Annotated in this window: 51 protein-coding genes, 1 tRNA gene, 1 pseudogene and 1 riboswitch (1 of these 54 cut by a window edge); of the genes and pseudogenes, 28 read left to right on the top strand and 25 right to left on the bottom strand. The window is 72.2% G+C overall.

The genetic code is table 11. From position 1 onward, the window contains the following. The 3 genes from AC3AGO_RS26535 to AC3AGO_RS26525 form a co-directional block, all read right to left on the bottom strand. Nucleotides 1–612: the 5' portion of an amidohydrolase family protein gene (locus AC3AGO_RS26535; RefSeq protein ID WP_487822750.1), read on the bottom strand. The gene continues 678 nt to the left of window position 1, outside the view; only the first 612 of its 1,290 coding nucleotides appear in the window; the start codon lies at nt 610–612; its stop codon lies off the left edge, out of view. A gap of 101 nt (nt 613–713) precedes the next feature. Continuing rightward, the gene (locus AC3AGO_RS26530) at nt 714–1,598 is read right to left on the bottom strand and encodes an SDR family NAD(P)-dependent oxidoreductase (RefSeq protein ID WP_487822749.1); all 885 of its coding nucleotides are present in this window, start codon (nt 1,596–1,598) and stop codon (nt 714–716) included. After that, nucleotides 1,598–2,401, bottom strand: a complete 804-nt coding sequence (locus tag AC3AGO_RS26525) for an acetoacetate decarboxylase family protein (protein ID WP_487822748.1) — start codon at nt 2,399–2,401, stop codon at nt 1,598–1,600. Before AC3AGO_RS26525 ends, AC3AGO_RS26530 begins: the two co-directional genes overlap by 1 nt. 203 nt (nt 2,402–2,604) lie before the next feature. On the opposite strand from AC3AGO_RS26525, the gene AC3AGO_RS26520 reads away from it, so the two are divergent. Genes AC3AGO_RS26520 through AC3AGO_RS26510 form a run of 3 tightly spaced genes read left to right on the top strand, consistent with a single transcriptional unit; the run spans nt 2,605 to nt 5,518 of the window. Further along, nucleotides 2,605–3,681, top strand: a complete 1,077-nt coding sequence (locus tag AC3AGO_RS26520; protein ID WP_487822747.1) for a DEDDh family exonuclease — start codon at nt 2,605–2,607, stop codon at nt 3,679–3,681. 44 nt (nt 3,682–3,725) lie between these two features. Beyond that, a complete protein-coding gene (locus AC3AGO_RS26515; protein WP_487822746.1) occupies nt 3,726–4,751 on the top strand; it encodes an SURF1 family cytochrome oxidase biogenesis protein in 1,026 nt (341 codons plus the stop codon). Nucleotides 4,752–4,756: 5 nt separating this feature from the next. Further along, entirely contained in the window at nt 4,757–5,518 is a 762-nt protein-coding gene (locus AC3AGO_RS26510) for an SDR family oxidoreductase (RefSeq protein ID WP_487822745.1), read from the top strand. 99 nt (nt 5,519–5,617) lie between these two features. Here the strand turns inward: AC3AGO_RS26510 and amaP are convergent, their stop codons facing one another. The 8 genes from amaP to AC3AGO_RS26470 form a co-directional block, all read right to left on the bottom strand. Beyond that, nucleotides 5,618–6,217 (bottom strand): alkaline shock response membrane anchor protein AmaP, encoded by a 600-nt coding sequence (gene amaP, locus AC3AGO_RS26505; RefSeq protein ID WP_487822744.1) that lies wholly within the window; start codon nt 6,215–6,217, stop codon nt 5,618–5,620. Nucleotides 6,218–6,227: 10 nt separating this feature from the next. Continuing rightward, on the bottom strand, nt 6,228–6,875 hold the full coding sequence (locus AC3AGO_RS26500) for a DUF6286 domain-containing protein (RefSeq protein WP_487824828.1): 648 nt from the start codon (nt 6,873–6,875) through the stop codon (nt 6,228–6,230). A 23-nt stretch (nt 6,876–6,898) separates the two neighbouring features. Then, nucleotides 6,899–7,291: an Asp23/Gls24 family envelope stress response protein gene (locus tag AC3AGO_RS26495; RefSeq protein WP_487824827.1), complete on the bottom strand. Its 393-nt coding sequence runs from the start codon at nt 7,289–7,291 to the stop codon at nt 6,899–6,901. Between the two features lie 37 nt (nt 7,292–7,328). Beyond that, nucleotides 7,329–7,520 carry a hypothetical protein gene (locus AC3AGO_RS26490; protein ID WP_487822743.1) on the bottom strand — a complete coding sequence of 64 codons (192 nt, stop codon included), beginning with the start codon at nt 7,518–7,520 and terminating at the stop codon, nt 7,329–7,331. 28 nt (nt 7,521–7,548) lie between these two features. Further along, nucleotides 7,549–8,076: an Asp23/Gls24 family envelope stress response protein gene (locus AC3AGO_RS26485; RefSeq protein ID WP_487822742.1), complete on the bottom strand. Its 528-nt coding sequence runs from the start codon at nt 8,074–8,076 to the stop codon at nt 7,549–7,551. A 130-nt stretch (nt 8,077–8,206) separates the two neighbouring features. Next, nucleotides 8,207–8,995, bottom strand: coding sequence for an enoyl-CoA hydratase/isomerase family protein (locus AC3AGO_RS26480; RefSeq protein WP_487822741.1), 789 nt, complete (start codon nt 8,993–8,995; stop codon nt 8,207–8,209). A gap of 83 nt (nt 8,996–9,078) precedes the next feature. Further along, the gene (locus AC3AGO_RS26475) at nt 9,079–9,300 is read right to left on the bottom strand and encodes a helix-turn-helix domain-containing protein (protein ID WP_016907245.1); all 222 of its coding nucleotides are present in this window, start codon (nt 9,298–9,300) and stop codon (nt 9,079–9,081) included. A 396-nt stretch (nt 9,301–9,696) separates the two neighbouring features. Continuing rightward, nucleotides 9,697–11,295 carry an ABC-F family ATP-binding cassette domain-containing protein gene (locus tag AC3AGO_RS26470; RefSeq protein ID WP_487822740.1) on the bottom strand — a complete coding sequence of 533 codons (1,599 nt, stop codon included), beginning with the start codon at nt 11,293–11,295 and terminating at the stop codon, nt 9,697–9,699. A 209-nt stretch (nt 11,296–11,504) separates the two neighbouring features. On the opposite strand from AC3AGO_RS26470, the gene AC3AGO_RS26465 reads away from it, so the two are divergent. Then, the gene (locus AC3AGO_RS26465) at nt 11,505–11,909 is read left to right on the top strand and encodes a VOC family protein (RefSeq protein ID WP_487822739.1); all 405 of its coding nucleotides are present in this window, start codon (nt 11,505–11,507) and stop codon (nt 11,907–11,909) included. Nucleotides 11,910–11,983: 74 nt separating this feature from the next. Here AC3AGO_RS26465 and AC3AGO_RS26460 read toward each other — a convergent pair whose 3' ends face one another. The 3 genes from AC3AGO_RS26460 to AC3AGO_RS26450 all read right to left on the bottom strand — a co-directional run bounded on the left by AC3AGO_RS26460 (nt 11,984) and on the right by AC3AGO_RS26450 (nt 15,598). Continuing rightward, entirely contained in the window at nt 11,984–13,369 is a 1,386-nt protein-coding gene (locus AC3AGO_RS26460; protein ID WP_487822738.1) for a hypothetical protein, read from the bottom strand. 310 nt (nt 13,370–13,679) lie between these two features. Beyond that, nucleotides 13,680–14,861 (bottom strand): alpha/beta hydrolase family protein, encoded by a 1,182-nt coding sequence (locus tag AC3AGO_RS26455; protein WP_487822737.1) that lies wholly within the window; start codon nt 14,859–14,861, stop codon nt 13,680–13,682. 65 nt (nt 14,862–14,926) lie between these two features. After that, nucleotides 14,927–15,598, bottom strand: a complete 672-nt coding sequence (locus AC3AGO_RS26450) for a class II aldolase/adducin family protein (protein WP_487822736.1) — start codon at nt 15,596–15,598, stop codon at nt 14,927–14,929. A gap of 256 nt (nt 15,599–15,854) precedes the next feature. On the opposite strand from AC3AGO_RS26450, the gene AC3AGO_RS26445 reads away from it, so the two are divergent. The 10 genes and pseudogenes from AC3AGO_RS26445 (at nt 15,855) to AC3AGO_RS26400 (ending at nt 27,913) form a co-directional block, all read left to right on the top strand. Then, nucleotides 15,855–17,102: an anion permease gene (locus AC3AGO_RS26445; RefSeq protein WP_487822735.1), complete on the top strand. Its 1,248-nt coding sequence runs from the start codon at nt 15,855–15,857 to the stop codon at nt 17,100–17,102. Between the two features lie 44 nt (nt 17,103–17,146). Further along, nucleotides 17,147–17,371, top strand: a complete 225-nt coding sequence (locus AC3AGO_RS26440) for a hypothetical protein (RefSeq protein ID WP_487822734.1) — start codon at nt 17,147–17,149, stop codon at nt 17,369–17,371. 172 nt (nt 17,372–17,543) lie between these two features. Then, nucleotides 17,544–17,694, top strand: a riboswitch (cobalamin riboswitch). A gap of 120 nt (nt 17,695–17,814) precedes the next feature. Further along, the gene (locus AC3AGO_RS26435) at nt 17,815–18,768 is read left to right on the top strand and encodes a cobalamin biosynthesis protein (protein WP_487822733.1); all 954 of its coding nucleotides are present in this window, start codon (nt 17,815–17,817) and stop codon (nt 18,766–18,768) included. After that, nucleotides 18,765–20,348: a cobyric acid synthase gene (locus tag AC3AGO_RS26430; protein ID WP_487822732.1), complete on the top strand. Its 1,584-nt coding sequence runs from the start codon at nt 18,765–18,767 to the stop codon at nt 20,346–20,348. Before AC3AGO_RS26435 ends, AC3AGO_RS26430 begins: the two co-directional genes overlap by 4 nt. Before the next feature lie 67 nt (nt 20,349–20,415). Further along, entirely contained in the window at nt 20,416–22,536 is a 2,121-nt protein-coding gene (locus AC3AGO_RS26425; RefSeq protein ID WP_487822731.1) for a putative cobaltochelatase, read from the top strand. Next, nucleotides 22,536–23,135, top strand: coding sequence for a cob(I)yrinic acid a,c-diamide adenosyltransferase (gene cobO, locus AC3AGO_RS26420; protein ID WP_487822730.1), 600 nt, complete (start codon nt 22,536–22,538; stop codon nt 23,133–23,135). The genes AC3AGO_RS26425 and cobO overlap by 1 nt, the downstream gene beginning before the upstream one ends. Nucleotides 23,136–23,163: 28 nt before the next feature. Continuing rightward, the gene (locus AC3AGO_RS26415; RefSeq protein WP_487822729.1) at nt 23,164–24,576 is read left to right on the top strand and encodes a cobyrinic acid a,c-diamide synthase CobB; all 1,413 of its coding nucleotides are present in this window, start codon (nt 23,164–23,166) and stop codon (nt 24,574–24,576) included. A gap of 20 nt (nt 24,577–24,596) precedes the next feature. Further along, nucleotides 24,597–25,337 (top strand): annotated as a pseudogene (locus AC3AGO_RS26410) (cobalamin biosynthesis protein); the annotation flags it as partial. Between the two features lie 128 nt (nt 25,338–25,465). Next, nucleotides 25,466–26,536, top strand: coding sequence for an Rv2231c family histidinol phosphate aminotransferase CobC (gene cobC / locus AC3AGO_RS26405; RefSeq protein ID WP_487822728.1), 1,071 nt, complete (start codon nt 25,466–25,468; stop codon nt 26,534–26,536). A gap of 60 nt (nt 26,537–26,596) precedes the next feature. Beyond that, nucleotides 26,597–27,913: an alpha/beta fold hydrolase gene (locus tag AC3AGO_RS26400; RefSeq protein WP_487822727.1), complete on the top strand. Its 1,317-nt coding sequence runs from the start codon at nt 26,597–26,599 to the stop codon at nt 27,911–27,913. 54 nt (nt 27,914–27,967) lie between these two features. Here the strand turns inward: AC3AGO_RS26400 and AC3AGO_RS26395 are convergent, their stop codons facing one another. Next, a complete protein-coding gene (locus AC3AGO_RS26395; RefSeq protein WP_487822726.1) occupies nt 27,968–29,053 on the bottom strand; it encodes an amidohydrolase family protein in 1,086 nt (361 codons plus the stop codon). A 630-nt stretch (nt 29,054–29,683) separates the two neighbouring features. On the opposite strand from AC3AGO_RS26395, the gene ectA reads away from it, so the two are divergent. The 4 genes from ectA (at nt 29,684) to thpD (ending at nt 33,231) form a co-directional block, all read left to right on the top strand. Further along, nucleotides 29,684–30,196 carry a diaminobutyrate acetyltransferase gene (ectA, locus tag AC3AGO_RS26390; protein WP_487822725.1) on the top strand — a complete coding sequence of 171 codons (513 nt, stop codon included), beginning with the start codon at nt 29,684–29,686 and terminating at the stop codon, nt 30,194–30,196. Between the two features lie 174 nt (nt 30,197–30,370). After that, a complete protein-coding gene (gene ectB, locus AC3AGO_RS26385; protein ID WP_487822724.1) occupies nt 30,371–31,642 on the top strand; it encodes a diaminobutyrate--2-oxoglutarate transaminase in 1,272 nt (423 codons plus the stop codon). Nucleotides 31,643–31,798: 156 nt separating this feature from the next. Continuing rightward, nucleotides 31,799–32,203 carry an ectoine synthase gene (locus AC3AGO_RS26380; protein WP_487822723.1) on the top strand — a complete coding sequence of 135 codons (405 nt, stop codon included), beginning with the start codon at nt 31,799–31,801 and terminating at the stop codon, nt 32,201–32,203. 128 nt (nt 32,204–32,331) lie between these two features. Next, complete coding sequence (thpD, locus tag AC3AGO_RS26375) at nt 32,332–33,231, top strand: ectoine hydroxylase (protein WP_487822722.1); 900 nt, start codon at nt 32,332–32,334, stop codon at nt 33,229–33,231. 154 nt (nt 33,232–33,385) lie between these two features. Here the strand turns inward: thpD and AC3AGO_RS26370 are convergent, their stop codons facing one another. The 3 genes from AC3AGO_RS26370 to AC3AGO_RS26360 all read right to left on the bottom strand — a co-directional run bounded on the left by AC3AGO_RS26370 (nt 33,386) and on the right by AC3AGO_RS26360 (nt 38,066). Further along, nucleotides 33,386–34,438 (bottom strand): aminotransferase class V-fold PLP-dependent enzyme, encoded by a 1,053-nt coding sequence (locus tag AC3AGO_RS26370; RefSeq protein WP_487822721.1) that lies wholly within the window; start codon nt 34,436–34,438, stop codon nt 33,386–33,388. A gap of 71 nt (nt 34,439–34,509) precedes the next feature. Next, a complete protein-coding gene (locus AC3AGO_RS26365; RefSeq protein ID WP_487822720.1) occupies nt 34,510–36,354 on the bottom strand; it encodes a CocE/NonD family hydrolase in 1,845 nt (614 codons plus the stop codon). 185 nt (nt 36,355–36,539) lie between these two features. After that, the gene (locus AC3AGO_RS26360; RefSeq protein ID WP_487822719.1) at nt 36,540–38,066 is read right to left on the bottom strand and encodes an aldehyde dehydrogenase (NADP(+)); all 1,527 of its coding nucleotides are present in this window, start codon (nt 38,064–38,066) and stop codon (nt 36,540–36,542) included. Nucleotides 38,067–38,192: 126 nt separating this feature from the next. Here AC3AGO_RS26360 and AC3AGO_RS26355 point away from each other — a divergent pair, with 126 nt between their 5' ends. Continuing rightward, complete coding sequence (locus AC3AGO_RS26355; protein WP_487822718.1) at nt 38,193–38,996, top strand: IclR family transcriptional regulator; 804 nt, start codon at nt 38,193–38,195, stop codon at nt 38,994–38,996. A 136-nt stretch (nt 38,997–39,132) separates the two neighbouring features. Here the strand turns inward: AC3AGO_RS26355 and AC3AGO_RS26350 are convergent. After that, nucleotides 39,133–39,206, bottom strand: a tRNA-Met gene (locus AC3AGO_RS26350). A gap of 132 nt (nt 39,207–39,338) precedes the next feature. Continuing rightward, the gene (locus tag AC3AGO_RS26345) at nt 39,339–39,812 is read right to left on the bottom strand and encodes a VOC family protein (protein ID WP_487822717.1); all 474 of its coding nucleotides are present in this window, start codon (nt 39,810–39,812) and stop codon (nt 39,339–39,341) included. A gap of 204 nt (nt 39,813–40,016) precedes the next feature. On the opposite strand from AC3AGO_RS26345, the gene AC3AGO_RS26340 reads away from it, so the two are divergent. Both AC3AGO_RS26340 and AC3AGO_RS26335 read left to right on the top strand, forming a co-directional pair. After that, nucleotides 40,017–40,919, top strand: a complete 903-nt coding sequence (locus AC3AGO_RS26340) for an alpha/beta fold hydrolase (RefSeq protein ID WP_487822716.1) — start codon at nt 40,017–40,019, stop codon at nt 40,917–40,919. Nucleotides 40,920–41,014: 95 nt separating this feature from the next. Beyond that, nucleotides 41,015–42,463 (top strand): peptidoglycan D,D-transpeptidase FtsI family protein, encoded by a 1,449-nt coding sequence (locus tag AC3AGO_RS26335; protein WP_487822715.1) that lies wholly within the window; start codon nt 41,015–41,017, stop codon nt 42,461–42,463. A gap of 117 nt (nt 42,464–42,580) precedes the next feature. On the opposite strand, the gene AC3AGO_RS26330 is transcribed toward AC3AGO_RS26335, so the two are convergent. Both AC3AGO_RS26330 and AC3AGO_RS26325 read right to left on the bottom strand, forming a co-directional pair. Further along, entirely contained in the window at nt 42,581–43,750 is a 1,170-nt protein-coding gene (locus tag AC3AGO_RS26330; RefSeq protein WP_487822714.1) for a serine hydrolase domain-containing protein, read from the bottom strand. 99 nt (nt 43,751–43,849) lie between these two features. After that, nucleotides 43,850–45,127 carry a hypothetical protein gene (locus AC3AGO_RS26325; protein WP_487824826.1) on the bottom strand — a complete coding sequence of 426 codons (1,278 nt, stop codon included), beginning with the start codon at nt 45,125–45,127 and terminating at the stop codon, nt 43,850–43,852. Between the two features lie 239 nt (nt 45,128–45,366). Here AC3AGO_RS26325 and AC3AGO_RS26320 point away from each other — a divergent pair, with 239 nt between their 5' ends. The 4 genes from AC3AGO_RS26320 (at nt 45,367) to AC3AGO_RS26305 (ending at nt 49,008) form a co-directional block, all read left to right on the top strand. After that, the gene (locus AC3AGO_RS26320) at nt 45,367–46,197 is read left to right on the top strand and encodes an NAD-dependent epimerase/dehydratase family protein (RefSeq protein ID WP_487822713.1); all 831 of its coding nucleotides are present in this window, start codon (nt 45,367–45,369) and stop codon (nt 46,195–46,197) included. A 164-nt stretch (nt 46,198–46,361) separates the two neighbouring features. Then, entirely contained in the window at nt 46,362–47,399 is a 1,038-nt protein-coding gene (locus AC3AGO_RS26315; RefSeq protein ID WP_487822712.1) for a sulfotransferase, read from the top strand. A gap of 90 nt (nt 47,400–47,489) precedes the next feature. Then, nucleotides 47,490–47,840, top strand: a complete 351-nt coding sequence (locus AC3AGO_RS26310; RefSeq protein WP_487822711.1) for a GlsB/YeaQ/YmgE family stress response membrane protein — start codon at nt 47,490–47,492, stop codon at nt 47,838–47,840. A gap of 112 nt (nt 47,841–47,952) precedes the next feature. Next, nucleotides 47,953–49,008, top strand: a complete 1,056-nt coding sequence (locus tag AC3AGO_RS26305; RefSeq protein ID WP_487822710.1) for an ATP-binding protein — start codon at nt 47,953–47,955, stop codon at nt 49,006–49,008. A gap of 43 nt (nt 49,009–49,051) precedes the next feature. Here the strand turns inward: AC3AGO_RS26305 and AC3AGO_RS26300 are convergent, their stop codons facing one another. Beyond that, the gene (locus AC3AGO_RS26300; RefSeq protein ID WP_487822709.1) at nt 49,052–49,648 is read right to left on the bottom strand and encodes a TetR/AcrR family transcriptional regulator; all 597 of its coding nucleotides are present in this window, start codon (nt 49,646–49,648) and stop codon (nt 49,052–49,054) included. Nucleotides 49,649–49,884: 236 nt separating this feature from the next. On the opposite strand from AC3AGO_RS26300, the gene AC3AGO_RS26295 reads away from it, so the two are divergent. The 3 genes from AC3AGO_RS26295 to AC3AGO_RS26285 all read left to right on the top strand — a co-directional run bounded on the left by AC3AGO_RS26295 (nt 49,885) and on the right by AC3AGO_RS26285 (nt 53,198). Continuing rightward, nucleotides 49,885–51,162 carry a TerD family protein gene (locus AC3AGO_RS26295; protein ID WP_487824825.1) on the top strand — a complete coding sequence of 426 codons (1,278 nt, stop codon included), beginning with the start codon at nt 49,885–49,887 and terminating at the stop codon, nt 51,160–51,162. Nucleotides 51,163–51,245: 83 nt separating this feature from the next. Continuing rightward, a complete protein-coding gene (locus tag AC3AGO_RS26290; protein WP_487822708.1) occupies nt 51,246–51,518 on the top strand; it encodes a hypothetical protein in 273 nt (90 codons plus the stop codon). 69 nt (nt 51,519–51,587) lie between these two features. After that, nucleotides 51,588–53,198, top strand: a complete 1,611-nt coding sequence (locus AC3AGO_RS26285) for a glycoside hydrolase family 32 protein (protein ID WP_487822707.1) — start codon at nt 51,588–51,590, stop codon at nt 53,196–53,198. A gap of 152 nt (nt 53,199–53,350) precedes the next feature. Here the strand turns inward: AC3AGO_RS26285 and AC3AGO_RS26280 are convergent, their stop codons facing one another. Continuing rightward, the gene (locus tag AC3AGO_RS26280) at nt 53,351–53,974 is read right to left on the bottom strand and encodes a dihydrofolate reductase family protein (RefSeq protein WP_487822706.1); all 624 of its coding nucleotides are present in this window, start codon (nt 53,972–53,974) and stop codon (nt 53,351–53,353) included. Between the two features lie 241 nt (nt 53,975–54,215). Next, nucleotides 54,216–55,526, bottom strand: a complete 1,311-nt coding sequence (locus AC3AGO_RS26275) for a YeeE/YedE family protein (protein WP_487822705.1) — start codon at nt 55,524–55,526, stop codon at nt 54,216–54,218. Nucleotides 55,527–55,911 lie beyond the last annotated feature (385 nt).

Genomic DNA, 55,911 nt, shown 5'->3' with positions numbered 1-55,911 from the left:
CGCCTCGGCCGCCGCCGCCCACACGGGGTCGTAACGCCGGTCGTGGTACGGCTCCTTGTCGCCCCACATGGCCGGGATCATCAGCGCCCCGAGCCCGGATTCCTTCGCCCGGCGGATCTCGGCGACGACCTCCCCCGGCTCGGCCGTGATCGGCAACAGGGCGACACCGCAGTGCCGTTCGGGGTGCTCGGAGCAGAACTCCGCCAGCCACCGGTTGTGCGCCTTCGCGCCCGCCATGCCCAGCCGCGGGTCCTGGTCGCCGGAGAGGCCGAGGCCCACGCCGAACGGTGCGGCCGTACCGCTGTCCACGGCGTCCGCGTCGGGGAAGACCACCTCGGCCGCCACCCCGTCGCCGTCCAGCTCCTTGACGCGCTGCGCCGCGTCCCAGCCGCCGCGCAGTCCTTCCTCGTTCTCCTCGAACCACTTGCGGGCGAAGTCCTCGTTGCGGATGCCCAGCCGCGTCGACTCCTCGATCCGGGCGTCCCGCCGGCCGAGGAAATCGTCGAACTCCCGGTGGAAACGGGACTCCAGATAGGGCCGGTACTGCTCGGTGGGCAGTCCGGCGTGGCAGTCGGAGGAGATGATCAGGTACGGGTCGTCCTGTGCCGTCATGTGCGCAACCCCTCGATCGGTTCGGTTCGACGAGTCCGGCCCGCCCGGCTGCCGGTTTCCGTACGCCCCGTCAGGTGCCGTACGGCGGGCCGGTCCGCCGGTCAGTCCAGGATGAAGCTCTCCAGATAGCCCGGGTCCGCACGGTCCAGCATCGACTGTGCGCGGGCCCGTATCTGACGGTCGCTGTGCTCACTGTCCGGCAGCAGCCAGAAGCGGCCCTCGCGCACTCCGTCCAGGACGAACTGTGCGACCTCCTCGACCGGAGTGAAGGTCACCTCGTGGCCGGCCTCCCGCATGGCCGTCTCCCACTGGCCGAGGCTGCGGTACGGGGTCCTGCGCGGGCGCGTCTTGGCGTACCGCTCGGGCCTGTTGCGGTACGACTCCCACAGTCCGGTGCGCAGCATGTGCGGCCCGGGGAACAATACGGAGCACCCCACGGCCGCGTTCTCCGCGCGCAGTTGCGCGTACAGCGACTCGGTCATCGTGACGACCGCCGCCTTGGTGACCGCGTACACGGACGCGGTCGGCAGTGGCGCGATACCGCCGTCGCCCGACGACGTGTTGACGACGTGCCCGGGCTCACCGGCCGCCAGCATGCGCGGCACGAAGGCCCGTACGCCGTGGAAAACGCCCCACACGTTGACGCTGAACGCCCAGCGCCAGTCGTTCAGTTCGTGCTCCCACATGCGGCCCTCGGCGCCCGAGCCGACGCCCGCGTTGTTGCACAGCACGTGCACCGCGCCGAACGACTCGTAGGCGGCTTCGGCCAGTTCGTCGACCGACTCCTGCTCGCTGACGTCGACCACGTGCGCGAGTACGCGGGCGCCCTCGTCGCGCAGTCCGTCGGCCGCCTTGCGCAGGGCGTCCTCCTCGACGTCGGCGAGCACCACGTTCAGCCCCTCGGCCGCGAACCGGCGTGCCATCGCGAGCCCGATGCCGCTCGCCGCACCGGTGACGACCGCCGTCTGTCCCTCCCGGCACTCCATCAGGCACCCTCCTCCGGCGGCCCGTCGTGCACCTGCGCCGCATCGTCGTACCGCTGGTGTACATAGGGCAGCAGTGCCTGCGCACTCACCTTCTCGGCCACCTTGCCGCGCTGCGCCGTGGTCTTCTCCCCGATGGTGATCTCCACCGGCCCGCGCACCGGAAGGTCCGCGACCGGGTCGTACGGCGACTCGCGCAGCACCACCTCGCCGGTCACCGACTCCAGCGCCCGCACCTTCTCCTCCCGCGTGCAGTGGACGAGCACCGGCTCCCCGTCGAAGCCCTCACCGTCCACCGCGGGAAGGAACTTGAAGTAGAAGTCCACCTTTTCCGAGGGCCCCGGCAGCGGCAGTGAACCGTCCACAGTTCCGCGCACCTCGACGAAACAGACACCGTGCCGCGCGAGCCGCGCCCGCACCTCACCCGTGTCCGCGTCACGCTCGACCGACACCTCGCCGAGCTTCTTCGGCTCGCCGAACACCTCGCGCCCCGCCGTCAGGGCCCGTTCGTGCGTCATCGGCATGACGAGCGGATACCAGCCCGCGGTGCCGCCCTGCTCGGCCGCGACCGCCACGGAACCCGCGCCGAGCGGATAGCCGGGCAGCTCGACCTGGCTGATGTTCGCGCGGACGAGCGGACGCCCGGCCGGCTTCAGCGGAGGCGGCAGCACGGCCGCGGCCACATCCGGATCCGTCTCCCAGACCGCCACCACTCCCGTGGACCAGATGTCCGGCAGCCGCGAACTCGCCTGCCGGGCACGCCTGATCTCCTCCGCACCGCGCGGCCCGTACCGTACGTGCGCCATGGCGCACCGCCCTTTCCGTCGGTCGGCGTATCTGACACACCGTTACCTCAGAAGGCGCAAAGGATGAAGAGCCGGGCAGACACCGGACACACTCCCGCAGTTGTACGGGACGCGTCCGGACGTACGAGGCGATCCGCCCGATTCGCCCGGTCCGTGGGCCGCGCTTCCCGGGCTGTCAGTGCCGCCCCGTATTCTCTGGGACCATGCTCGAAGACCAGACGGCAGCCGCTCCGCAGCTCCCCGCGCAGCCGCCCGCGCACCGCACGGCCGGCACCGGTGTGCCGGCCCCGGACGGGGACCGCGGCGACTGGCCGGACGGCTATCCGACGGGCTATGCGGTGGTGGACGTCGAGACCACGGGGCTCGCGCGCGACGACCGCATAGTGTCCGCCGCCGTCTACCGCCTGGACGCCCGCGGCGAGGTCGAGGACCACTGGTATTCGACGGTCAATCCGCAGCGCGATCCGGGCCCCGTCTGGATCCACGGGCTGACGTCCGAAGAGCTCGCGCACGCCCCGCTGTTCGCGGACATCGCCGACGAGTTCGCCGAGCATCTCTCGGACCGCGTGCTGGTCGCACACAACGCCCTCTTCGACTGGTCGATGATCGCGAGGGAGTACGCCCGCGCGGAGCGCACCGCGCCCGTCCGGCAGCGGCTGTGCACCATCGCGCTCGCGAAGGAGCTCTCGCTCCCGCTGCCCAACCACAAGCTCGAATCCCTCGCCGCGCACTACGGCGTGCAGCAACAGCGCGCGCACCACGCCCTGGACGACGCCCGGGTGCTGGCCGAGGCCTTCCGCCCCAGCCTGCACATCGCCGCCCGCCGCCGCGCCCGGCTTCCCCTGCTGGCCTGCACCCCGCTCACCGAGTGGTCGGACAGCGTGCTGGGCGGCGGCCGTTCGGGCCAGGACCGCGGCTCCGGGGGGTACGGCCAGAGCTCCCGTCCGTACGCCAACAGCTGGCGCCCGTCGCGCAAGCGCCCCAAGTGCCCCTTTCCGAACCCGGGACGGCTCGAGCCGGACGGCCGGCTGGTGCAGGGCATGCGCGTCGCCATCTCCGGCGACACGTCGGTGGACCGCGAGCTGCTGGAGGACCGCGCGATCGACGCCGGCCTGCACATCGCCACCAGCGTCTCCCGTCTCACCAGCGTGCTGGTGACCAACGACCCCGACGCGGCCACGTCAAAGCTCACCAAGGCCCGCCAGTTCGGCACCCCGGTCATCGACGAGGCCGCGTTCAGCCAGCTCCTGCAGGACGTGGCTCCCGCGCCCGGAGCGTGACCCCGAGCCCGGTCCGCGAAAGCCGCCCGGTACCGTCAATAGGCGTGTACCGCTTCCTGTTGTCCCGGCAATGGGTGATTCTCACCCTTATCGCCCTCGTGCTGATCCCCGTGATGGTCAAGCTGGGCTTCTGGCAGCTGCACCGGCACGAGGCGAAGGTCACCCACAATCAGCTGATCTCCTCCAGCCTCGCGTCCCCCGCCGAGCCCGTCACGAAGCTGACCGGCGTGGGCCGTGAGCCCGCGGACGACGACCAGTTCCGCACGGTCAGCGCCACCGGCAGGTACGACACGGCACACGAGTCGGTCGTCCGGCAGCGCACCGCCGCCGACGAGCAGACCATCGGCTACTACGTGCTCACCCCGCTCGTCCGGAAGGACGGCACGGCGGTCCTGGTGAACCGCGGCTGGATCGAGGCGAACGGCGACCTCACGCGCTTCCCGAAGACCCCCGCCCCGCCCAAGGGCGAGGTCACGGTCACCGGCCGGATGATGGCCGACGAGACGAGCGCGAAGAGCGGCATCAAGGACAAGGGCGATCTGCCGCCCCGTCAGGTCATGCTGATCAACAGCAAGCAGCAGTCGAAGACCCTGCACAGGCCGGTCATCGGCGGCTACGTCCAGCTGACGAAGACCTCGCCCGAGCCGCAAGGCAAGCAGCCGGAGAAGGTCCCCGAGCCCGAGCACGACAGCATCGGCCCGCACATGGCCTACGCGGTCCAGTGGTGGCTGTTCGCCGCCGCCGTCCCGGTCGGCTGGGTGGTGCTGGTACGCCGCGAGCGCGCGGACCTCCTCGAAGCGCGGCGCTCCGGCACCGCCGAAGGCACCCCGGACGGCACCCCGCCCGCCGACAGCGACGCCGCACCCTCCGACGCCGACCCCGCCCCCGTACCGGAACCCGTCACGGCGGAGACCGAGCAGGAGACCGGGCCGGAACCGGAGCCGGAACCCGCCGCCCCGCAGCCCCGGCCCGCGCAGCCGCCCCGGGAGGAACGGATCGGCATGGCGGATCTCGCGTCGCTCACGAGGCCGGGCGGCTCTCCCAAGCGCCCCCGCGACAAGGCAGACTGAGAGCCATGGATCTTGGACTGAAGGACCGCGTCTACATCGTCACCGGCGGCACCCGCGGGCTCGGCTACGCCACCGCGGAGCAGCTCGTCGCCGAGGGCGCCAAGGTGATCGTCTCCGGCCGGAACGACGAGTCCGTCGCCGGTGCCGCGAGCCGCCTCGGCGAGGACTCCGCCGCCGGCGTGACCGCCGACAACGCCGACCCCGACGCCGCGCCCCGGCTGATCGAGGCGGCCCGCTCCCGCTTCGGCCGCCTCGACGGCATCCTCATCAGCGTGGGCGGCCCGCCCGCCGGCGTCCCCGCCGACCAGCTCACCGACGAGCAGTGGCAGAGCTCCTTCGAGTCGGTCTTCCTCGGCGCCGTACGCCTGGCCCGCACCGCCTCCGCCGAGCTCGGCGACGGCGGCGTGATCGGCTTCGTGCTGTCCATGTCCGTGTTCGAGCCGATCCCCGGCCTCACCATCTCCAACGGCCTCCGCCCCGGCCTCGCCGGCTACGCGAAGACCCTCGCCGACGAGCTCGGCCCGCGCGGCATCCGCGTCGTCGGCCTCGCCCCGGGCAGGGTCGCCACCGAACGGCTGGAGTACCTCGACTCCCTCAGCGGCGACGCCGACGCGGCCCGTGCCCGCAACGCCGGGACGATCCCGCTGCGCCGCTACGGCACCCCCGAGGAGTTCGGCCGCACCGCCGCGTTCCTGCTCTCCCCCGGTGCCTCGTACCTGACCGGCGTGATCGTCCCCGTCGACGGCGGCTCCCGGCACGGCTTCTGAGCCGCACCCCTGGCGCGCACCCCGGCACACACGGAGGCGCCGCGGGCCGTTCCCGGTCCCGCGGCGCCTCCGCTGTCGTCCAGCCCGGCCGACAGCCCGTCAGTTCACGCGCTCCGCGCGGTGCCTGACGCAGCGCAGCCGCACTTCGGCGGGCAGCCTGTCCAGCCCGGCCGAGACCCGCGCGTGCTCCAGCGCCTCGTTCCGCAGCCCCGCCACCGCGGCCCCGGGCTCCGCGTGCGCCTCCAGCAGCAGCCCCACCCGGGCCCGCGGCTGCGTCCGCTTCCGCCCGCACAGCGCGACCCGCGCCCGGTCCACGCCCTTCATCGACTCGGCCTCGGCGGCCACCGCGTTCTCCAGCGCCCGGCTGCGCAGCACAGCGCCCGCGCCGTCGCCGGAGTCCACCAGCACCTCACTGAGCCTGCGCCGCCGGAGCTGCGCCAGCAGCCACCACAGCAGCAGCACCAGCACCACGCCCAGCACCACGAAGACGGCCGGCCACCACCAGCCCTCGGCACGCCAGTTGGTCCTCTGGCCGTCGGTCAGCAGCACCTCGCCGGGCGTCGCCCACGGCCACCAGCCGGGCATGTCCACGCCCTGACGGCGCGCCAGGTCCAGCCCGCCCACCAGCGCGGCGAGCCCCAGCGCCAGCAGCACCAGTCCGGCCAGGCCGAGCAGCACCCGGTTCACGGTCCGCAGCATTGTGACCTCCTCAGCCCTTCCTGGCCGGACGACGCACCCGCACCTTGAGGCCCAGCCGCCGGGCCAGACCCAGCTCCCGTACGCCGTCCTCCAGCGCCGTGTCCAAGTCGCCGCGCACCTCGTCCAGATCCCGGAAGTGCGCCTGCGCCCGGGCCTTCACCTTGCGCCGCCCCACGTCGATCCGTACGGACTGCACGCCGGACACCTCCATCGCGCGGTCCCGCAGCACCAGGGCCGCGGCGCTGCGCTCCAGACCGGCCCGTACGTCCGGGCTTCCCCTGCGCATCGGCAGCACGCTGCGCTGACCCGGCGTCACCGCCAGCAGAATCAGCCACAATCCCAGCACTGCGGCCACCGCCGCTCCGGCGATGACCGCAGTGCTGTCCAGCCGTGTCGTCGCCAACTCCTGGGCCAGCGTGCTCCGCCAGCCCATAGCCCGGCGTCCGCTCCGCACGGCCGCCAGGTCGTAGACCAGCACCCCGGTCCCCGCCAGCAGCACCAGCGCGACGATCGCCGCGGGCACGCGCCGGGCCGACCAGAAGCGGCCCGCGTGGCCTCCGCCGCCGGAGCTGTCGTACGCGGCGGCGGACTCGGACTGCTCCCAGCCCTCCCCCTCGCCTCCGGCCTCGTGCTGCGGCTCCTTCTCCAGCGTGGGCATCCGCCGCGTGCTCTCGTCGTCGCTCACCGGACCCTCCCGACACCCTCACCGTCGAGGTACGCGGAGTGCAGCCGCTCGACCGACACGGCCACGTCCCGCACTTCCATGCCGACCAACTCGCTTACCCGCAAAGCGACTTGGCGACGCACATCGGCGCACTGCGTCCCGATGTCCGACGGATAGCCCAGGTCGACGGTCACCCGCACCCGCGCCCTGTCGTCCTGGACCGAGACCGTCGCGCGCGGCTTGAAGCTCCGCCCGGCGGGCAGCGCCCGGGCGCCCGGGCCGGCGCGGAGCGCCTCCCGGGCAGCCTGCGAGGCGACCTTCGCGACCACCCTGTCGGCGATCCGCGTCTGGCCCCGTTCGACGGGGCCCACCCGCTCCTCCTCCGGCGTCGCCCTGGTCGCTGTGGCCACGGTCGCCGACGACGTGCTCTCCGCTCCAGCCACCGGATCAGCCCCGCCGGCGGTCGTCGTCGCGCCTGCGGAAGAACTCCCCGGCCTCCAGGTCCCCGTCGAGGAACCTGCCCGCCACAAAGCCGACGGCGCCCAGCGCCGCCACCAGCACAAAGGCTCCGAATCCGCCGAAGTATCCGGCGAAGCCCAGCGCCATACCGGCGATCAAACCGATTCCGGCCATGGTCATCCTGCGCTCCTTCGCTGCAGTGGCACCGCTACTTCAAGCGGGGCTTCTCGGACTCTTCCTCGTCTTCTTCGTCATCCTCGTCGGGCAGCTTTACGTCGCCGACCGCGATATTGACCTCGACGACCTCGAGCCCGGTCATCTGCTCGACGGCACCGATGACATTGACCCGTACGGTCCGCGCCACCTTGGCGATGTCGACCCCGTACTCGACGACGACCTCCAGGTCGAGCGCCGTCTGCACCTCGCCGACCTCGGCCTTCACGCCGCGCGTGACGGACTTCCCGCCACCCGGCACCCGGTCGCGCACCGCGCCGAAGGTGCGGGACAGACCGCCGCCTCCCATCGCGTGCACACCGACCACATCGCGGGCCGCCATGCCGGCGATCTTCTCCACCACACCGTCGGCGATGCTGGTGCGCCCGCGGTCCGCGGGGTCCGGCAGGGACGAGCGGCCGCCGCCCTGCGCCCGGCCCTGCGCGTCCTTGCCGGGGTTCTCCTTGCCCGCCGCGGACGAGCCGGACGGTTCGTGACGGTCACCGGTCGCGGTGTCGGACATGGCCTTCACACCCTTTCCGAGGGGAACAGAGCGGCCTGCCGCTCCGCAGCCCACGTTAAGCGCGCCCGACGGCCCCCGCCCCGGATACGGGCGGCCGAACGAGTGAGCACCCGGCCGCCCGTCGCCGGCATCAGTCCTCGACACCCGCCAGGGCCCGCAGCCGCCGCCCCTGAGCGCCCCGCTCAGCGGCACGCTGCTCCTCGTACGAACGCGAACCCGCGCCCACCAGCAGGGCCTTGGTCTCGATGACGGCGTCGCGCGGCGCCGTGAGCAGTGCGGCGGACAAGTCGGCGACGGCGTCGTCGAGTTCGCCCGCGGACACCACGAGATTGGCCAGCCCGGTCCGGGAGGCCTCGTCCGCGTGCACGTAGCGCCCGGTCGCGCAGATCTCCAGCGCCCGCGCGTAGCCGACGAGATGGACCAGCGGGTGAGTGCCCGTCAGATCGGGCACCAGCCCCAGACTGGTCTCCCGCATCGCGAACTGGACATCGTCCGCACACACCCGCAGATCACAGGCGAGCGCCAGCTGGAAGCCCGCACCGATGGCGTGCCCCTGCACGGCGGCGATGCTGATCACGTCGTTCCGCCGCCACCAGGTGAACGCCTCCTGGTACGCGGCGATGGTCGCGTCCATCTCCGCCTCGGGGCCGCGCGCCATGTCCAGGAAGGACGGCTCGCCGTCGAACCCCTCGGGGGTGAACGCCTGCCGGTCCAGGCCCGCGGAGAAGGACCTGCCCTCTCCGCACAGCACGACGACCCGCACCGTGCCGGGAAGTTCGCGCCCCGCCTTCGCAAGGGCCCGCCACATCGCGGGCGACTGGGCGTTGCGCTTCTCCTGGTTGGCGAGGGTGACCGTGGCCACCTCACCGTCCACGGTCAGCCGTACGCCGTCCTGGTCCAGCAGGGCATGCGAGGTCATGACAGTCCTCCGGTGGTTACTCCGCGGCTAAGTTAACCGAAGAGTAACCACCGGAGACAGACGGTCGGAAGCCCCGCCCCAGGTCAGGACGAGGCTGACTTCTTGCCCCGTGTCGCTCCGCCGCGACCACGCAGGGTCACGCCGGACTCGCTGAGCATCCGGTGAACGAATCCGTAGGAACGGCCCGTCTCTTCGGCCAGCGCCCGGATGCTCGCACCGGAGTCGTACTTCTTCTTGAGGTCTGCCGCGAGCTTCTCGCGCGCGGCGCCGGTAACCCGGCTGCCCTTCTTCAGAGTCTCGGCCACCCGTGCCTCCTCGTGGGAAGTGCGCTCTGTAGCTCTCATGATCACCCCTCCCCCCACTTCTGGCCACCCATTCGGCAAGGTCCGTCCAACTGCCCTGGATGGGCGCGCGGCCCTCTATTCCGGCGGAATACTGCATTCCGGCGGGGAGCCGCAGCGGCTCATTCCGGCCGGCCGGAGGAAGCGGCTGGTCAGCCCGCTGAATGAGGAACGGGACGGCGAGGGGACGGCGCATAACGCAACCCCGCGCGCCCGGCGTACGGCCACGCCGGGGTACGAGCCGTCCTCACTCAGATGAAGGATCAACAGTAGGCCGAATGATCCAGAAGAAGGTGATCATGCGGTCCGGGGCCCGTCGTGCACGGGTCCGCCGGGGCCCGGCGGACCGGTGACGGGACGTCAGGCGAGCGCCACCAGGTCCGCGTACTCGTCGCTCCAGAGGTCCTCGACGCCGTCCGGCAGCATGATGATGCGCTCCGGCTGGAGGGCGTTGACCGCGCCCTCGTCGTGGGTGACGAGGACGACGGCGCCGGTGAAGGTGTGCAGCGCGCCGAGGATCTCCTCGCGGCTGGCGGGGTCGAGGTTGTTGGTGGGCTCGTCGAGCAGCAGCACATTCGCCGAGGACACCACCAGGGTGGCAAGGGCGAGCCGGGTCTTCTCGCCGCCCGAGAGCACCCCGGCGGGCTTGTCGACGTCGTCACCGGAGAAGAGGAACGAACCCAGGGTCTTGCGGATCTCCACCAGGTCCATGTCGGGCGCGGCGGAGCGCATGTTCTCCAGGATCGTGCGGTCCGGGTCCAGGGTCTCGTGCTCCTGCGCGTAATAGCCGAGCTTGAGGCCGTGACCGGGGATGACCTTGCCGGTGTCCGGCTCCTCGACGCCGCCGAGCAGCCGCAGCAGCGTCGTCTTGCCGGCGCCGTTGAGGCCCAGGATGACGACGCGGGAGCCCTTGTCGACGGCGAGGTCGACACCGGAGAAGATCTCCAGCGAGCCGTACGACTTGGACAGGTCCTCCGCCATCAGCGGGGTCTTGCCGCACGGGGCGGGCTCCGGGAAGCGGAGCTTGGCCACCTTGTCGGACTGCCGCTCCGCATCCAGGCCGGACATCAGCTTCTCGGCGCGGCGGGCCATGTTCTTCGCGGCGACGGCCTTGGTGGCCTTGGCCCCCATCTTGGCGGCCTGCGCGGAGAGCGCCGTGGCCTTCTTCTCGGCGTTGGTGCGCTCGCGTTTGCGGCGCTTCTCGTCGTCCTGGCGCTGGATGATGTACTGCTTCCAGCCCATGTTGTAGATGTCGATGGCCGAGCGGTTGGCGTCCAGGTAGAAGACCTTGTTCACCACGGTCTCGATCAGGGCCTCGTCGTGGGAGATCACGATCAGGCCGCCGCGGTAGTTCTTCAGGAAGTCCCGCAGCCAGACGACGGAGTCGGCGTCGAGGTGGTTGGTCGGCTCGTCGAGCAGCAGCGTGTCGGCGCCCGAGAAGAGGATCCGGGCCAGCTCCACACGGCGCCGCTGGCCACCGGAGAGGGTGTGCAGCGGCTGGCCCAGCACCCGGTCCGGGAGGCTGAGACTGGCGGCGATGGTGGCGGCCTCGGACTCGGCCGCGTACCCGCCCTTGGTCAGGAACTCGGTCTCCAGGCGCTCGTACTGCTTCATGGCCTTCTCGCGGGTGGCGCCCTGGCCGTTCGCGATGCGGTCCTCGTTCTCCCGCATCTTGCGGATGACGGTGTCGAGGCCGCGCGCGGAGAGGATGCGGTCCCGGGCGAGCACGTCGAGGTCGCCGGTGCGCGGGTCCTGCGGGAGGTAGCCGACGTCGCCGCCGCGGCTGATGGTGCCGCCGGTGGGCACGGCCTCACCGGCCAGGCACTTGGTGAGGGTGGTCTTCCCCGCGCCGTTGCGGCCGACGAGGCCGATGCGGTCGCCCTGGGCGATGCGGAAGGAAGCGGATTCGATCAGGAGGCGGGCGCCGGCGCGCAGTTCGAGAGCGTGGGCGGTGATCACGGGCGGGGTCTCCAGGCATGGGTGGGCGGGCGTACGGACGACTGAGGGGCGCGCGTACGCCTGCTAATGCACGAGGAGATGAGCCATGACCCCCAGTCTAACGGCGGACCGCAACTGGATTTCCGACGGTTGTCAGTGGCCGCTGCCACACTGCGGAGCACAGGCGTGAACCAGGCGTGATCCGTACGGGATGAAAGCTGGTGAGGGGCATGGCGGAGAAGAAGGCCGGGACTCCGGCGATCTGTCCGACGCTGCTGTACGAGGACGCGAAAGCGGCCATCGCGCAGCTGAAGGAGGCCTTCGGCTTCACCGAGGGCGGGGTGTACGAGGACGAGGGCGTCGTGCTGCACGCCGAGCTCTGGTTCGGCGACGGCGCGGTGATGCTCGGCAGCAAGTCCTTCGACGACTCGTTCAACAAGGAGATGGCGGGCGCGGGTCCCGCCGCGTGCTACGTGCGGGTCGACGACGTCGACGCGCACTGCGCGCGGGCGCGGCAGGCCGGCGCGGAGATCCTGGAGGAGCCCGCCGACCAGGACTACGGCGCGCGCAGCTACAGGGCGCGGGACCGGGAGGGGAACATCTGGAGCTTCGGGGACTACGCGCCCGGCAGCTGAGCCGCCGGACGGCACCTGCGCGGCGGAGCGCCGGGCGGGGCCGCAGCCCGGCCGGCGCTCCCGGGCGGGGTGCGCTAGGCGCCGCCCCTGTGGACCTGGAAGGCGGCGCGGCGGACGGCCTTCGCGAAGGCCGGGTCCGGGTGCGCGGCCGCGAGAGCGACCAGCACCTGGACCGTACGGGGATGCCCCGTGGCCCGGACCTCGTCGAGCAGCGCGGGCACCGAGGCCTGCAGTGCTGTCTCCAAGTGGTCGACCAGCAGGCGCTGTTCACCGTGGTCGGCCACGGCGGCCGCGGTGTCCACCCACAGCCAGGTGGCCTCCTCGCGGGAGAGCACGCCGGGCGCTCCGCCCGCCAGATCCTCGGGGTCGGCGCCCTCCAGCTCGGCGAGCCAGAGGAGGGCGTAGGGCCGGAGGGCCGGTTCGGCGGCGGCCTCCCGTACCGCGCTCTCCGCGGGAGCGCCCACGGCGCGCAGTGCCTCGAAGGCGAGCCCGCGGATCAGGGCGTCCTCGCCGCGGGCGGTTTCCAGGAGCTCGACGACGGCGGGGCCCGTGGGGCGGGCGGCCAGCCAGGCGCGGTACTCGTCGCGGGCCGGGCCCGGGGTGAGGCGGGCGCAGCCGCGCAGCATGTCCTCGGCGGAGCGCTCGATGTTCCCCGCGGGGCTCTGGGCCGCGACGCAGATCTGCTCCAGCTTCGTCCACACCGCCCAGTTGCCGAGCGGGGTCAGCACGGCCGAGCCCTGCCGTACGGCGTCCTCGTCGTAGGCGGACTGCTCGTCGGCGTCCGGCTGCCGGGAGGCCGGTTCGTGCGGTTCCGGTTCGTGGAGGTCCGGTTCCTGGGGGTCCGGTTCGTCCGGGCAGCGGGTCAGGGCGCCGACGACGGCGAGACCGTCGAGGGCCCAGTCCAGCAGGCCCGGCAGCGCGCCGACGGCCGCGGCGTCGTGCTCGGGGTCGCGTTCGGCGCGCAGCTCGGCGATCCGGCGGGCCAGCAGATCGTGCAGCTCGGGGAAGCGCACGGGCCCGGCGGTCAGATGCATGACGGACAGGAACTGCGGTACGGCCTCGACGACTTCGGCCACCAGCGACGGGTCGGCGGGCGCCGGCGCGGGGAACGCGAGCGACCAGGCGTCGAACAGGGCGACCCAGCCGCGGAGCACGGCGCTGTCGTCGCGGTCCCACGCGCGCAGGCGCCAGCCGGGGCGGGTCTCGCCGTCGTGCAGCTCGATCAGGCCGGCGAGTCTGGCCCTGTCCCACTGGGTGCGGATCTGCGGGACCGTCATCCGCAGTGCTGCGGCGGCCTGTTGGGCCTCGGCCCCGGACTCCGGGACGGCATCGTGCCGGTCCGCCCAGCGGGCCAGCCGGACGGCGTCGGCGAGTGCCGCGCGCGCCTGGCGGGCGAGCTGGTCGCGTGGCGGCACGCCCTCGGGCGGCCGCGGCGCGGGGCGGGCGCGGCGCGCCGTCACGGTGCGGCGGGCGGCGGCGACCGGGCGCCTCGGAACGAGTCGGAGGCGGGTGTCTCGCGGAGTACGGGACGACGTCACAGGGAGCAGTCTTCATGGTGTGCCGGGAGACGCCAAACTGGGGGGCCTGTTACGGGAACTGACCACCTGTCGGGGCGGGCCCGCGGCCTCTGTGGGCTTCGCCCCCTGGCCCCCTTTTCCGGGGCTTCGCCCCGGGCCCCGTTTCGTGCGGGGTGCGCTCCGCTGGGGGGTGCGGTCCTGTGTGCCCGCCCGTTCCGCCCTCTGGGCGGACCAGCCGCCCACACCTGGGGGGTTACATCAGGGGGGTCAGGTAGCGGCGGAGGGTTTCTTCGTAGGTTTGGGGGGAGGCGTTCCACATGGCCGCGTGGGGGGCCTGGTCGACGCGGTGGAGGGTGACGAGGTCCGGGCGGGCCGCGGCGTACTCCTGGGATCCGGACCATGGCGCGATCGTGTCGTCCGGGCCGTGGATCAGCAGGGTGGGCACGGTCAGCCGGGAGGGGTCGGCGACCTCGGCGAGCCGTTCGGCGTGCAGCCCGGTGCGGCCCTCCGCGGCGCGCAGCGCGAGGGGCAGCAGCACGCGCGGGGTGCGGCGCGCGGCGATGAGCCCCCGGAGCGCCCGCTGCCAGTCGAGTACGGGCGAGTCCAGGACGAGTCCGCTGATGCGGTCCCGCAGCGCCGAGTTGGCGGCCGCGTGCAGCGCCATGGACGCGCCGGTGGACCAGCCGTGCAGGACGATCCGTTCCGCGCCGTGCCGTACCGCGTACCGGATCGCGGCGTCGAGATCGCGCCATTCGACGTCGCCGAAGTGGCCCACGCCGTCCGGCGGGGCCGGTGCTCCGGGGTCGCCGCGGTAGGCGAGGTCGAGGACGGGGAGGCGCAGCCGGGCGAGGCAGGGCAGCACGTTCATGGGGTGTTCGCGGGTGGCGCCGAGGCCGTGCACCGTGATGACCCAGGTGCCGCGCTCGCCGGGCACGAACCAGGCGGGCAGCGCGCCGAGTTCACCGGGCACCTCGACGTCGGCGCAGCGCAGGCCGAGGGCGTCGCGCGGGTTGCCGGTGTGGATCTGCGGGGTGAGCCGCACCTTGTCGCCCGGGGTCAGCTCGCCGTGGTCGACGCGCTCCAGCCGGCGTACGACGGTGTCCGCCGTGGCGTCCGCCGCCGTGTCCGCTTCCAGTACCGGGCCGGTCACCGCGTGGCTGCCGCGGCCGGCCAGTCCGTAGGTGCCGGGCAGGCGTGCGGCGAGGGAGCGGGTGAGGGCGATCCTGCCGGTCTTCCCGGTGCCCGCCGGGGGTTCGGCGGAGTGCACGATGAGCGCGGGCCGCCCCTCGAAACCCGCAGGGAGCGGGCCGCGTTCGGGGTGGGGCCGGGCGGGACCGAGGGCGGCGCCGGCGGCGTACCGGCCGGCGGCCAGGGCGGCCGCACCGGCACCGAGCACGGAGGCGGCGGCAAGAGCCGCCGTGGTAGGCGTACGCATCTCCGCCAGTGTCGGCGCACTGCGCGGTGACGGCCAGTGGGCGGTGCCGGGCGGGTGACGGGGCGTCAGTCGTCGGCGGGCGCTGCCTGCTGGCCGTAGCCGCGCAGTCTGTCCGCGACGCGGTCCAGTTCGTCGGGCGGGATCAGCGAGGGGCTGTAACCGGGAACGGAGGAGGCGGTGAGCCACACGCGGCACATCCACTCCAGCTGTGCGGTGCGGTCGTACGCCTGGTCGAGAGTCGCGCCGTAGGCCATGGTGCCGTGGTTCTGGAGCAGGCAGGCGTTGCGGTCGTCGAGGGCGGCGAGCATGTGGTCTGCCAGTTCGTCGCTGCCGTACGTGGCGTACGGGGCGACGCGTACGGGGCCGCCGAGTGCCGCTGCCATGTAGTGCACGGGCGGCAGTTCGCCGACGAGGGTGGAGACGGCGGTGGCGTGCACGGCGTGGGTGTGCACGACGGCGCGCGCGTCGGTGTTCTTGTATACGGCGAGGTGCATCGGCAGTTCGCTGGTGGGCTTCGGCCCGTCGGTGGCGGGACGGCCGCCCTCCAGGTCGACGGCGCACAGATCGTCCGGGCCGAGCTTGTCATAAGGGACCCCCGTGGGGGTCACGAGTACGGTGTCGCCGACACGTACCGAGACGTTGCCCGAGGTGCCCACGACGAGTCCGTCCTCGACAGTCCGGCGTGCGGTGTCCACGAGCTGCTGCCAGGCGTCACGCCAGCCGTCGTGCAGGTGCATATGCCTTACCTCCGGCTCGGCACTGTAGCGAACGGCCTGGTGGCGGCGGGAGGCGGGCGGTACGGGGCGGACGGCCAACGCCCCGCATGTGCCCGGGAGTTCGGAACGACTCCGAAGATCCGGACATTAGTGATCCATTGCACACAACAGACGTCTGTCAGCGACATCGGGGCGCCTGCCGCAGTTCATCTTCCGTTCACTCGCCGTACCTACGTTCAGCGAGTCATTAACCTTCGAACTGATTGTGCCTGGGTGAATGGAACACATCACGCTTCTCATCGGGATCGTGATCGTCACGGCCTTGGTGTTCGACTTTACGAACGGCTTCCACGACACGGCCAATGCCATGGCCACGACCATCTCCACCGGGGCACTGAAGCCCAAGGTGGCGGTGACGATGTCGGCGGCGCTCAACCTCGTCGGCGCGTTTCTGTCCGTCGAGGTCGCCAAGACCATCTCTGACGGGATCATCAACGAAGGTTCCGGGATCAAACCTGAAGTGATCTTCGCCGCGCTGGTCGGCGCGATCATCTGGAACCTGCTCACCTGGCTGGCAGGGCTCCCCTCCAGCTCCTCGCACGCCCTCATGGGCGGCCTCATCGGAGCCACCGTCGCGTCCGTCGGTCTCAACGCCGTGAACGGCGAGACCGTGGTCATGAAGGTGCTCATCCCGGCACTCGCCGCCCCGCTCGTCGCGGGCATCGCCTCGCTCGTCGCGACCCGGCTCACCTACCGCGTCGCGAGGAACACCGACGAGAAGGACTCCGCCAAGGGCTACCGCGCCGGACAGATCACGTCCGCCGCGCTGGTCTCCCTGGCGCACGGCACCAACGACGCGCAGAAGACCATGGGCGTGATCACCCTCGCGCTCGTCGCCGGCGGCGCGCTGGCACCCGGTTCGGACCCGCCCATGTGGGTCATCGCGTCCGCGGGCATCGCCATCGCGCTGGGCACCTACCTCGGCGGCTGGCGGATCATCCGCACCATGGGCAAGGGCCTCACCGACATCAAGCCCCCGCAGGGCTTCGCCGCACAGACCGGCGCCGCGGCCACCATCCTGGCCTCCTCGCACATCGGCTTCTCGCTCTCCACCACCCACGTCTGCTCCGGTGCCGTCATGGGCTCCGGGGTCGGCCGCAAGGGCGGCGTGGTGCGCTGGTCGACGGCGGGCCGGATGGTCGCCGGATGGGCACTGACCCTGCCGGCGGCCGGACTGGTCGCCGCGGGCTCCGCGCTGCTGGCGTCCCAGGGCAACTGGGGTGTCACCACGGTCGCGGTGCTGGCGCTGGTGATCTGCGGCGGCATCTGGCTGCTGTCGCGCCGTGAGCCGGTCGACCACACCAACGTCAACGACACCCGCATCGCCGAGCCCGCGGCCGACGCGCCGCAGGGCGTCGTCACGGCCGCCGTACGGGCCGTCAGCCCGCCGCCCGCCGCGGGCGCCGCGGCGACGGACAGCGCGGCCGCAGCGGAGAAGCAGCCCGCCGCCGGCGTCTCCTCCTGACGCCGCGGCTTCGGAAAGCCGGAAAGCCGGAAGAGAGAATCGCTATGGAAATCGACTGGGCCGCACTCGGCCAGGTCTTCGGCGTCACGCTGGTGGCGACGGTCGGTCTGGTGGGCGTCTTCACGCTCGGCATCGTCGGTACGTCGTCCCGGAGCACCGCCGACGGCGGGTCGACGAGCGCCTCGGCGCCCGCCAGGGCCGGCGCCGTCGTGTGCTTCGCCCTGTGCGCGGCAGCCGTCGCGTTCGGGATCTGGATCATCGCCGCATAGCACGGCGCGCCGCGGTCGTCCGCGGCACCCCGTGGAACTCGCCGAAGGGGCACCGGTCTTGGCCGGTGCCCCTTCCGGTGTGTCTGCTCACACTCTTCCGTCGCAGGTCAACACGAAGTTGACGCCGTTTCCTCACCATGGTGGACTTCACGTTGCCCAGCGGCGGCAGGAGAGGAAGCCGGTGAGAATCCGGCGCGGTCCCGCCACTGTCACCGGGGAGCGCTCCCCATCCGAAGGTCACGGCCCGCCAGCGACACGGGCTGGAAGGCAGGGGAACGGTGCAACGGCACCGGCACGAGCGCCGATCCGGGAGCCAGGAGACTCTCACCGCCGGACACGTCGAACCAGGGCGCGGACCCTGAGTGAGGACACCGCCATGTCTGGCACCCGGTCAACTCCCTGTCCGACGACGGCCGTACGAGGCGCGACGGCGCGCTGACGACATGCCGCGTGCGAAGCACAGCTCCTATGTCACCGGTGCGGCCCTGGGCTACGCGCTCGACCTGCTCGCGGGCGATCCGCGCCGTGCGCACCCCGTCGCCGCCTTCGGGCGGGCCGCGGGCGCGCTGGAGCGCGCGCTGTGGCGCGACGGGCGTACGGCGGGCGCCGCGTACACCGCGCTGTGCGTGGGCGGCACCGTAGCCGCCGCGGCCGGAGCCGTCGGCGCGCTGCGCCGCGCTCCCCGCTCCCGTACGGCACTGACCGCCGCTGCCACCTGGGCCGTTGTCGGCGGGACCTCGCTGTGCCGCGAGGCGCAGGCGATCGGCACCGCCCTGGAGGCGGGCGATGTCGAGGGCGCACGGCGGCGGTTGCCGCATCTGTGCGGACGCGACCCGCAGGCGCTGGACGCGGACGGCATCGCGCGCGCTGTGGTCGAATCCGTCGCGGAGAACACGTCCGACGCGGTCGTCGGGGCGCTCGTGTGGGGCGCGCTGGCGGGCGTACCGGGGCTGGCCGGGTTCCGCGCCGTGAACACGCTGGACGCGATGGTCGGCCACCGCTCGCCCCGCCACCTGCGGTTCGGCTGGGCGGCCGCACGGCTCGACGACGTCGCGGGCTGGCCCGGCGCCCGGCTGACCGCGCTGCTGGCCGTACTGGGCGGGCCCGACCCGCACGGCGCGTGGCGCGCGTGGCAGGCGGACGCGGGAGAGCATCCCAGCCCCAACGCGGGCCCTGTGGAAGCCGCGTTCGCGGGTGCACTGGGTGTCCGTCTGGGGGGCACGCTCTCGTACGGCGGGCGGACGGAGCACCGGCCCGTGCTGAACACCGAGGGACGCGACGTGCGTTCCGGCGACATCGAGCGGGCCGTACGGCTGTCGCGGCGCGTCGGCGCCCTGACGCTGGCCGTCACCGCAGCGGGACGGCTGGCGCTGCTCCGCGGGAAGGGGAGGGTGTGAGCGGTACCCGTACACGTACCGGAGGCGGTCTGCTGATCGCGGGGACGACCTCGGACGCGGGCAAGAGCGTGGTCACGGCGGGCATCTGCCGCTGGCTGGCGCGCAAGGGCATCAAGGTCGCCCCCTTCAAGGCGCAGAACATGTCGCTCAATTCGTTCGTCACGCGCGACGGTGCGGAGATCGGGCGGGCGCAGGCCATGCAGGCCGCGGCCGCGCGGACCGAGCCGAGCGCGCTGATGAACCCGGTGCTGCTGAAGCCGGGCGGCGACAGGACGAGCCAGGTCGTACTGCTGGGCAAGCCGGTGGGTGAACTAAGTGCCCGTGGCTACCACGCCGGGCGGCAGGGGCAGCTCCTGGAGACCGTCACCGGCTGTCTGGAAGAGCTGCGCAGCACCCACGACGCGGTGATCTGCGAGGGCGCCGGCAGCCCGGCGGAGATCAATCTGCGGCGCAGCGACATCGTCAACATGGGCCTCGCGCGGGCCGCCGGGCTGCCCGTCGTGGTGGTCGGCGACATCGACAGGGGCGGCGTGTTCGCGTCGTTCTTCGGTACGACCGCGCTGCTGTCGGGCGAGGACCAGTCGCTGCTGGCCGGCTATATGGTCAACAAGTTCCGCGGCGACGTGTCGCTGCTGGAGCCCGGCCTGGAGCAGCTGCGCGGGCTGACGGGCCGGCAGACGCTCGGCGTACTGCCGCACCGGAACGGGCTGGGCATCGACGAGGAGGACGGACTGCGCGTGTCGATGCGCGGCACGGTCCGCGAGTCGGCGATCGACCCGCCGCACGGCAGCGACGTCCTGCGGGTCGCCGTGCTGCCGGTGCCGCTGATGTCGAACTTCACGGATGTCGACGCGCTGGCCGCCGAGCCGGGTGTCGTCGTCCGCTTCACCGACCGGCCCGAGGAACTCACCGACGCCGACCTGGTGGTGGTGCCCGGCACCCGCGGCACCGTGAAGGCCCTGCGCTGGCTGCGGGAGCGCGGCCTGGCGCAGGCGCTGGCGCGGCGCGCCGCCGAGGGCCGCCCGGTGCTGGGCATCTGCGGCGGCTACCAGCTGCTGGGCGAACGCATCGAGGACGACGTCGAGTCGCGCGCCGGGACGGTGGAGGGGCTCGGACTGCTGCCCGTACGGGTGCGGTTCGCGCCGGAGAAGACCCTCGCGCGGCCCGCCGGCACGGCGCTGGGGCAGCCGGTCGAGGGGTACGAGATCCACCACGGTGTCGCCGAAGTGCTCGGCGGCGACGACGCGTTCATCTCGGACGCGCACGGGCGCGCGCTGGACGGCTGCCGTGTGGGCTCCGTACGGGGCACACACTGGCACGGGTCGCTGGAGTGCGACAGCTTCCGGCGGGCGCTGCTGCGGCGGGTGGCCGACGAGGCGGGCCGCCCCGGTTTCGTACCGGCGCCGGAGACGAGCTTCGCCACCCTGCGCGAGGAACAGCTCGACCGGCTGGGCGACCTGATCGAGGAACACGCCGACACCGACGCGCTGCTGCGGCTGATCGAGCAAGGAGCGCCCGCGGGGCTGCCGTTCGTCCCGCCGGGCGCGCCGGCACCCGCTCAGGACGGAGCGAGGTCATGAACGACACCGCCATGCAACACGGTTACCGGACGTTGTCCGGCCCGCACCACCGAGGAAGGACGTCAGCATGAGCACGCCGTACCCGTTCACCGCGCTTGTCGGTATGCGGGACCTGCAGCTCGGACTGCTGCTGAACGCCGTCAACCCCAGCATCGGGGGCGTGCTCGTACGGGGTGAGAAGGGGACCGCGAAGAGCACCGCCGTACGGTCGCTGGCCGCGCTGCTGCCGCAGCTCGACACGGTGCCGGGCTGCCGGTTCTCCTGTGCTCCGGCCGCGCCCGACGCGGAGTGCCCGGACGGGCCGCACGAGACGGCACCCGGCGTGCAGCGGGACGCCCGGCTGGTCGAACTGCCCGTCGGCGCCTCGGAGGACAGGCTCGTCGGTTCGCTGGACATCGAGCGCGCACTGTCGGAGGGCGTGAAGGCGTTCGAACCCGGCCTCCTCGCACAGGCGCACCGTGGCGTGCTGTACGTCGACGAGGTCAACCTGTTGCAGGACTTCCTCATCGACTCCCTGCTGGACGCGGCCGCCATGGGCGTGTCGCACATCGAGCGCGAGGGTGTGTCCGTACGGCACGCCGCGAAGTTCCTGCTGGTCGGCACCATGAACCCCGAAGAGGGCGAACTGCGGCCGCAGTTGCTCGACCGGTTCGGGCTGACGGTCGAGGTGGCCGCGTCCCGGGAGACCGACGAGCGGGTCGAGGTCGTCAAGCGGCGCATGGCGTACGACGAGGACCCGGAGGGCTTCTCCGCGCACTGGACGGACGACGAGCAGTCGCTGCGCGAGCGCATCGCCGCGGCCCGTGCGCTGCTGCCGCAGGTGCGGCTGGGCGACGCGGCGCTCCGTCAGATCGCGGCGACCTGCGCCGCGTTCGAGGTGGACGGCATGCGCGCCGACATCGTGATGGCGCGTACGGCCGCCACGCTCGCCGCGTGGGCGGACCGTACGGACGTGCTGGCGGAGGACGTACGGCAGGCGGCGCTGCTGGCGCTGCCGCACCGCAGGCGCCGGAACCCGTTCGACTCCCCCGGGCTCGACGAGGACAAGCTCGACGAGACGCTGGAGCAGAACGCGGGACAGGACGACGAGGGCGACGGGGACGACGATCCGGACGGCGGTGGCGGCCCGGACGGCGGCGGTGGACAGCCGCCCCAGGAGCCGGAGGGCCCGCAGGACGGCCAGCCGTCCGAGAACGAACAGTCCGACGGCGGCGGGCAGTCGGAGCAGCCGGAGATCCCCGAGCAGGAGCAGCCGTCGGAGCCGAGCCCGGCCCGTGCGGACGCGTCCCCCGACGAGGAGCAGCCGGAGGAGAGCGAGCAGCCGGCGTCCGGGCAGAGCCGGGAGAAGGGCGCGGCCTCGGCGGGCGAGCCGTTCAAGGCGCGCACGCTGACCGTGCCCGGACTGGGCGAGGGCGCCGCCGGACGGCGATCCCGCGCGCGGACGACACACGGGCGCACGATGGGTGCCCGCCGGCCCCAAGGGTCGCTCGGCAGGCTGCACTTGTCGGCCACCGTGCAGGCGGCGGCCCCGCACCAGCGGACACGCGGGCGCAGCGGCCCCGGACTGGTGGTGCGCCGGGACGACTTCCGGGAGGCCGTGCGGGAGGGCCGTGAGGGCAATCTCGTGCTGTTCGTCGTCGACGCCTCCGGCTCGATGGCGGCCCGCAAGCGCATGAGCGCCGTGAAGGGTGCCGTGCTGTCGCTGCTGCTGGACGCGTACCAGCGGCGCGACAAGGTCGGGCTGATCACTTTCCGCCAGTCCGACGCCGAGGTCGCGCTTCCGCCGACGTCCTCCGTCGACGCCGCAGCGGCGCGGCTGGAGTCGCTGCCCAGCGGCGGCCGTACGCCGCTGGCCGCGGGCCTGCTGAAGGCGCGCGAGGTGCTGCGCGTGGAGCGGCTGCGGGACGCGGCTCGGCGCCCGCTGCTGGTCACCGTCACCGACGGGCGGGCCACAGGCGGCCCGGACCCGGTGGACCGCTCGCGGCGTGCCGCGCGGCTGCTGGCGTCCGACGGGACCGCCTCGGTCGTCGTCGACTGCGAGGCCGGGCCCGTACGCCTGGGCCTGGCGGGCGAGTTGGCGCAGGAGCTGGGCGGCCCGGCCGTCACGCTGGACGAACTGCGCGCCGACGCGGTGACCGATCTCGTACACGCCGCCACAGGAAACACACAGAGCAGGAGGGTCGCCTGATGCCGCAGGGACAGCCGAGCGTCGTACCGGACGACGGACTCACCACACGTCAGCGCCGCAACCGCCCGCTGGTCTTCGTCCACACGGGGCCGGGCAAGGGCAAGTCGACATCCGCCTTCGGGCTGGCGCTGCGCGCCTGGAACCAGGGCTGGCCGATCGGGGTGTTCCAGTTCGTCAAGTCGGCCAAATGGAAGGTCGGTGAGGAGCGCGCGCTGCGCGTCCTCGGCGAGACCGGTGAGGGCGGCACCGTCGCCTGGCACAAGATGGGCGAGGGCTGGTCCTGGGTGCAGCGCGACGCGCAGTTCTCCAACGAGGAGGCGGCGCGCGAGGGCTGGGAGCAGGTCAAGCGGGACCTGGCGGCCGAGACGTACAAGCTGTACGTGCTGGACGAGTTCAACTACCCGATGCACTGGGGCTGGATCGACACGGACGAGGTCATCGAGACCCTGCGGAACCGGCCGGGCACCCAGCATGTCGTCATCACCGGGCGGAACGCGCCGCAGAAGCTGCTCGACGCCGCGGACCTGGTCACCGAGATGACGAAGGTGAAGCACCCGATGGACGCCGGGCAGAAGGGCCAGCGGGGCATCGAATGGTGACCGTTTCGCAGGTTCCGCAGGTGACTTCGTGAGCGGGGTGAGCATTCCGCGCCTCGTGGTGGCCGCGCCGTCGTCCGGCAGCGGCAAGACCACGGTGGCCACCGGGCTGATGGCGGCGTTCGTCGAGCGCGGCGTCACCGTCTCCCCGCACAAGGTCGGCCCCGACTACATCGACCCCGGCTATCACGCGCTGGCGACGGGCCGCCCCGGGCGGAACCTCGACGCGTACCTGTGCGGCCCCGGACTGGTCGCGCCGCTGTTCGCGCACGGTGCCGCGGGGGCCGAACTGGCCGTCGTCGAGGGCGTGATGGGCATGTTCGACGGTGCGTCGGGAGAGGGCGAACTGGCGTCGACGGCGCATGTGGCGAAACTGCTGCAGGCGCCCGTCGTGCTGGTCGTCGACGCCTCGTCGCAGTCCCGCTCGGTGGCGGCACTGGTGCACGGTTTCGCGTCCTGGGACCCGGAGGTACGGGTCGCGGGCGTGATCCTCAACAAGGTCGCGTCGGACCGCCACGAGGCTCTGCTGCGCGAGGCGCTGGGCGGCGCCGGTGTTCCGGTGCTCGGTGTGATGCGGCGCGCGGGCCGGGTGAGTACGCCGGGACGGCACCTGGGGCTCGTACCGGTCGCCGAACGGCACGGCGAGGCCGTCGAGTCGGTGCGGGAGCTCGCGGCGCGCGTCAGGGAGGGCTGCGACCTGGACGCGCTGTTCGCGCTGGCGCGCAGCGCGCCGGATCTCCCGGGTACGGCGTGGGACCCGGCGGCCGCGCTGGACGCTGCCGCCGGGGGCCAGGGGGCGGTGACCGCGGACAGTACGAATGCGAGTCCTGCCGACGGTTCCGGTCGGCCTGTGGTGGCTGTCGCCGGAGGGGCCGCGTTCACGTTCTCGTACGCCGAGCATGCGGAACTGCTGCACGCGGCCGGCGCGGACGTCGTACCGTTCGACCCGCTGCACGACGAGACGCTGCCCGAAGGAACCCGCGGGCTGGTCATCGGGGGCGGCTTCCCCGAGGTGTACGGGCCCGAACTGTCCGCCAACGAGCCGCTGCGCAAGGCTGTCGCCGATCTCGCGGCCGGCGGCGGGCCTGTCGCCGCCGAGTGCGCGGGACTGCTGTATCTGGCCCGCGAACTGGACGGCAAGCCCATGTGCGGCGTCCTGGACGCCACCGCGCACATGACGGAACGGCTGACACTCGGCTACCGCGAGGCCGTCGCCGTCGGCGACAACTCCCTTGCCGCTGCCGGGACACGCGTCCGCGGGCACGAGTTCCACCGGACCGCCATCGAGCCCACCGCGGGCACCGCTCCCGCCTGGGGCTTCGTCCGGCCGGAACGCCGTGTCGAAGGGTTCGTGCAGGACAACGTGCACGCCTCCTATCTGCATGTGCACTGGGCTGCCGCACCGGAACTGGCCCGCCGGTTCGTCGAGAGGTGCGCACAGTGAGCACGCGTGGGACGCCGGCCGGACAGCCGGACGGCGCCGGCGAGTTGACGGAATCCGTGGCGTACGGGACGACCGGTGTGCCGGCGCTGGACGCGCTCGGCTGGCCCGCCGAAGGGGCTGTCGCCGCCGTGGCGCGGCGCATTCTGGACGGCGAACCTGTCGCCCTGCGCCCGGACGTACGGTGGCCGCTCCCGGCGCTGCCGCCGAACGTCCGGGCGCCCGGCGAGGCCTCGGAGGCCGGCGGGGACGCGGGGAACGGCGGTGACGCGGGGAACGGTGCGTCCCCGGACGCCGGTACGTCCTGTGGCGGTCCCGCTCTGTGGGTGACCGACGAAGTCGTCCTGCTGGGGCCCGACGAGGCCGTGGTCCGGCCGCCGTCGCTCGTCGCCGGCATCGGCGCGGGCAGCGGTGTGACGGCCGCCGAGGTGCTGGAGCTCATCGAAGTGACCCTCGACGACGCGGGGTTGTCCCCGCGCTCCCTCACGGCGCTGGCGACCGTCGACGCCAAGGCGAACGAGGCGGGCCTGCTAGCCGCAGCCGACCGGCTCGGGGTGCCCCTGCGGACGTACGCCGCGGAGACGCTGAGCCGCGTCGACGTGCCGAATCCGTCGCACGTGCCGCGGGCGACCGTGGGCACGCCCTCGGTCGCCGAAGCGGCCGCCCTGCTGGAGGCCGGGACGGGTGAACTCCTCGTCCCCAAGGCCAAGTCCTTCCACCCGGACGGCGCGCCCGCCAGAGCCACGGCCGCCGTCGCGCGGCGCGTCCCGTCGCACAGCGCGCACGAGACGCAGGCCGCGAGCGACACGCGGGACGCGCACACGCGGGACACGTACGACACGCGGAACCCGCTCGACAGCACACGGAACCCGCTCGGCCACGAGGAGAAGCCGTGACCACAGGCAGCAGCGCGGACACGCGTGAACCCGATCTGCGGCACCACGGTGACGCCGAAGTACGGGGCGACGGCGCGGGTCTGACCGATCTCGCGGTCAACGTGCGTACGGGTACCCCGCCGGCCTGGCTGACCTCCCGTATCGCCGCGTCCCTCGGCGGTCTCGCCGCCTACCCGGACGGCGGGCCGGCGCGGCGCGCCGTCGCCACCCGGCACGGGCTGCCCGACGAGCGGGTGCTGCTGACGTCCGGCGCCGCCGAGGCCTTCGTCCTGCTCGCCCGCGCCCTGCCCGCGGCCGAACCGGTCGTCGTGCACCCGCAGTTCACGGAGCCCGAAGCGGCGCTGCGGGATGCCGGGCACCGTGTGTCCCGGGTACTGCTGCGCGCGGAGGACGGCTTCCGGCTCGATCCCGCGGCCGTACCGGAGTCCGCCGATCTGGTCGTGATCGGCAACCCGACGAACCCGACGTCCGTTCTGCACCCCGCCGACGCTCTGCGCGCGCTGGCCCGTCCCGGCCGGTCCCTCGTCGTCGACGAGGCGTTCATCGACGCGGTGCCCGGCGAGCGGGAGTCGCTGGTCCCCCTGCTGTCCTCCGGTGAACTGCCCGGACGGGTGCTGGTGTTGCGCAGTCTGACCAAGACCTGGGGTCTGGCAGGACTGCGCATCGGGTACGTACTGTCCGACCCCGGCACGGTGGAACTGCTGGCGGCCCAGCAGCCCCTGTGGCCCGTCTCGGCGCCGGCACTGACCGCCGCACAGGCGTGCTGTGAGCCGGAAGCGCTCGCCGAGGCGGAGGACGCGGCACGCCGTACGGCCGCCGACCGGGCCCATCTGCTGGACCGGCTGGGCGAGTTCGGCGAGCTGTCCTGCGTACCGGCGGCCGAGGGCCCCTTCGTCCTGATGCGGCACCCGCGCGCGGCACAGCTGCGCGCGGATCTGCGCGAACTGGGCTTCGCCCTGCGGCGCGGCGACACGTTCCCCGGCCTGGGCCCGGAGTGGCTGCGGCTCGCCGTGCGCGACAGGGACACGACGGACGCACTGACGGAGGCCCTGGCCAAACTGCTGTAGGTGTTGCTGCAAGGCTGTTGCCGAGTACGACAGCGGCGACGCCTCGGAGGCAACCACCCCATGGACAGCAGCACCATCCGGCAGCCCGGCATCGTGGCCCGCGAGCACGTCGTCCGCGTGCCGCTCGACCACGCGCGGCCCGACGGCGAACAGATCGAGGTCTACGCCCGTGAGGTCGCCGCGGCCGGCAAGGAGCGGGACGGGCTGCCGCTGCTGCTCTTCCTCCAGGGCGGGCCCGGCGGCCGCTCACCGCGGCCCCTCGGGCAGGACGGCTGGCTGGCCCGCGCACTCCAGGACTACCGGGTCGTCCTCCTCGACCAGCGGGGCACGGGCCGCTCCACGCCCCTGGACCGGCAGACCCTCCCGCTGTACGGCACACCGGAGCAACAGGCCGACCTGCTGGCGCACTTCCGCGCCGACGCCATCGTGCGCGACGCGGAGGCCGTACGGCGGCACCTCCTGGGGCACGGCACGCCGTGGTCGGTCCTCGGGCAGAGCTTCGGGGGCTTCTGCACGTACACCTATCTGTCGCTGGCTCCCGAGGGCGTACGCGAGGCGTTCGTGACCGGCGGCACGCCGTCGCTGAGCGCGGACGCCGACGAGGTCTACCGCGCCGCGTATCCGCGCGTGGAGCGGAAGTGCCGCGCGCACTACGGCCGTTACCCCGGCGATGTGGCAGCAGTCCGGCACGTCGCCGAGCACCTGTCGGAACGGGACGTACGGCTGCCGGACGGCAGTCCGCTCACCGTCGAGCGCTTCCAGTCGCTCGGGCTGATGCTGGGCGAGGGGCGGGGCTCCGACAGGCTGCACTATCTGCTGGAGGACGCGTGGACGACAGGGCCGCACGGCCGCGTACTGTCCGACACGTTCCTCGGCTCCGCCCAGCAGCAGCTCTCCCTGGCGGCCAACCCGCTGTTCGCCCTGCTGCACGAGCCCATCTACGCCCAGCGGTCCGTCACTTCGCGGGGCACCCGCTGGGCGGCGCAGCGCGTGCGGGCGGACTTCCCGCAGTTCGACGCGGCGCGCGCCCTGGAGAGCGGTGAACCCGTGCTGTTCACGGGCGAGATGATGTACCCCTGGATGTTCGAGACGGACCCCGCGCTGCGGCCGCTCGCGGAGACGGCCCGGCTGCTCGCGGAACGCGAGGACTGGCCCGATCTGTACGACCCGGCGCGGCTGGCGGAGAACGAGGTGCCGGTGCAGGCCGCCGTGTACCACGACGACATGTACGTGGACCGGGACCACGCCCTCGCCACCGCCGACACGGTGGCCGGGGTCCGGGTGTGGGTGACCAACGAGTGGGAGCACGACGCGCTGCGGGTCAGTGAAGGCCGCGTCCTGGACCGGCTGTTCGGCATGGCCCGCGGGGAGGTGTAGCGGCTCCCCGCGAGCCGCCGCGGACCGGCGGGCCCGCCGTGGACCGGTGAACGGTTACTGGACCACGCGTCCGCGCAGCAGCACCCTGCGCGGTCCTGCCAGCGCCCGTACGTCCTCGCGCGGGTCCGTGTCGTATACGACGAGGTCCGCGGGCGCGCCCTCGTCGAGTCCCGGGCGGCCCAGCCAGCTTCGCGCGCCCCAGACGGCGGCCGACAGCGCGTCCCGCGCGGGGATGCCGGCCTTCACGAGTTCCGCGACCTCGTCGGCGATCAGGCCGTGCGCGAGGGAGCCGCCGGCGTCCGTACCGGTGAAGATCGGGATGCCCGCGTCGTAGGCGGCGCGCACCGTGTCGTAGCGGCGCTCGTGCAGTTGCCGCATGTGCGCCGACCACTGCGGGAACTTGCTCTCGCCGCCGGCGGCGAGCTGCGGGAACGTCGCGATGTTGACGAGGGTCGGCACGATGGCGACGCCGCGTTCCGCGAACAGCGGGATGGTGTCCTCGGTCAGCCCTGTGGCGTGCTCGACGCAGTCGATGCCGGCCTCGACGAGGTCCCGCAGCGAGTTCTCGGCGAAACAGTGCGCGGTGACGCGTGCGCCCTCCTCGTGTGCCGCCGTGAACGCCTCCTCGACGGCCCAGCGCGGCCAGCACGCGGTCAAGTCGCCCTCGGCGCGGTCGATCCAGTCCCCCACGATCTTCACCCAGCCGTCGCCGCGGCGGGCCTCGTACCGTACGTACGCCGCCAGGTCGCCGGGCTCGATCTCGTGCGCGAAGTTGCGGATGTAGCGCTTCGTGCGGGCGATGTGCTGTCCGGCGCGGATGATGCGCGGCAGGTCGTCGCGGTCGTCGATCCAGTGCGTGTCCGTCGGCGAACCCGCGTCCCGCAACAGCAGGGCCCCGGCGTCGCGTTCGGTCAGCGCCTGCTTCTCGGTTGTCGACTCGTCGACGGGGCCGTGCGTGCCGAGGCCCACGTGGCAGTGCGCGTCGACGAGGCCGGGAAGCGCCCACCCCTCGAGCGTGGTCGCCTCTCCGGCGGGGCGTTCGTACGTGATCTTCCCGTCGACGACCCACAGTTCGCCCTTGACGTCCTCGTCCCCGGGCCCCGCGAGCACCCGCCCCTTGATCCGCAACACGTCACTCATGCCCCGCACTGTACGAGCCCCTGCCGCCCACCAGAATCCCGCCTCGGCGCGCCGCGGCCCGGCGCGCGACCAGGGGGGCGGCCGCGGGTGGCGCGGTGGTCCGAGTCGTCGTGAGAGGGCCGTGAGCAATTCGGGGTTGCGTCGATTACGGAGTGCAGCTTCCGGGAGACGGAGCGGAAATGTGTTCCCGTTGTACGCGGATCGGGGCGGCGTACTACGCAGGGGGATTGTTATTTGCGTAAGGGGTGCCACACGATGCGTCACGTGTGCATAATGAGGGCGCATTCCCCGTGCATTGTCGAGCGCAGTGTCCCGTATTCTTATGCCCGCTCATCCCGGGCTTAAACGCCACGATTTCAAGGGCGTCAACCCCCAAAACTCGGACGTGCTTCGAGGTCGTTACGCCAATGTGACCGACCCCACAAGTCGTCCGGTTCATCCCCGCAAAAGGCCATTTCACCTCCCAGGATTCGGTCATCTTGCGCGTCTGCGCGCCCCCGCGCGATAACACAGTGGATCGCTCTTGTGAACCCCAGACCCCCGTGCGTTTTTGGATTCTGCTGGGTAAATTTAATCTGCATGACCGCCGCACAAGCAGACCATGCACGTGCCCACAGTGATTTCCTTGAAATGCCGGAGGGGCTGAAGCTCGACACTCCACGACTGGAGGACGGAGCCGCGATCTGGCGTATCGCCCGCGACTCCGGAACGCTCGACCTCAACTCCTCCTACAGCTACCTGCTGTGGTGCCGCGACTTCGCCGCCACCTCCGTTGTGGCCCGATCCGCGTCTGGCGAGCCAGTCGGTTTCATCACCGGCTATGTACGCCCCTCGGCCCCCCGCACCCTGCTGGTGTGGCAGGTGGCCGTGGACGAGGCGGCGCGGGGCCGCGGCCTGGCAGCGGCGATGCTGGACGGGCTGAGCGCCCGGGTCGCGGACGAGCTGGGCATCGACGGGATCGAGACCACGGTCACCCCCGACAACACACCCTCCAACAGGCTGTTCACTTCCTACGCGGAGCGCCACGGCGCGGATGTCGCCAAGGAGGTTCTGTTCGACGCCGGAGTGTTCCCGGAGGCCGGCCACGAACCCGAAGTGCTGTACCGAATAGGCCCGGTGACGTTCCCAGGCGCCCGGCGCTGACGTACGCCCCCACGCGCACCGGCAGTTGAGCGCCCAGCGCCCCCGGTACTCCCGGGCGCCCCCGGGTGCCCCTCCCCTCCCGGCGCAGTGCCGCGCCGTGGCGCAACGACGCACAACCCCCACATCCCAGACTTCACTCACGCGACGCACGCGACTCACTCCCAGGAGCAAGCTGTGACCATCACCCAGCCGGATCTGAGCGTCTTCGAGACCGTCGAGTCGGAGGTGCGCAGCTACTGCCGTGGCTGGCCCACCGTGTTCGACCGCGCGCAGGGCGCGCACATGTACGACGAGGACGGCCACACCTACCTCGACTTCTTCGCCGGCGCGGGCACGCTCAACTACGGGCACAACAACCCCGTGCTGAAACGAGCCCTGATCGACTACATCGAGCGCGACGGCGTCACGCACGGCCTGGACATGAGCACCTCGGCCAAGCGGACGTTCCTGGAGACGTTCAAGAGCACGATCCTGGAACCCCGCGGCCTGAACCACAAGGTCATGTTCCCCGGCCCGACCGGCACCAACGCCGTGGAGGCCGCGCTGAAGCTGGCCCGCAAGGTGAAGGGCCGCGAGTCGATCGTCTCGTTCACCAACGCCTTCCACGGCATGTCGCTCGGCTCGCTCGCCGTGACCGGCAACGCCTTCAAGCGCGCCGGCGCCGGCATCCCGCTCGTGCACGGCACGCCGATGCCGTTCCACGACTATCTCAACGGCACCACCGAGGACTTCGTCTGGTTCGAGCGGCTGCTCGAGGACGAGGGCTCCGGCCTCAACAAGCCGGCCGCGGTCATCGTCGAGACCGTGCAGGGCGAGGGCGGCATCAACGTGGCGAGCGCCGAGTGGCTGCGGGCGCTGGAAGACCTGTGCCACCGGCACGACATGCTGCTGATCGTCGACGACATCCAGATGGGCTGCGGCCGCACGGGCGGTTTCTTCTCCTTCGAGGACGCGGGCATCAAGCCGGACATCATCACGGTGTCCAAGTCGATCGGCGGCTACGGACTGCCGCTGGCGCTCACGCTGTTCAAGCCGGAGCTGGACATCTGGTCGCCGGGCGAGCACAACGGCACGTTCCGCGGCAACAACCCGGCGTTCGTGACCGCCACCGCCGCGATCGAGACGTACTGGAACGACGCGCAGATGGAGAAGCAGACCCTCGCCCGCGGCGAGCAGGTCGAGCGGGCGCTGCGCGCCATCGCCGAGGAGCACGGCGACGAGGTCGTCGCCGACGTGCGCGGCCGGGGTCTGGCGTGGGGCCTGGAGTTCCACGACAAGGAGCGGGCCGGCAAGGTGTGCAAGCGCGCCTTCGAGCACAACCTGCTGCTCGAGGACTGCGGCCCGCAGAGCGAGGTCGTCAAGCTGCTGCCGTCGCTGACGATCACTCCGGAGGAGCTGGACGAGGGCCTGCGCATCCTGGCCCGTTCGGTGCGCGAGACCGCGTAGTTCCGCAGTATTCCGACCCGCCCCGGTGCGACTTGCCGGGGCGGGTCGCCCCGTGACGGGCCCCGTACCCGCGGTACACACTGCACACGGGGTCTGAGAAAGGCCCGTTCAGGGCACGCAAAGAGACACACCGTAAGAGAAAGGTACGACGGCACCGTGATCGTTCGTTCGTTCAAGGACATCGAAGGCACCGACCGCCACGTCAAGGCCGCGTCGGGCACCTGGGAGAGCAAGCGCATCGTGCTCGCCAAGGAGCGGGTCGGCTTCTCGCTGCACGAGACCACGCTGTACGCGGGTACCGAGACGTCGATGTGGTACGCGAACCACATCGAGGCCGTGCTGTGCGTGGAGGGCGAGGCCGAACTCACCAACGACGAGACCGGCGAGAAGCACTGGATCACCCCGGGCACGATGTACCTGCTCAACGGGCACGAGAAGCACACCATGCGCCCGAAGACGGACTTCCGTTGTGTCTGTGTCTTCAACCCGCCGGTGACCGGCCGGGAGGACCACGACGAGAACGGTGTCTACCCGCTGCTCACCGAGCCCGACGAGGGCTGAGCAGCCCGACGCAGGCTGAACGCCGCGGCGTCGCAGCCTGGTTGGCCGGATGCCCGGCCGCTTGCCGGCCGGGTCCTCGGCCGTCCGCCCATCGACAGGGCCGTACGAGAGGAGAGGAAGGCAAACCCATGACCACCGCACCCGAGCGTTCCGCCGACCTGTACCCGACTCGCGGCGCCACCGAGGTGGCGACTCCGCGCATGGACCCCGTGGTGTGGTCCGAGCCGGGTGCTCCGGGCCCCTTCACGGGCACGGAACTGGCGGACTTCGAGCGGGACGGGTTCCTCGCCCAGGACGCCCTCATCACCCCCGATGAGGTCGACGTCTACCGCGCGGAACTGGAACGGCTCACCTCGGATCCGGTGCTCCGCGCCGACGAGCGCTCGGTCGTCGAGCCTCAGTCGCAGGAGATCCGGTCCGTGTTCGAGGTGCACAAGATCAGCGAGGTCTTCGCGAACCTGGTGCGTGACCCGAGGGTAGTGGGCCGGGCACGGCAGATCCTGGGCTCGGACGTGTACGTCCACCAGTCCCGGATAAACGTCAAGCCGGGTTTCGGTGCCAGGGGCTTCTACTGGCACTCCGACTTCGAGACGTGGCACGCCGAGGACGGCCTGCCCAACATGCGCACGGTCTCGCTGTCGGTCGCGCTCACCCGCAACCACGACACCAACGGCGGCCTCATGATCATGCCGGGGTCGCACAAGACGTTCCTCGGCTGCTCGGGCGAGACGCCGAGGGACAACTACAAGAAGTCGCTGCAGATGCAGGACGCCGGGACACCGTCCGACGAGGCGCTGGCGAAGTTCGCCGACGCGCACAGCATCAAGCTCTTCACGGGCGAGGCCGGTTCGGCCACCTGGTTCGACTGCAACTGCATGCACGGAAGCGGTGACAACATCACTCCGTACCCGCGGAGCAATGTCTTCATCGTCTTCAACAGCGTGGAGAACACGGCGGTGGAGCCCTTCGCGGCGCCGGTCGCCCGCCCCGAGTTCATCGGTGCGCGGGACTTCACTCCTGTGACGTGACGCTCGGCGCTGTGCGGGGCGCTGTGTGTGCCGCTTCGTGTGACCCGTTGCCTGTGGTGAGTGGCTGCGGTTCGCGTGTGGTTCGCGCAGTTCCCCGCGCCCCTTTCCGGGCTCTCAGGGGCGGGGCCGTGTCGGTCCCGCCCCTTCTCGCGGGTCAGTCCGCCAGTACGTCGAGCAGCCGGTCCACGTCCGCGGGCGTGTTGTAGAAGTGGAAGGCGGCGCGCAGGTTGCCGTCCCGCGCCGACACCCGTACGCCCGCCTCAGCGAGCCGCGGTGCGGCCCCGTCCAGGCCCGGTACGGAGACGATGGCCGCGTCCCCCGCCACGGGGCGGTGGCCCAGCCGGTCCAGTCCGGCGCGGAAGCGGGAGGCCAGCGCGCGGTTCCGGGCGCCGATCGCCTCCTGCCCCGCTTCCTCGACGAGCGCGAGGGAACGGGCGGCGGCCGCGTACGGGAGGAAGCCGGTGCTCTCGTCGAACCGGCGCGCGTCGGGCGCGGGGTGGTCGACCGTGCCGTAGCAGTCGTCCCACGGGCGTGCCGACGACATCATTCCCGCGTGCAGCGGGAGCAGCGCGCCGCTCTCCTGGGTCTCCTGAGGCACCGTCAGGAACGAGACGCCGCGCGGGGACATCAGCCATTTGTAGCCGCCGCACACGGTGTAGTCGAAGTCCCCCGCGGACACCGGCAGCCAGCCCGTGGCCTGCGAGGTGTCCACCAGGGTCCGCGCGCCGACGGCCCGTGCCGCGTCCCGTACGGCTGTCAGGCCGGCCATGCGGCCGTCGGCGGACTGTACGGCGCTCACCGCGACGAGTGCCGTGCCGGGCCGTACGGACGCGGCCAGCTCCTCCAGCGGGACGCGGCGCAGTTTCAGGTCGGACCGTTCGGCGAACGGGTTCGCCACGGAGACGAAGTCGCCCTCGGCGGCGAGCACTTCGGCACCCGGCGGGAGGGCGGCGGCGACCAGTCCGGTGTGCACGGACACCGCGCTGCCGAGGGCGACCCGGGACGCGGGCACGCCCGCGAGCCGGGCGAAGGAGGCCCGCGCCTCGTCGGCCTCGGCGAAGTAGGCGGGCATGTCGATGCGGCCGGCTGCCATGTCGCGTACGCGGGCGTGCAGTACGTCCGCCGCACGGGCGGGAAACAGGCCGTGGGAGGCGGTGTTGAGGTAGGTGCTGTCGGGCGCGAACTCTGCGGCGATCAGACTCTCCATGCGCTCAGTCTCACCGGCCCGCGCCGGGGCGTCCACGCTGATGACGCGCGCGCCCCGGCCCGGACACGGTGTCACTCGTTCCCGGACGGGGTCCGTTCGCCGAGGGTGCCGCCGACGACGGGCAGGTCGAGGGTGCCGGTGTCGTCGGGTGCGCTGCTGACGGTGACGCGCTTGACGCCGTGGTTGCCGTAGTACGCGGCGTCGCCGGCCGCGATGGTGAACTCCAGCCGGTGGCCCGCCTCGTAGCGGTGCGCAATGGCGGGGAGCGTCACGGTGAACGGCTTGGTGGCGTCCTGTACGCGGGCGGGGGCGACGAGCCGGTTCGCCAGGGTGCGGGTGCCGTCGGGGGCGACGTCGTAGACCTTGGCGAAGAGCACCAGATTGCCGGTCACGTCTCCCGAGTCGCCGGTCTGCTGGGCCTGTTCGGCCTTCGGCGAGGTCACCTTGAGCCGGGCCTTCGGCGCGCCGACGACGTCGACGGGGGCGGTGAACGGGGCGGACTTGTAGCTCAGGTGCGTCCCGGGTGCGTCGTACGGCGTCCGCAGGCCGATCCCGGCGGCGGACAGCAGCGACGATTCGGAGTAACTGCTGGGCGCCAGCAGCCAGTTGAGGTACTCGCGGCTGCCGCGCCGTACGGTGCCGCGGCTCGGGGCGAGGGTGCCGTCGCCGGAGAGGTAGAGCCTGCGGGTCTCGCCGGCGGGGTAGGCCGGCGCCGTGCCGTAGGAGGAACCGCCCCCGGACGGGGCCCAGTCGCGGTGGTAGGCGAAGGCGGGTCCGGTGTCGGCCGAGCCGTCGTGCCGGAGGTAGCGGTCGAACCAGGCGGTGACGCGCTTGCCCACGTACGTACTGTCCAACCCGCCGTCGGACAGGCCCGGTTCGGTGGCGGACTGGCCGCTGTGCCCCGACTCCTGCCAGATCATCCGGGTGGGAGTGCCCTGCGCGCGCAGCGTCTCGTACGTCGCCGCCGCCTCGTTGAGGTTGAACAGCGTGTCCTTCTGGCCCTGTACGAGCAGCGTCGGCGCCTTCACACGGCGCAGGGACGCGACGGGCGACGCGTCGCGGATCCGCCGCATGGCCTCCTGGGTCTCCCCCGCGGGGAAGCGGCCCGAGTCGAGCATGCGCTTCGTATCGCACATCTCCCGGGGGAAGTTGACGCAGCCGACGCTCGCCCGGTCCGGGTCGGTGCCCAGTTCCTTCAGGCCCTGGATCTGGCCGAGGAGGTAGAAGCCGTTCGTCCACTGCCACTTGTACGCGCCGGGGACCGCGGGCGTCACGCCGCGGGTGAGGGACGTGTTGTTCGGCACGAGCGAGTACGTCAGATCGTTCCAGGTGATCATCGGGACCAGCGCGTCGACGCGGTCGTCGACGGAGGCCGTGGCCAGCTGCACGGCACCGCCGTACGAGCCGCCGATCATGCCGACGCGGGGGTCGTGCCGGCCGTCGCGCGTCACGAAGTCCGCGCGGGTGCCGTCGTCGGCGGCCCGCTCCCCGCCGAGGAAGTCCACCAGCCGGGAGGCCGCCTCGCCGTCGGTCTTCGGGTCGTCGAGCGAGATGCGGCAGCCGGACTTTCCGAAGCCGAGGCCGGAGTACGAGAGGACCGCGTAGCCGCGCGCGGCGAGCGCCTTGGCGGTGCCCGCGGTGCCGGCGTCGTCCTTGCTGCCGCCGAAGCCGTTGGTGGTGAGCACGGCGGGCACGGGGTGGCCGGCGTCCGAGCCGGACGGCCGGTAGAGGTCGGCGTCGACGACGCAGCGCGTGGCGTCGTTCTCGCCGACGTGCACGGTGAACTTCAGCGGACTGACGCTGTACGGCGCGGCCTCCGCGGCCGGCGCCGCGTGGGCGGGCGCGGACGTCAGCAGAGGCGCGCCGAGCGCCGTACATGCCGCTGCGACCAGAAATCTTCGGACATGACGCGTCATACCGCCTCCTGATCGTCACCTACCAACTGGTAAGTAATGTCGGCGGCAGCTGACGCGAAGTCAAGAGGCGTGCACAGCGGGGCCTTTGGGGACGTCGGGGCGAGCCGCACGGCATGCCCGGACATGACTCGCCCGCAGCGCGGCGGCTCAACCGCCGCGCTGCGGGCGAGTGGTGACTACGGGTCTCAGACCTCCCGGCGGCCGTCTACGCGGCGGGGGAGGTTGAGGGGGTTGTCGTCGCGGAGGGCGAAGGGGAGGAGGACCTCCGGGGTGTTCTGGTACGCCACCGGGCGCAGCCAGCGCTCGATGGCGGTGATCCCGACCGAGGTGGAGGTGGAGGTCGTCGCGGGGTACGGGCCGCCGTGCTGCATGGCGGGCACCACGGCGACGCCCGTGGGCCAGCCGTTCACGAGGACGCGTCCGGCGAGCGGCGCGAGCTGGTCGAGCACGTCAGCGGCGACGCCGTCGCCCGCGGCCTCCTCCGTGGAGAGGTGCAGGGTGGCGGTGAGGTTGCCCGGCAGCCGGGACAGCACCGTCGCGATCTCGTCCTCGTCGCGGTAGCGGGCGACGACGGTGACGGGCCCGAAGCACTCCTCCAGCAGCAGCTCGTACCCCTCGGTGCTGAGCTTCGCCGCGTCGACGGAGAGGAACCCGGCGGTGACCGAGGTGCCCTCCCCCGGGCCGGCCTGCACGGGGGCCTCGACCCCGTCGAGGGCCGCGCGTTCGGTGATCCCGGCGAGGAACGCGTCCCGCATCCGGGTGTCGAGCAGCGTTCCGGGGGCGGCGTCCGCGACCGTCTCCGTCAGGGACTTGAGCAGCCGGTCGCCGGCCGCGCCCTCCGGTGCGAGGACGAACCCGGGCTTGGTGCAGAACTGTCCGACGCCCATCGTCATGGACCCGGCGAGGCCCGTTCCGATGGCCTCGGCCCGCTCCTCCGCCGCGGCCGCGGTGATCACAACCGGGTTGAGGGAACCGAGTTCGCCGTGGAAGGGGATCGGCTTCGGACGGGCCGCGGCCTCGTCGTACAGGGCGCGCCCGCCGCGTACGGAACCGGTGAAGCCGGCGCCGGCGACCAGCGGGTGCCGCACCAGCTCGACGCCCGCCCCGAAGCCGTGCACGAGGGAGAACACGTCCTCGGGCAGGCCCGAGTCGGCGGCAGCGGCGCGGAGTTCACGGGCGCAGATCTCCGCGGTGGCCGGGTGCCCGGGGTGGGCCTTGACGACGACGGGGCAGCCCGCGGCGAGCGCGCTGGCCGTGTCGCCGCCGGGCGCGGAGAAGGCGAGCGGGAAGTTGGAGGCCGCGTAGACCGCGACCACGCCGAGCGGCACCTTGTACCGGCGCAGGTCGGGGCGCGGCGGGGCGGCCTCGGAGTCGGCGTGGTCGATGATGACGTCGAGGTAGCCGCCGTCCTCCACCTCCCCGGCGAAGGCGCGCAGTTGACCGGAGGCGCGGCCGACCTCGCCGGTGAGCCGCGCCTCGCCGAGGGCGGTCTCCAGGTCGGCGGTCCGTACGAGTTCGTCCCGTGCCGCGTCCAGCCGGTCGGCCGCGGCGCGCAGGAACGCCACGCGGGTCGTACGGTCGGCGAGGGCGTCGCGGGAGGCGTGCGCCGCGCGCACCGCGGCGTCCACGTCCGCGGCTGTGGCCTCCGCCGCGACCTGTTCCCGTTGCTTTCCGGTCCGGGGGTCAACGCTCCACACTGGTGTTACCGCCACCGCGAGTTCCTTCCGCAAGCTGCTTGTCGAGCAGGACGGCGCGTTCGATATGCTGAACGTCGTCCCAGTCGGTGAATATCACCGGCTGTGACTCTATGAGCGCCGTCACAAGGGGGTCAAGGTTCGATGTCAGCTGATGAGACGGGCACGGTCGCGGCCGGCACGAGTGCGCTGCCGGGCGGCTCCCAGGTCAAGTCCGCCGTCCGCACAGTGGAGTTGCTGGAGTACTTCGCCGGACGTCCCGGCATGCACTCGCTGGCCGCTGTCCAGGAGGCCGTCGGGTACCCCAAGTCCAGCCTCTACATGCTGCTGCGCACCCTCGTCGAACTCGGCTGGGTGGAGACCGACTCGACCGGCACCCGGTACGGCATCGGGGTGCGCGCGCTGCTGGTGGGCACCTCGTACATCGACGGCGACGAGGCCGTGGCCGCCGCCCGGCCCACCCTCGACCAGCTGTCCGACGACACCACCGAGACCATCCACATGGCCCGGCTGGACGGCACCAACGTGGTCTATCTGGCGACCCGTCAGTCGCAGCACTATCTGCGCCCGTTCACGCGTGTCGGCCGCCGGCTGCCCGCGCACTCCACGTCGCTGGGCAAGGCGCTGCTGGCGACGTACGAGGACGAGGAGGTCCGCAAGCTGCTGCCGGAGACCCTCCCCTCGCTGACCGAGCACACCATCACGGACCGCGAACAGCTCATCGAGGAGCTGCACTTGGTGCGCGAGCAGGGCTACGCGATCGACCGCGAGGAGAACACGCTCGGGCTGCGCTGCTTCGGGATCGCCATTCCGTACCGCACGCCGGCGCGCGACGCCATCAGCTGCTCCGTGCCGGCGGCCCGTCTCACGCCGGCGCACGAACAGCGCATCAAGGACTCCCTGTTCGACGCCCGGGACCGGCTGACGCTGGCGACACGGCGGCTCTGAGACTCCGCGTGTGTCCGCCTCCGCACCGCGGGGGCGGACACGGCGCGGGCCCCACGACACGGCGCAGCGGTGCGGCGGCGTTCCGCGGCACGACGAAGGCCCGGCGCGCAGTGCGCACCGGGCCTTCGGACCTGAGTAGCGGGGACAGGATTTGAACCTGCGACCTCTGGGTTATGAGCCCAGCGAGCTACCGAGCTGCTCCACCCCGCGGCGGTGAAATGAACACTACGGCACGCATGGCCGTGAGGGGAAATCGCTTTCGGCACCGGGCTCCGGCACCCGCTTCCGTCCCGCCCGGCGCCTGCCGTTTTCCGGTTCCGCCGCCCGCAAGGGGCGCGGCCCTCAGCCCTCGTACGCGGCCTCCAGGGCCCGTACGTCGAGCTTCTTCATCCCCATCATGGCCTCCATGACGCGGCCGGACTTCCCCTCGTCGGGGTCCTTGATCATCTCCATGAGCCGGCGCGGCACGATCTGCCAGGACAGGCCGTACTTGTCCTTCAGCCAGCCGCACGGGCCCTCCTGGCCGCCGTCCTCGGTCAGCCTGGTCCAGAGGCGGTCGACCTCCTCCTGCGAGGCGCAGTCCACGCTGAACGAGACGGCCTCGGTGAAGTGGAACTCGGGGCCGCCGTTGAGGCCGGTGTACTGCTGCCCCCCGAGCTCGAAGGTGACGAGCATGGCCGTGCCCTCCTCGCCCGGACCGGCCTTGCCGTAGCGCTGTACGTCGGTGATGCGGGAGTCGTCGAAGAGGGACGTGTAGAACTGCGCCGCCTCCTCGGCCCGGCCGTCGAACCACAGACAGGGGGTGATCTTCTGCATGACGCGCGCTCCTCGCTGTTGCGGCTGTCCCGGTACGGGCCGGCTCTACAGAGGTGGACCGCCGTACGGCCCCGGACTCATCGGCACGGGCCGAGGGAAATGTTCGGCATGTCTGGTTACTCCATTCCCGTACGGGATGGCCTCTGCGACTCTGACGGCGAACCGGGCCCGCGCACATGTGAGTTCGCCGAGGAGGCCGTTCGTATGCCGGAGACGCCACAGCACAGGACAGTGACAGCAGAGGTGGAACTGTCCGCGGGGACCGTCGAGTACGAGGACACCGGCGGTGACGGCCCTGTCGTCGTCCTGGTGCACGGGGTGGTGATGGACGGCTCGCTGTGGCGGCACGTGGTGCGGGATCTGCGCGACGGTCACCGTGTCGTGGTGCCCACCCTGCCGCTGGGCGCGCACCGCATCCCGATGCGGCCGGACGCGGATCTGTCGATGCTCGGCGTGGCGTTACTGGTCGCCGACTTCCTGGAGAAGCTGGACCTGCACGACGTCACCCTCGTCATGAACGACTGGGGCGGCCCGCAGGCGCTGGTCGCGGAGGGCCGGGACAAGCGGATCGGCCGGCTGGTGATCACGTCCTGCGAGGCGTTCGGGAACTCCCCGCCCGGCCCGCCGGGACGCAATCTGGTCCTGCTGTCCCGGCTGCCGCGCGGCATCGGGTTCGCTCTCGCGGCGCGGCTGTTGAAGGTGAAGCCCGCCCAGCGGCTGCCCGTGACGTTCGGCTGGCTGACGAAGCGGCCCATCCCGCAGGACATCATGGAGGGCTGGTTCCGGCCGCTGCGGACCACGCCGGCGATCCGCCGCGACCTGCGCGCGTTCTGCCGGAACGTACCGTCGAAGAGCGAGATGGTGCGCTGGTCGGAGACGCTGCGCGTGTTCGACCGGCCGGCGCTGGTCGCCTGGGCCGCGGAGGACCGTCTGATGCCGCCCGAGCACGGCCGGCGGCTCGCGGGACTGCTGCCGCAGGGCACGCATGTGGAGATCCCCGACAGCTACACCCTCATCCCGGAGGACCAGCCGGCCCTGCTCGCCGGGCACCTGCGGCGGTTCATCGCCGGAGGGAAGCCCGGTGAGAAGCCCGGAGAGGTGATCTGAGCGCCGGCCGGAGGTGCCCGCGGGAGATGAGAGTTCTCTGAGAATGGGCCGCGAAGTGGAACCCGTTCCCCTGTCCGCCGCGTTTCCTCACGGAGATGAACAGGACAGTCAGGCGCGCCTCCGTCGTCATTCTGTGCCTCGTGCTCGCACTGCTGATGCGCGTCACGTGGATGCAGGTCGTCGAGGGCCAGGCGCTCGCGGAGGACGACGACAACCGGCGGAACGCCATCGAGCAGTACGGGCAGCCGTTCGGGGACATCATCGTGGGCGGCAAGCCGGTCACCGGATCCAAGGAGGTCAACAGCGGGGACTTCAAGTACAAGCGGACGTACGACGAAGGCGACCTCTACTCCGCTGTGACCGGTTACAGCTCCCAGGCCCGCGGCGCCACCCAGCTGGAGGGGATCTACCAGAAGCTCCTCTCGGGGCAGGACGACCGGCTCAAGGACCCGATGGACGCGATCACCGGCGATCACACCAAGCCGGGCAACGTGATCACGACCATCGACCCGAAGGTGCAGAAGGCCGGCTACGACACGCTCGGCGACAAGAAGGGCGCGGCCGTCGCCATCGACCCGTCCAACGGCGAGATCCAGGGCCTGGTCAGCACGCCCTCCTACGATCCCTCGAAGATCAGCGGCAGTGAGGACAAGGACGAGGCCGCCTGGAACAAGCTGAACAAGGACAAGGAGAAGCCCATCCTCAACCGGGCGCTCCGCCAGCCCGTTCCGCCGGGCTCCACGTTCAAGCTGGTCGTCGCCGCCGCGGCGCTGGAGAACGGGCTGTACTCCTCGGTCGACGAGAAGACGCACAGCCCCGACCCGTACACGCTGAAGGGCTCGCAGACCGTCCTGAAGAACGAGAGCAGTTCGGCGCCGTGCGAGAACGCCACGATCCGCACCGCGCTCCGCTACTCCTGCAACACCGTCTTCGCGAAGCTCGCCGCCGACCTGGGTGAGAACAAGGTGCGGGCGCAGGCGGAGAAGTTCGGCTTCAACAACGAGAAGCAGGACACGCCGGTGCGCGCGTACAAGAGCATCTACCCCAAGGGGATGGACTCCGCGCAGACCGGCCTCTCGGGCATCGGACAGTACGAAGTGACCGCCACACCGCTGCAGATGGCGATGGTCTCGCAGGCCATCTCGAACGGCGGCGACCTGAGCGATCCGCACATGGTCTCGCAGGTGCAGGACAGCGGCGGCACCGCGCTGCAGACGTACGACAAGAACCCCGAGCGGGTCATGAGCGAGGGTGTCGCGACGCAGCTCAAGTCGGCGATGAAGACGGTCGTCGACGTGGGCACGGGCACGAACGCGAAGATCCCCGGCATGAACGTCGGCGGCAAGACCGGTACGGCGCAGCACGGTGTGGACAACAGCGGTACGCCGTATGCCTGGTTCACGTCCTGGGCGGAGAACAGCCAGGGCAAGAAGCTCGCCGTGGCGGTCGTCGTGGAGGACTCCGACGCGCAGCGGGCCGAGGTCAGCGGCAGCGGTCTGGCGGCGCCGGTCGCCAAGCGGATGATGCAGGCCTCCCTCGGCTGACCGCCGGGAGACCGAAACCGCGCAGGCCCCGGACCCCCAGCCGGGGGACCGAACCGCGGAGACCCCGCACCGGCCGGTGACTCCGGTGCGGGGTCTTCGCTTCTCTCCGTACGGGCGTCAGCCCCGCCGGGTCGCCGCGCGGCTGCGGCTGATCACGCGGGCCAGGCGATTGCCGCCCTCGCGGGACACCTCGCGGAAGCCGAACCGGCGGCGGGCGTAGCCGATGGTCAGGCCGGCCCGCGGGTCGGCGAGGGCCACCGAACCGGCCGCGCCGCCGTGCCCGATGGCGCCCTGCCCGAGGAACGGCTTGCCGATCGTGTACGTCTGGAAGCCGAGCCCGAACTCGTTCCACTCGCCCATCACCAGGTCCGTGCCGGACGACTGGATCTGGCCGAAGTCCGCGACCGTGTCCGCCGTCAGCAGCGGCTCCTCTCCGCCGCCGGGCCCGCCGGTGACGGCCGCCGCGTACAGCCCGGCCAGCCCGCGTGCGGAGGCCACGCCCCCGTACGAGGCGGGCCCCGCGGCGCGCACCGCACGGGAGTTGGGCAGGTCCCAGATCAGCGGGTTGCCGGGGGCGTGGTTGTTGAAGGCGATGCCGTTGAGGCTGTGCGGGGAGGTGGCGGCGGCCTCCATCTCGGCCTGCTGCTCCGGGGTCGGGTACATCGGGTGGATGTCCAGCACCCGGTGCTCCTCCGACTCGGGCAGGCTCATGTAGAAGTCGACGCCGTAAGGGGCGCGCAGCCGTGCCTCGTGGAACTCCTGCATGGTCTTGCCGGTGGTGCGCCGCACCAGTTCGCCGGTGAGCGCGCCGATGGTCAGCGCGTGATAGCCGAAGGCGGTGCCGGGACGCCAGAACGGCCGCTGGGCGCCGGCCCGTTCGGCTGTGAGCCGGTCGTCGTGCAGCTCGTCGAGCGGTATCCCGTCCGTGGCGCCGACCAGTCCCGCGCGGTGGGCGAGCAGGTCGCGCACGGTGATGCCGCCCTTGCCGTGCACCGCGAACTCGGGCCAGTAGTGGGCGACTTCCCGTTCCAGTTCGACCGTGCCCTCCTGGACGAGGAGGGCCAGCACCATGTGCGCGGCGCCCTTCGTGGAGGAGTAGACGGGGATGAGGGAGTCGGCCCCGACGCCGGGCCCGCCCCACAGGTCGACGACGCGCTCGCCGTCCGCGTACGCGGCGAGCTGGGCGCCCAGCCACGGTTCGGCGGCGAGGACCGTCCTCAACTCCTCGCGTACGCCCTCGTATCCGGGGGCCGTGGTGCCGTGCACTGCCAGTGGATCGGTGCTCATGCGTGCGACTCCTCCTGTGGTTCGGGACGCTCTCGTCCGTCACGGTGACCGCCCCTGTGCGGCGCCGTCGTTCCGCGACGCCGACCGGGTGGGTGGCCCTCACAACGATTTCAGGGCCGCCCGTACGGCTTCCAGGTCCGCGTCCGAGGCGAGTCCGCCGTGGTAGAGCCGCAGTTCGTCCGCTCCCAGTTGTCTTGCGTGCTCGGCGTCGGCCGCGAGGGTGTGCGGGGAGCCGCCCATGCCGGAGACGATCCCGAAGTTCGCGGCGAACACGGCGTCGCGGGACGGCGCGTCGGCGCTGCGGTACGCGGCGAAGGGGCCCAGCACGTCCGCGCGTCCGCCCGCTCCCCCGGCGCCTCCGGGGCAGGGCAGCACCACGCCGTCGGCGTGCTCCAGCGCTGCGGCCGGTTCGGCGCCCGCGTTCGCGCCCGTACGGTGTGCCGCCGGGTCGGCGTGCAGCAGCACCCGGAAGCCGGCGCCCGCCCGCTCCCGTACGGCGGCGACGGCCGCACTCCGCAGCCGGTCCGCGGCTCGGCGGCGCCACGCGGCGACCGCCGCGGCCGTCTCCTCGCCCAACAGCCGCCGGATCTGCTCCGCTTCGGTGTTCCTGACCGAGCCGGCGTCCCCGCCCGTTCCCGCGTCCCCGCCCGTTCCGGCGCCGCCGCCCGGGGGCTGTTCGCCCCGCCAGAGCGGTTCGAGTGCGCGGACCACGGCGGAACGCAGGACGTCGGGGTCGGCGCCGGCCTCCGCGTAGCCGGTGCGGCAGTCGGGGCAGAAGCAGAGCGACATCAGATACTCGCCCGCGCCGCCCAGCCGCACGCCCTGCGTCTTGTCGTGCGCGTGCAGGTGCGCGAAGCCGTACCAGCCGCAGGACTCCAGTTCCGTGCCGTGCGTACCGGGCCGTGCCGCGGCCTCGGCGGCGAGCGCCACGAGGTGGTCGCGCACCTGCGGCTGCCCGATGCACGGCGCCCACGGATAGCTGTCGCCGTACGCGTTGCGGACCGTGAGGTGCGGAAACTCCTCGCCGAGCCGGGAGTTGTGGGCGAGCACGACCCACGAGTGCACCTCCAGCCCGGCCGCCGTGAGGGCCTCGGCGGCCTCCCCGTACGCGCCGCCGGGGTGGCCGCTGACGGCCCAGTCCTGCTGGCCGCAGGGGCGCAGCGCGCGGCCCTCCCAGTAGCGGGCCTCCGGCGGGTACAGCACGGCGGAGTGGCGTGCCGTGACGATGCGGCGGGCAGGATGCCGGGGGGTCAGGGCGCGGGTGGAGTGGTAGGCGGAGGCGAGGGTGACCTGCCGGATGCCCAGCGAGGCGAGGCGGGGCGCCGCGTCCGGGTCGCCGATGACGTCCCAGGGGTAGACGAAGGCGGAGACCCGCATCGGCACGTCCTCGGTCGGCATGGGGGGCTCCTCGGTCGGCATGGGGCACTCCTCGGCTCGGACCTTCACAGGGGGCTGTCCACGGATGTGAAACTGCGTCACGCTATGGCGTGGCCGAGCGGGGGTCAATACTCCTGCGGCACCTCAACGGGCCACCGGGAACGCCTCCTTGACGGTCCGGGCCGCACTCCCTAGCGTCGCTCCATATCTGAACATCGTCCATGGACGGAGACCAGCCGATGCCCGCTCCCCGCACCGTTCTGCTCACCGGCGCCGCCGGCGGCGTCGGCACGCTGATGCGCGAACTGCTGCCCTCGTACGGCTACGACGGGCTGCGGCTCCTCGACCTCCAGCCGGTCGGGGACGCGCGCGAGTCGGAGACGGTGTACACCGCCGACCTCGGCGACCCGGCGGACACGGACACGGTGCGGAAGGCCGTGGAGGGCGTCGACGCGATCGTGCATCTCGCGGGCATCTCCCTGGAGTCCACGTTCGACAAGATCCTGCGCGCCAACATCGAGGGCACCTACCGGCTGTACGAGGCGGCGCGCGAAGCCGGCGTCCGGCGCGTCGTGTTCGCGTCGTCCAACCACGCGGTCGGCTTCACCCCCGCGCCGGGCGCCGGGGAGCGGCCCATCCCGGTGGACACGCCGCACCGCCCGGACACCTACTACGGCCTGTCCAAGTCCTTCGGCGAGGACCTCGCGCAGTTCTACTGGGACAAGCACGGCATCGAGACGGTGTCCGTCCGCATCGGCTCCCTCTTCCCCGTGCCGAAGTCCGTACGGATGCTGTCGATCTGGCTCAGCCCGCAGGACGGGGCACGTCTGCTGCACGCGGCGCTGACGGCGGAGGACGTGGGGCACACCGTGGTGTACGGCTCCTCGGCCAACACCCGCCTGTGGTGGGACCTTTCCTCGGCCCGCGCGCTGGGGTACGAGCCGCAGGACGACTCCGAGCCGTACGCCGCGGACCTCCTCGCCGAACAGGGCGAACCGGCCCCCGGCAGCGCCGACGCCACCTGGCTCGGCGGCAGCTTCTGCACAAACCCACCCATCTGGCCGCACTGACAAGGGCGCTGGGCGAAGGCAGGGGGCGCGAAGATAAGGGGCGCGGGGAACTGCGCGAAAAGGGGCGCGGGGAACTGCGCAAACCACACGCGAACCGCACCCCGAAACGCACCCCGCCGGAGCGCCCCCGCTTCGAACCGCCCCCGCAGGGGAAGGTACCGCCGGTGACCACCCCCCGGAGCCTCACCTTCGTCGTAGGCACAGGAAGAAGCGGCTCGACGGCGCTGTCCCGCATCCTCCGCCTGCACCCGGACATCCTCAGCCTCAACGAGCTGTTCGCCTGCATGGGCCAGGACGCGCTCACCGAACGGGCCGTGGACGGGCGGGAGTTCTGGCGGCTGATCACCGCGCCGTTCCCCGCCTTCGACACCCTGATCCGCAGCGGGGCGCCGCTTCCGGAGTTCCTCTACAACCGGCACCCCGAGTGGCGCTACGCGGCGGACACGACGGGGATCCCGGGCGTCAGCCTGATGGCGCTGCCCCATCTCACCGACGACCCGGACGCGTTGCTGGACGCGCTGGAGCCCGAGGTGACGGCGTGGCCCGTACGCCCGGTGCCGCGTCACTGGGAGGCGTTCTTCGGAGCGCTCGCCGCCCGGTGCGGGGAGCCGCACGCGGCGGTCGAGCGCTCCGGGTACTCGCTGGGCCGGGTGCCCCTGCTGCGGTCGCTGTTTCCGGAGGCGCGCTTCGTGCACCTGTACCGGGACGGCCCCGACTGCGCGCTGTCGATGAGCCGGCACCCCGGCTACCGGATGATCGCCCTGCTGCACGAGATGACGGCGCTCTGCGGTCTCGGCTCCCTCTTCGAACTCACCCCGGACCACGCGAAGTTGCTGCCCCCGGACCTGGCGCCGCTGCTGGGTGACCGGTTCGACGCGGCGCTGCTGATGGAGCGGCCCATGCCGGTCACCGGGTTCGGCGCGCTGTGGTCCGAGCTGATCACCGAGGGGGTGGCGCACCTGGAGCGGGTGCCGCGGGAGCTGCGTACGGACCTCTCGTACGAGCTGCTGCTGGACGATCCGCGGGGCGAACTCGCCCGCCTGGCGGCCTTCGTGGGCGTCGAACCGCTGCCCGGCTGGCTCGACGCGGGCAGCGCCCACCTGGACGGGGGTCGCCGCGGCTCCGCGCTGCGTCTGCCCGGGGCCGAACTGGCCGCGCTGCGCGGGCAGTGCGCCGCCGGCACGCGCGCGCTCGGCGGCTGACCGGCGAACCCCGGCCCTCTCGCGGGCGCGGGCCTGTGGGCATGATGGGTCCGCAAGCGATCACCGGCTCATCTGGGGGACCCACCCGCCATGCACAGCACCGACCTCGTACGTCTCGCCGCCGATTCCGGGGACAACACGGCACTCTCCGACCTGCTGCACTCGGGCATCGTCAGCTGGATCATCCTGGGCCTGGTCGCCGGTACGGTCGCCAAGGTGATCCTGCCCGGGCGCGATCCGGGCGGCGTCGTCGGAACGGCGCTCATCGGCATCGCGGGCGCGTTCGTCGGCGGCTGGCTCTCGGCGACGTTTCTCGACAAGCCGATAGAGAACAACGTCGTCGACCCGGCCCTGTGGGTGTCCGCGATCGCGGGCTCGCTGGTCCTCCTCGTGGCGTACCGCATCTTCTTCGGCCACTCCCGCGAACGCCACCGCCACTGACCGGACATGCGCGGTTAGGTATACCGAAAACACCCGGTGACCGATGCCGCACGCGGCGCCCCCGGTACACGCTGAGTGCTCCTTCCGGAACGGAACTCGAAGGCAGGAGCACATGCGGGACTCTCAGTACGCCGGTCCGGCCGGCCTGGCCGGACGCGAAGCCGCGGTCGGCGAACTCGTCGGTCTGCTGCGGGAGAAGCGTCTGGTGGCGGTGACCGGCCCCGGCGGTGTGGGCAAGAGCGCCCTGGCCGCCGAGGCCGCGCACCGTACGGCCAGGACTCCCGGGCGCTGGTGGGCGGTCGGCGGCACCGACGTCGCGGCGCTCGACGACCCCGGCCTGCTGCCCCGTCAACTGGCCTTCGCGCTGGGGCTGGACGGCTTCCGGGAGCAGGACGGACTGCCCGCGCTGGCGAAGGCGGTGGGCGACCGTCCGGCGCTGCTGGTGGTGGACACCTGCGAGCGCCTGGTGAACATCTGCGCCTCCGCCTTCCGGATGCTGATCGGCGAGTGCCCCGGCCTGCGCGTGTTGCTCACCAGCAGACTTCCCGTGACCGCCCCGGCCACGTTCCCGCTGCGGACCTTCCCGCTCGACACCGCGACCGACGTGTTCACCGAGAGCTCCGCACGGCTCGCCGGGGACAGTTTCGCGATGGAGCCCGAACAGGCGCGGCACATCTGCGCGTTGCTCGACGGCCTGCCGCTGGCGCTGCGGATCGCGGCCGGACAGCTCGCCCACCGGTCGGCCGACGATCTGCTGTCGTGCGTCTCCGAGGAGGAGACCATGCTGGATCTGCCCTCCCCGGAGCCCGGGGCACCGGAACGCCAGCTGACGCTGCGGAGTTCGCTCCGGTGGAGCCTCGGGCTGTGCACGCAGGAGGAGCAGCTGCTCTGGGGGCGCGGCAGCGTCTTCCCCGGCGCCTTCACACTCAAGGACGCGCTGCGGGTCTGCTGCGACGAACGGCTCCCCGCCGACGCGCTGACCACCGCGTTCGTCGGTCTCGTACGGCAGCTGCTGATCGTCCCGGATCCCAAGCCGTACGGCACGTCCTTCCGGATGCCGCGGATCACGCGCGCGTACGGGAAGCAGTGGCTCCAACAGCTGGGCGAGGACAGGGAGTTCCGGCGCCGCTGCCTGAGCTGGTCGCTGGCCTGTCCCGAACCCCGGTGACAGCCGGGTCCCGGGTCACGATGACGGCGGGCCCGGGCCCCGGTCAGCCTCCTCGCGGGGCGCACCCCGCCCGGTCCAGCGCCGCCCGCGCCAGCGAACGGGCGGTGTGCACGGGGGACTCGATCAGAGTCAGGCCGCTGAGCACCGTCGCGCCCTCGTGCAGCAGCAGCAGCTCGTCGGCCAGGCCGTCGGCGTCCCCGGCGTCGGCCTGCGCGGCGAGTTCCCGCAGAAAGCCGTGCAGCCAGCGCTTCTGCTCCGCGATGGCCGTACGGCCCGGGTGCGCCGGATCCGGCAGCTCAGCCGCCGCGTTGACGAAGCCGCAGCCCCGTGAGTTCTCCCGGCGCATCCAGGTGCCGAGCACATCGAAGGTGGCCAGCACCTTCCCGTACGCGTCCGCACCGCCGTGCTCTTCGACGCCGCGGGTGAGGAACTCCCGCCAGCGCAGGTCGCGTTCGTGCAGATACCGCGCGACCAGTGCCTCCTTCGAGCCGAAGCGGTCGTAGAGCGTCTTCTTCGTGACGCCCGCCTCCTTGGCGATCAGGTCGACCCCCACGGCCGTGATGCCGTGCCCGTAGAAGAGCTCCGCCGCGGCGTCGAGGATCTTGCGCGCGCCGGGAGTCAGCTCCGCGTCCCGCTCCATCTCCCGCCTCCTTCCGACTCCAGGGGTGCACCCTTACGCTAAACCGATCGGTCTAGTTTACGCCATGTCCAGGATCCGGAGTCCGGGTCCGGGTTCCGGAGCCCCGGTCCAGGATTCGGAGTCCCGCCGCACCGCCCGCCGTACGCGGGGACGCACCGGAGCCGGCGGTCTCCGGACAGCGGACCCGGCAAAGGAACCGCAAAGGGCAGCCACTCGTTACTCCCGTCATGACCGCGATGACTCCTGGCTCCAACCTTCCCCTGACCGCGGCCCGCGTGGCGGTGGAGGTCACTGCTCCGACCCGGCTTGACGTCTCGGGCCTGCTGCTCGGTGAGAACGGCAAGGTGCGCTCCGACGACGACTTCGTCTTCTACAACCAGCCGGCGGGCCCGGGCGTGACACACAGCAGCGGCGCCGCCGACACCATCACGGTGGACACCGCCGCGGTGCCCGCCGATGTGGACAAGGTCGTCGTCACGGCCAGCCTCGACGCCCCCGGCGCGACCTTCTCCGGCACGGAGCCGACGGCCACCGTCCGCGACCCGCAGTCCAACGCCGTCATCGCCAGCTTCACCCCGCCCCAACTGGGCGCGGAGAGCGCCCTGGTGATCGTGGAGATCTACCGCAGGGGCGGCGCGTGGAAGGTCCGCGCCGTCGGCCAGGGCTATGCGAACGGACTGGGCGGCATCGCCTCGGACTTCGGCGTGAGCGTCGAGGAGCCCGCGGCGCCGGCGGCACCGGCAGCCCCGCAGACCCCCGCGGCCCCGACGCCGCCGCCCGCGCCGCAGGCGCCCAGCCCGCAGGCTCCCGCGGCCCCGGCTCCTCCGCAGGCACCGCAGCCGCCCCAGCCCGCCGCTCCGGCGGCCCCGGCGACTCCCGCCGCCCCCGCTCCCCCGGCCGCGCCCGGGCCGCCCGCCCCGGGCGCCGGGAAGATCAACCTGGACAAGGGCCGGGTCGATCTGAAGAAGAACCAGACGGTGTCCCTCACCAAGGGCGGCAAGCCGGTCCTCACCTCGGTCCGGATGGGCCTCGGCTGGGAGCCCGTCTTCCGCGCCGGCCGCCGCGCCAAGGACATCGACCTGGACGCGTCCGTCATCGCGTACGACGCCAACCGCAAGAAGGTCGACGCCTGTTACTTCGGCAAGCTCGCCATCCTGCGCGGCGTCATCCAGCACTCCGGGGACAACCTCACGGGTGAGGGCGCGGGCGACGACGAGGCCATCACCGTCCACCTGGGCGACATCCCGCCGGAGGTCACGGGCCTGGTCTTCACGGTGAACTCGTTCTCCGGGCAGAAGTTCACCGACGTCGCCAAGGCCTACTGCCGGCTCCTCGACGGCGCCGGCGCCGAGCTGGTCCGCTTCGACCTGACCAACGCCGAGGCGCGTACGGGCGTGCTCATGTGCAAGCTGATCCGCCAGTTCTCCGGCGAGTGGGAGATGACGGCCCTCGGCGAGTACGTCGACTCCCGTACCGTCCGCGGCATGGTCAAGCCGGCGGCCGCAGCCCTGTAGCCGTTCCCCCGCCCGCCCCGTGACCTGCGCGCCGACCCTCGTGTCCGGCGCGGCGAAACGGGGCGGGCTGCCACACTGGGGACATGTCGAAGAGCATCTACCACGGCGCGGCGACGGTCATCAGCGCCGGCATCGAGATCCCCGTCGAGGCCGCTCTGTACACGCATCCGCCGGACCCCCAGTACCTCTGGGGCGGCACCATCCGGTCCGTGGAGCCCGGCAAGTATCTGTGGGCGGAGCTGGAGGGCGACGTCGCCACGATCCGGCTGCCCGACGGACGCCAGGGCCGGGTGCTGGTGAGAGGTTCGGGCTTCGGCCCGGTCGAGATCTCCGGCGAGGGCCCCCAGCCCGCATAGCCGCGCCCCGTCCGCCGGGACTCCGGCGGACGTCTCTCCCCGCACAGCCACCACTGAGGACGCTCCCGCATGCCCGGCACCCCCAGGGCCAGAAGAACGCTGCTCCGGCTCGCCGGTCTCGGCACGCTCGGCGCGGCAGCCGGCCTCATACCGGCTGCCCGCAGCAGGAGCGGGGGCTCCGGCCCCTCTCCCGCACCGGGCGACGGCGCCCAACACACCACGTACCGGCCGGAGTTCCACCTCTCCGTGCCGGAGGAGTGGATGAACGACCCGCAGCGCCCGCTGTACCGCGACGGAAGATATCTGCACTACTACCTCTACAACGGCGACTACCGCGGCGGCGGCGACGGCACCGAGTGGCGGCTGGCCACCACCGATGACGGCGTCGCCTTCCACGACGAGGGCGTGGCCGTCCCGAAGTTCACCAACGGCAACGGGGACGTCTGGTCCGGTTCCGCCGTCGTCGACACGCACGGCACGGCGGGCTTCGGCGAGGGCGCCGTCGTCGCTCTCGTCACCCAACAGGACCACCGGCAGAAGAACGCGGAGCACAGGCAGGCCCAGTTCCTCTGGCACTCCCCGGACGGCGGCCGCACCTTCCGCCCGCACGGCGACGGGCCGGTGCTGCCCAACCCGGGCGCCGCGGACTTCCGCGACCCGAAGGTCGTACGGGACGAGGAGCGCGGCCGCTGGGTGATGCTGCTCGCCGAGGGCGGGAAAATCGGCCTCTACGTCTCGGAGAACCTCCGCGACTGGCGTTACGCGAGCGGCTTCGTCCAGCACGGCATCGGACTGCTGGAGTGCCCCGACCTGTTCCCGCTGCGCGCCTCGGACGGCAGGACGCGCTGGGTGCTGGGCGCCGGCGCCAACGGCAAGGCGGCGGGCCTGCCGCACACGTACGCGTACTGGACCGGCGACTTCGACGGCGAGACGTTCCACCCGGACGACGGCACACCGCAGTGGCTGGACCACGGCTTCGACTGGTATGCGGCGGTGACGTGGCAGAAGCACGCCGAGGACGGCGCCGTGGACCCCGAAGTGCGCTGGGCACAGGGCTGGATGAACAACTGGGACTACCCGGACGCCACGCCCACCACCGGGGCCGACGGGTTCAACGGCACACTGTCCGTCGTCCGCGAAGTGGCCCTGCAGCGGCGCCAGTCCGGCGAATACGCGCTGCTGTCCCGCCCCGTCCCGGCCCTCGACGCGCATGCCTCCCGGACCCGCCGGCTCGGCAGCCTCGACGTCGACGGCGCACGCGACCTGCCCTTCAGCGGTCAGGCATACGACTTGCGGACGGAACTCACCTGGGACGAGGGCGTCACCAACGCCGGGTTGCGGCTGCGGACTTCGGACGACGGGGCACGGCACCTCGACGTGGGCGTGCACGGCGACTACGCGTACGTGAACCGGACGGACACCGAGAGCCCGGCAGGCAAGGCGGGCGCGGCGGAGAAGAAGGACGCCCTGGAGAGCAGAACGCCCGTGGACCCGGCGCCCCGGCGCGTGCGGCTCCGCGTGCTGGTGGACCGCACGTCCGTCGAGCTCTTCGTGGACGACGGCCGTTTCACGCACACCCACGCGGTCTTCCCCGAGCCCGGGGACACCGGTGTCACGCTGTTCTCGGAGGGCGGCCGCGCACACTTCGGGGACGTCGAGATCCGCAGCTTCGGCACGTGACGTCCGGGCATGAAGAAGGCCCCGCCGACGGGGGAGCAGCGGGGCCTAAACCCCAGTCTGGCAGAGAGCGCGCGGCGGCATGGCCACCTTGCATTAATCTCCGATGAGAACTTCCGTGCCCGCCGCCGGTGTCCCCGACTCCCCGTACGAACCTACTGGTCGAGCGCGTACGAGCCGAAGGCAGGGCGCCCCTCGGGCCGGTACACATGCAGGGCGACACCCGTGCTCGACGTCTTCGACTCGGTGAGCTGCATCGCCGTCGGCGGGGTGCCCTCCTCGAAGAGCCGCTTTCCCTTGCCGAGCACCACGGGATAGACGAGAAGCCGGTATTCGTCGATGAGTTCGTGCTGCGTCAGCGTCTGCGCGAGGGCGCCGCTGCCGTGGACCTGCAGCTCGCGGCCCGGCTTCCGCTTCAGCTCGGCGACCTCTTCGGCGATGTCGCCGCTGAGCAGCGTGGTGTTGTGCCAGCCGACACTGCCGAGAGTGCGCGAGGCGACGTACTTCGGGAGCGAGTTGAGCCGCTTGGCGACGACCGGGTCCTCCTCGTCGGAGACATACGGCCAGTGGGAGGCGAAGTTCTCGTACGTCTTCCGGCCGAGCAGGAAGCCGTCCGCCCGCCCGAAGTAGTCGGAGATCCAGCCCCACAGGGACTCGTCGCCGTACGGCACCACCCAGCCGCCGACGTCGAAGCCGCCCGAGGTGTCCTCTTCGGGGCCCCCGGGACCCTGGACCGCCCCGTCCAGCGAGACGAACTGAGTCAGCGTGAGCTCCGCCATGGCTTCCCCCTAAGGGTCAGCGGGACCGCTTCCCGTGCGGCACCGTACAGAGAGATGACCGCCGGACTCACCAGAACTCATCGGCCCCCGCGAAATCCCCATCAGGGGCGCGGAGACCCGCACTTCAGGGGCGCGGGGAACTCCGCATCAGGGGCGCGGGGAACTGCGCAAACCCCAGCGCGAACCGCAGCCGCCGCACCCCACCGGAGCACACGGAACACGCGGCACCCCCGCGGAGCGCCTAGCAGACGCCGTCGCCGGGCTTCGGGTTGCCGAGCCCGAACAGGGGCCGCAGCCGCAGCCCCGCCCACGTCCCGAGCAGCGCCACCGCACCCCAGATCCAGCCGTGCAGGCTGCCGGAGGCGATACCGGCGAGGTACGCGCCGATGTTGCAGCCGCCGGCGAGCCGCGCGCCGATGCCCATCAGGATGCCGCCGAGCACGGCGGCGACGGCGGTGCGCCACGGGATGCCGCGGTGCAGGGTCCAGACCCCGCCGGCCGCTGCGGCGACGGCCGCGCCGAGCATGATGCCGATGTCGGTGAGGCTGGTCTTGTCGGCGAGGACGGGACCCGACAGCTGCGCCGCGTTCTCCGGCTGCTGCCAGAAGGCCCAGGTCTCCGGCGAACCGCCCAGCGCACCCACGAGCTTGGACCCCCACAGCGCGAACGCGCTGGTGACACCCCAGGCTCCGCCGGACACCAGCAGCACGCCGGCGCCGAGCACGGCCAGTACGAGCGCGCCGGCGGCGAGCGGCCAGGAGCCGCGCAGAATCCGCGCGGCCGAACTGCGCGCGGACGGCGGGACGCCGACCGGCGGCGGATTGCGGCGCGCCTGTACGCGACGGGCCACCACGTACACGAGCGCGAGCAGCGCGACGGTCACGGCCCAGGAGCCGAACCAGCCGACGTGGTCGGCGAGTACGACCGGCTGGAGGGCGGGCAGGTCGCTCCACAGCCCGAACTGCCAGGCGGCCAGCGTGGATCCGACGATGAAGCCGCCGAGCGTCAGCACGATGGTGCTCTGTCCGGACCCGACGGCGAACAGCGTGCCGGACGCGCAGGCGCCGCCGAGCTGCATCCCGATGGCGAAGAGGAACGCGCCGACCAGCAGCGCCACACCGAGCGGGCCCGCGCTCGGCGCGGGCGCCGAGCCGAACAGGCCGGTGCCGGTGCCGATCACGAGCGCGAACAGGGTGGCGGTCGTGCCGAGCAGCAGCGTGTGGGCGCGCAGCCCGGTGCCGTTGCCGACGGCGATCAACTGCCGCCAGGCGGACGTGAAGCCGAAGCGCGAGTGGAACAGCGCGACGCCGAGGCCGATACCGAGCAGCAGCAGAATGCCGGGCTTCGCGCCGTGCGCGGACCACACGTACGCGGTGAGCGCGGCGCCCAGTACGCCGGCAACGGCGAGCGGGATCCGGCGCACCGCGGGCAGCGGCGCGGGTTCGGGTGCGGGAGTGCTGGTCGGCGAGGGGCCGAGCAGTGCCCTGCGGGACGGGCTCTGCGGGACGTCAGGGGCCTCGGCGGTCCCTGCGGCGGGAGGAGCGGTGGTCACGGTGGTCTCCGTACCGGAAGCGGGGAGTGGTTCGGACGGGAGGCGCCGCCGGACCGTGCCGGGGCCGTCGGCCCGTGGCCGCGTGTCCCCTCGCGGGGTGCGGTACGGGCGGGGCCGGAAAGAGCGGACGGCGCGCGCCGAGGGGCTGCCTCAGCGGCTACAGAGCGCGTCGTCGACGCTCCACGCGGTGGCCGCGAAGAGCGTGAGCGCGAGCTGGCGTGCTGGTCCGAACATGCGTGCCACGGTAGGTCAACGCCGGGACCATACGGCACCCCGTATCACTTCTTGAGATGCGATCCCCCCGGAAATGAGACACCCCGGCCGCGTGACAGCCCGGGGACGGGCCCGTACGCGGCCTCCGTCAGGGCATGCGGGGTCTGGACCG

Source organism: Streptomyces sp. BL1 (assembly GCF_057628045.1).
Note: the sequence above shows the minus strand (reverse complement) of the source record. Positions and strands in the feature narration are given on the sequence as shown.

Coding starts and splice junctions, on each gene's coding strand:
- AC3AGO_RS26510 (WP_487822745.1), top strand. CDS start 4,757: ATGGATCTTGGACTGAAGGACCGCGTCTACATCGTCACCGGCGGCACC.
- AC3AGO_RS26300 (WP_487822709.1), bottom strand. CDS start 49,648: ATGGAGCGGGACGCGGAGCTGACTCCCGGCGCGCGCAAGATCCTCGAC.
- AC3AGO_RS26370 (WP_487822721.1), bottom strand. CDS start 34,438: ATGGAGAGTCTGATCGCCGCAGAGTTCGCGCCCGACAGCACCTACCTC.
- AC3AGO_RS26490 (WP_487822743.1), bottom strand. CDS start 7,520: ATGACCATGGCCGGAATCGGTTTGATCGCCGGTATGGCGCTGGGCTTC.
- ectA (WP_487822725.1), top strand. CDS start 29,684: ATGCCGGAGGGGCTGAAGCTCGACACTCCACGACTGGAGGACGGAGCC.
- AC3AGO_RS26465 (WP_487822739.1), top strand. CDS start 11,505: ATGGCGGAGAAGAAGGCCGGGACTCCGGCGATCTGTCCGACGCTGCTG.
- AC3AGO_RS26285 (WP_487822707.1), top strand. CDS start 51,588: ATGCCCGGCACCCCCAGGGCCAGAAGAACGCTGCTCCGGCTCGCCGGT.
- AC3AGO_RS26345 (WP_487822717.1), bottom strand. CDS start 39,812: ATGCAGAAGATCACCCCCTGTCTGTGGTTCGACGGCCGGGCCGAGGAG.
- AC3AGO_RS26445 (WP_487822735.1), top strand. CDS start 15,855: ATGGAACACATCACGCTTCTCATCGGGATCGTGATCGTCACGGCCTTG.
- AC3AGO_RS26485 (WP_487822742.1), bottom strand. CDS start 8,076: ATGTCCGACACCGCGACCGGTGACCGTCACGAACCGTCCGGCTCGTCC.
- AC3AGO_RS26400 (WP_487822727.1), top strand. CDS start 26,597: ATGGACAGCAGCACCATCCGGCAGCCCGGCATCGTGGCCCGCGAGCAC.
- AC3AGO_RS26500 (WP_487824828.1), bottom strand. CDS start 6,875: ATGCCCACGCTGGAGAAGGAGCCGCAGCACGAGGCCGGAGGCGAGGGG.
- AC3AGO_RS26425 (WP_487822731.1), top strand. CDS start 20,416: ATGAGCACGCCGTACCCGTTCACCGCGCTTGTCGGTATGCGGGACCTG.
- thpD (WP_487822722.1), top strand. CDS start 32,332: ATGACCACCGCACCCGAGCGTTCCGCCGACCTGTACCCGACTCGCGGC.
- AC3AGO_RS26320 (WP_487822713.1), top strand. CDS start 45,367: ATGCCCGCTCCCCGCACCGTTCTGCTCACCGGCGCCGCCGGCGGCGTC.
- AC3AGO_RS26440 (WP_487822734.1), top strand. CDS start 17,147: ATGGAAATCGACTGGGCCGCACTCGGCCAGGTCTTCGGCGTCACGCTG.
- AC3AGO_RS26530 (WP_487822749.1), bottom strand. CDS start 1,598: ATGGAGTGCCGGGAGGGACAGACGGCGGTCGTCACCGGTGCGGCGAGC.
- AC3AGO_RS26365 (WP_487822720.1), bottom strand. CDS start 36,354: ATGACGCGTCATGTCCGAAGATTTCTGGTCGCAGCGGCATGTACGGCG.
- AC3AGO_RS26525 (WP_487822748.1), bottom strand. CDS start 2,401: ATGGCGCACGTACGGTACGGGCCGCGCGGTGCGGAGGAGATCAGGCGT.
- AC3AGO_RS26355 (WP_487822718.1), top strand. CDS start 38,193: ATGTCAGCTGATGAGACGGGCACGGTCGCGGCCGGCACGAGTGCGCTG.
- AC3AGO_RS26325 (WP_487824826.1), bottom strand. CDS start 45,127: ATGCGGGTCTCCGCCTTCGTCTACCCCTGGGACGTCATCGGCGACCCG.
- AC3AGO_RS26450 (WP_487822736.1), bottom strand. CDS start 15,598: ATGCACCTGCACGACGGCTGGCGTGACGCCTGGCAGCAGCTCGTGGAC.
- amaP (WP_487822744.1), bottom strand. CDS start 6,217: ATGCTGCGGACCGTGAACCGGGTGCTGCTCGGCCTGGCCGGACTGGTG.
- AC3AGO_RS26335 (WP_487822715.1), top strand. CDS start 41,015: ATGAACAGGACAGTCAGGCGCGCCTCCGTCGTCATTCTGTGCCTCGTG.
- AC3AGO_RS26305 (WP_487822710.1), top strand. CDS start 47,953: ATGCGGGACTCTCAGTACGCCGGTCCGGCCGGCCTGGCCGGACGCGAA.
- AC3AGO_RS26310 (WP_487822711.1), top strand. CDS start 47,490: ATGCACAGCACCGACCTCGTACGTCTCGCCGCCGATTCCGGGGACAAC.
- AC3AGO_RS26295 (WP_487824825.1), top strand. CDS start 49,885: ATGACTCCTGGCTCCAACCTTCCCCTGACCGCGGCCCGCGTGGCGGTG.
- AC3AGO_RS26340 (WP_487822716.1), top strand. CDS start 40,017: ATGCCGGAGACGCCACAGCACAGGACAGTGACAGCAGAGGTGGAACTG.
- AC3AGO_RS26290 (WP_487822708.1), top strand. CDS start 51,246: ATGTCGAAGAGCATCTACCACGGCGCGGCGACGGTCATCAGCGCCGGC.
- AC3AGO_RS26435 (WP_487822733.1), top strand. CDS start 17,815: ATGCCGCGTGCGAAGCACAGCTCCTATGTCACCGGTGCGGCCCTGGGC.
- AC3AGO_RS26395 (WP_487822726.1), bottom strand. CDS start 29,053: ATGAGTGACGTGTTGCGGATCAAGGGGCGGGTGCTCGCGGGGCCCGGG.
- AC3AGO_RS26520 (WP_487822747.1), top strand. CDS start 2,605: ATGCTCGAAGACCAGACGGCAGCCGCTCCGCAGCTCCCCGCGCAGCCG.
- cobO (WP_487822730.1), top strand. CDS start 22,536: ATGCCGCAGGGACAGCCGAGCGTCGTACCGGACGACGGACTCACCACA.
- AC3AGO_RS26330 (WP_487822714.1), bottom strand. CDS start 43,750: ATGAGCACCGATCCACTGGCAGTGCACGGCACCACGGCCCCCGGATAC.
- AC3AGO_RS26280 (WP_487822706.1), bottom strand. CDS start 53,974: ATGGCGGAGCTCACGCTGACTCAGTTCGTCTCGCTGGACGGGGCGGTC.
- AC3AGO_RS26480 (WP_487822741.1), bottom strand. CDS start 8,995: ATGACCTCGCATGCCCTGCTGGACCAGGACGGCGTACGGCTGACCGTG.
- AC3AGO_RS26455 (WP_487822737.1), bottom strand. CDS start 14,861: ATGCGTACGCCTACCACGGCGGCTCTTGCCGCCGCCTCCGTGCTCGGT.